Annotated in this window: 43 protein-coding genes (1 of these 43 cut by a window edge); 24 read left to right on the top strand and 19 right to left on the bottom strand. The window is 66.2% G+C overall.

Going from position 1 to position 57,671, the window contains the following annotated elements:
- Positions 1–143: 143 nt before the first annotated feature.
- The 3 genes from PSQ39_RS19740 (at position 144) to PSQ39_RS19730 (ending at position 4,285) form a co-directional block, all read left to right on the top strand.
- Positions 144–1,040 carry a polyprenyl synthetase family protein gene (locus PSQ39_RS19740; RefSeq protein ID WP_273929061.1) on the top strand — a complete coding sequence of 299 codons (897 nt, stop codon included), beginning with the start codon at positions 144–146 and terminating at the stop codon, positions 1,038–1,040.
- A gap of 74 nt (positions 1,041–1,114) precedes the next feature.
- Positions 1,115–2,980, top strand: a complete 1,866-nt coding sequence (dxs, locus tag PSQ39_RS19735; protein ID WP_273929059.1) for a 1-deoxy-D-xylulose-5-phosphate synthase — start codon at positions 1,115–1,117, stop codon at positions 2,978–2,980.
- A 225-nt stretch (positions 2,981–3,205) separates the two neighbouring features.
- On the top strand, positions 3,206–4,285 hold the full coding sequence (locus tag PSQ39_RS19730; protein ID WP_273929058.1) for a TRAP transporter substrate-binding protein: 1,080 nt from the start codon (positions 3,206–3,208) through the stop codon (positions 4,283–4,285).
- A gap of 160 nt (positions 4,286–4,445) precedes the next feature.
- Here PSQ39_RS19730 and PSQ39_RS19725 read toward each other — a convergent pair whose 3' ends face one another.
- The 3 genes from PSQ39_RS19725 to PSQ39_RS19715 all read right to left on the bottom strand — a co-directional run bounded on the left by PSQ39_RS19725 (position 4,446) and on the right by PSQ39_RS19715 (position 7,174).
- On the bottom strand, positions 4,446–4,955 hold the full coding sequence (locus PSQ39_RS19725) for a hypothetical protein (protein ID WP_273929055.1): 510 nt from the start codon (positions 4,953–4,955) through the stop codon (positions 4,446–4,448).
- Positions 4,956–5,068: 113 nt separating this feature from the next.
- Complete coding sequence (locus tag PSQ39_RS19720; RefSeq protein ID WP_273929053.1) at positions 5,069–6,580, bottom strand: TRAP transporter large permease; 1,512 nt, start codon at positions 6,578–6,580, stop codon at positions 5,069–5,071.
- A gap of 54 nt (positions 6,581–6,634) precedes the next feature.
- On the bottom strand, positions 6,635–7,174 hold the full coding sequence (locus PSQ39_RS19715) for a TRAP transporter small permease subunit (RefSeq protein WP_273929052.1): 540 nt from the start codon (positions 7,172–7,174) through the stop codon (positions 6,635–6,637).
- Positions 7,175–7,421: 247 nt separating this feature from the next.
- Here PSQ39_RS19715 and PSQ39_RS19710 point away from each other — a divergent pair, with 247 nt between their 5' ends.
- A complete protein-coding gene (locus PSQ39_RS19710) occupies positions 7,422–8,660 on the top strand; it encodes a putative Na+/H+ antiporter (RefSeq protein ID WP_273929085.1) in 1,239 nt (412 codons plus the stop codon).
- Between the two features lie 47 nt (positions 8,661–8,707).
- Entirely contained in the window at positions 8,708–9,958 is a 1,251-nt protein-coding gene (locus PSQ39_RS19705) for an SUMF1/EgtB/PvdO family nonheme iron enzyme (protein WP_273929049.1), read from the top strand.
- Between the two features lie 31 nt (positions 9,959–9,989).
- On the opposite strand, the gene PSQ39_RS19700 is transcribed toward PSQ39_RS19705, so the two are convergent.
- Both PSQ39_RS19700 and modB read right to left on the bottom strand, forming a co-directional pair.
- Positions 9,990–10,763, bottom strand: a complete 774-nt coding sequence (locus PSQ39_RS19700; protein ID WP_273929047.1) for a sulfate/molybdate ABC transporter ATP-binding protein — start codon at positions 10,761–10,763, stop codon at positions 9,990–9,992.
- An 8-nt stretch (positions 10,764–10,771) separates the two neighbouring features.
- The gene (gene modB / locus PSQ39_RS19695; protein ID WP_273929044.1) at positions 10,772–11,434 is read right to left on the bottom strand and encodes a molybdate ABC transporter permease subunit; all 663 of its coding nucleotides are present in this window, start codon (positions 11,432–11,434) and stop codon (positions 10,772–10,774) included.
- A gap of 284 nt (positions 11,435–11,718) precedes the next feature.
- On the opposite strand from modB, the gene PSQ39_RS19690 reads away from it, so the two are divergent.
- The gene (locus PSQ39_RS19690) at positions 11,719–12,591 is read left to right on the top strand and encodes a TOBE domain-containing protein (protein ID WP_273929043.1); all 873 of its coding nucleotides are present in this window, start codon (positions 11,719–11,721) and stop codon (positions 12,589–12,591) included.
- A 20-nt stretch (positions 12,592–12,611) separates the two neighbouring features.
- On the opposite strand, the gene PSQ39_RS19685 is transcribed toward PSQ39_RS19690, so the two are convergent.
- Positions 12,612–13,778, bottom strand: a complete 1,167-nt coding sequence (locus PSQ39_RS19685; protein ID WP_273929042.1) for a helix-turn-helix domain-containing protein — start codon at positions 13,776–13,778, stop codon at positions 12,612–12,614.
- Between the two features lie 223 nt (positions 13,779–14,001).
- Here PSQ39_RS19685 and PSQ39_RS19680 point away from each other — a divergent pair, with 223 nt between their 5' ends.
- The 7 genes from PSQ39_RS19680 to PSQ39_RS19650 all read left to right on the top strand — a co-directional run bounded on the left by PSQ39_RS19680 (position 14,002) and on the right by PSQ39_RS19650 (position 21,668).
- Positions 14,002–14,475: a (2Fe-2S)-binding protein gene (locus PSQ39_RS19680; protein ID WP_273929040.1), complete on the top strand. Its 474-nt coding sequence runs from the start codon at positions 14,002–14,004 to the stop codon at positions 14,473–14,475.
- Between the two features lie 69 nt (positions 14,476–14,544).
- A complete protein-coding gene (locus tag PSQ39_RS19675; RefSeq protein ID WP_273929038.1) occupies positions 14,545–16,923 on the top strand; it encodes a xanthine dehydrogenase family protein molybdopterin-binding subunit in 2,379 nt (792 codons plus the stop codon).
- 24 nt (positions 16,924–16,947) lie between these two features.
- Positions 16,948–17,739, top strand: coding sequence for an FAD binding domain-containing protein (locus PSQ39_RS19670; RefSeq protein ID WP_273929036.1), 792 nt, complete (start codon positions 16,948–16,950; stop codon positions 17,737–17,739).
- Between the two features lie 24 nt (positions 17,740–17,763).
- Complete coding sequence (locus PSQ39_RS19665) at positions 17,764–18,660, top strand: AAA family ATPase (RefSeq protein ID WP_273929034.1); 897 nt, start codon at positions 17,764–17,766, stop codon at positions 18,658–18,660.
- Positions 18,661–18,672: 12 nt separating this feature from the next.
- Positions 18,673–19,863: a vWA domain-containing protein gene (locus PSQ39_RS19660; RefSeq protein WP_273929031.1), complete on the top strand. Its 1,191-nt coding sequence runs from the start codon at positions 18,673–18,675 to the stop codon at positions 19,861–19,863.
- A 49-nt stretch (positions 19,864–19,912) separates the two neighbouring features.
- Positions 19,913–20,527, top strand: coding sequence for a CoxG family protein (locus tag PSQ39_RS19655; protein WP_273929029.1), 615 nt, complete (start codon positions 19,913–19,915; stop codon positions 20,525–20,527).
- A 58-nt stretch (positions 20,528–20,585) separates the two neighbouring features.
- Entirely contained in the window at positions 20,586–21,668 is a 1,083-nt protein-coding gene (locus PSQ39_RS19650) for an XdhC family protein (protein ID WP_273929027.1), read from the top strand.
- A gap of 27 nt (positions 21,669–21,695) precedes the next feature.
- Here PSQ39_RS19650 and PSQ39_RS19645 read toward each other — a convergent pair whose 3' ends face one another.
- From PSQ39_RS19645 to PSQ39_RS19620, 6 genes are all read right to left on the bottom strand, one after another.
- On the bottom strand, positions 21,696–21,920 hold the full coding sequence (locus tag PSQ39_RS19645; protein WP_273929025.1) for a hypothetical protein: 225 nt from the start codon (positions 21,918–21,920) through the stop codon (positions 21,696–21,698).
- A 133-nt stretch (positions 21,921–22,053) separates the two neighbouring features.
- Positions 22,054–24,072, bottom strand: a complete 2,019-nt coding sequence (locus PSQ39_RS19640) for a methyl-accepting chemotaxis protein (RefSeq protein ID WP_273929023.1) — start codon at positions 24,070–24,072, stop codon at positions 22,054–22,056.
- 146 nt (positions 24,073–24,218) lie between these two features.
- Entirely contained in the window at positions 24,219–25,085 is an 867-nt protein-coding gene (locus tag PSQ39_RS19635; RefSeq protein ID WP_273929021.1) for a LytR/AlgR family response regulator transcription factor, read from the bottom strand.
- Positions 25,078–26,187, bottom strand: a complete 1,110-nt coding sequence (locus PSQ39_RS19630) for a sensor histidine kinase (RefSeq protein WP_273929019.1) — start codon at positions 26,185–26,187, stop codon at positions 25,078–25,080. Before PSQ39_RS19630 ends, PSQ39_RS19635 begins: the two co-directional genes overlap by 8 nt.
- 70 nt (positions 26,188–26,257) lie before the next feature.
- Entirely contained in the window at positions 26,258–26,791 is a 534-nt protein-coding gene (locus PSQ39_RS19625; protein WP_273929017.1) for a DUF6622 family protein, read from the bottom strand.
- A 404-nt stretch (positions 26,792–27,195) separates the two neighbouring features.
- Positions 27,196–27,576 (bottom strand): hypothetical protein, encoded by a 381-nt coding sequence (locus PSQ39_RS19620; protein WP_273929015.1) that lies wholly within the window; start codon positions 27,574–27,576, stop codon positions 27,196–27,198.
- Positions 27,577–27,889: 313 nt separating this feature from the next.
- On the opposite strand from PSQ39_RS19620, the gene PSQ39_RS19615 reads away from it, so the two are divergent.
- Positions 27,890–35,551: an IPTL-CTERM sorting domain-containing protein gene (locus PSQ39_RS19615; protein WP_273929013.1), complete on the top strand. Its 7,662-nt coding sequence runs from the start codon at positions 27,890–27,892 to the stop codon at positions 35,549–35,551.
- Between the two features lie 104 nt (positions 35,552–35,655).
- A complete protein-coding gene (locus tag PSQ39_RS19610) occupies positions 35,656–36,480 on the top strand; it encodes an undecaprenyl-diphosphate phosphatase (protein WP_273929011.1) in 825 nt (274 codons plus the stop codon).
- Positions 36,481–36,571: 91 nt separating this feature from the next.
- Here PSQ39_RS19610 and PSQ39_RS19605 read toward each other — a convergent pair whose 3' ends face one another.
- The 3 genes from PSQ39_RS19605 to mutS form a co-directional block, all read right to left on the bottom strand.
- The gene (locus PSQ39_RS19605) at positions 36,572–37,408 is read right to left on the bottom strand and encodes an alpha/beta hydrolase (protein ID WP_273929009.1); all 837 of its coding nucleotides are present in this window, start codon (positions 37,406–37,408) and stop codon (positions 36,572–36,574) included.
- A gap of 126 nt (positions 37,409–37,534) precedes the next feature.
- Positions 37,535–38,362 carry a proteasome-type protease gene (locus tag PSQ39_RS19600; RefSeq protein WP_273929007.1) on the bottom strand — a complete coding sequence of 276 codons (828 nt, stop codon included), beginning with the start codon at positions 38,360–38,362 and terminating at the stop codon, positions 37,535–37,537.
- Complete coding sequence (gene mutS / locus PSQ39_RS19595) at positions 38,359–40,998, bottom strand: DNA mismatch repair protein MutS (RefSeq protein WP_273929005.1); 2,640 nt, start codon at positions 40,996–40,998, stop codon at positions 38,359–38,361. Before mutS ends, PSQ39_RS19600 begins: the two co-directional genes overlap by 4 nt.
- Positions 40,999–41,334: 336 nt before the next feature.
- On the opposite strand from mutS, the gene PSQ39_RS19590 reads away from it, so the two are divergent.
- The 6 genes from PSQ39_RS19590 to PSQ39_RS19565 all read left to right on the top strand — a co-directional run bounded on the left by PSQ39_RS19590 (position 41,335) and on the right by PSQ39_RS19565 (position 51,814).
- The gene (locus PSQ39_RS19590; RefSeq protein WP_273929003.1) at positions 41,335–42,930 is read left to right on the top strand and encodes a sensor domain-containing phosphodiesterase; all 1,596 of its coding nucleotides are present in this window, start codon (positions 41,335–41,337) and stop codon (positions 42,928–42,930) included.
- Between the two features lie 207 nt (positions 42,931–43,137).
- Positions 43,138–43,986, top strand: coding sequence for a helix-turn-helix domain-containing protein (locus PSQ39_RS19585; protein ID WP_273929001.1), 849 nt, complete (start codon positions 43,138–43,140; stop codon positions 43,984–43,986).
- Positions 43,987–44,093: 107 nt separating this feature from the next.
- Complete coding sequence (locus PSQ39_RS19580) at positions 44,094–44,633, top strand: DUF4755 domain-containing protein (protein WP_273928999.1); 540 nt, start codon at positions 44,094–44,096, stop codon at positions 44,631–44,633.
- 169 nt (positions 44,634–44,802) lie between these two features.
- Complete coding sequence (locus PSQ39_RS19575; protein WP_273928998.1) at positions 44,803–45,600, top strand: hypothetical protein; 798 nt, start codon at positions 44,803–44,805, stop codon at positions 45,598–45,600.
- A 213-nt stretch (positions 45,601–45,813) separates the two neighbouring features.
- Positions 45,814–50,655, top strand: a complete 4,842-nt coding sequence (locus PSQ39_RS19570; protein WP_273928996.1) for a PAS domain-containing hybrid sensor histidine kinase/response regulator — start codon at positions 45,814–45,816, stop codon at positions 50,653–50,655.
- 52 nt (positions 50,656–50,707) lie between these two features.
- Positions 50,708–51,814: a response regulator gene (locus tag PSQ39_RS19565; protein ID WP_409242058.1), complete on the top strand. Its 1,107-nt coding sequence runs from the start codon at positions 50,708–50,710 to the stop codon at positions 51,812–51,814.
- 111 nt (positions 51,815–51,925) lie between these two features.
- On the opposite strand, the gene PSQ39_RS19560 is transcribed toward PSQ39_RS19565, so the two are convergent.
- Positions 51,926–52,879 carry an inositol monophosphatase family protein gene (locus PSQ39_RS19560; protein WP_273928993.1) on the bottom strand — a complete coding sequence of 318 codons (954 nt, stop codon included), beginning with the start codon at positions 52,877–52,879 and terminating at the stop codon, positions 51,926–51,928.
- A 154-nt stretch (positions 52,880–53,033) separates the two neighbouring features.
- Here PSQ39_RS19560 and PSQ39_RS19555 point away from each other — a divergent pair, with 154 nt between their 5' ends.
- Both PSQ39_RS19555 and cysE read left to right on the top strand, forming a co-directional pair.
- On the top strand, positions 53,034–53,759 hold the full coding sequence (locus tag PSQ39_RS19555) for an RNA methyltransferase (RefSeq protein ID WP_273928991.1): 726 nt from the start codon (positions 53,034–53,036) through the stop codon (positions 53,757–53,759).
- 32 nt (positions 53,760–53,791) lie between these two features.
- Entirely contained in the window at positions 53,792–54,565 is a 774-nt protein-coding gene (gene cysE, locus PSQ39_RS19550; protein ID WP_273928989.1) for a serine O-acetyltransferase, read from the top strand.
- A gap of 59 nt (positions 54,566–54,624) precedes the next feature.
- Here the strand turns inward: cysE and mog are convergent, their stop codons facing one another.
- Together mog and yjgA are read right to left on the bottom strand one after the other, a co-directional pair.
- On the bottom strand, positions 54,625–55,236 hold the full coding sequence (gene mog / locus PSQ39_RS19545; RefSeq protein ID WP_273928987.1) for a molybdopterin adenylyltransferase: 612 nt from the start codon (positions 55,234–55,236) through the stop codon (positions 54,625–54,627).
- Positions 55,229–55,885: a ribosome biogenesis factor YjgA gene (yjgA, locus tag PSQ39_RS19540; RefSeq protein WP_273928986.1), complete on the bottom strand. Its 657-nt coding sequence runs from the start codon at positions 55,883–55,885 to the stop codon at positions 55,229–55,231. Before yjgA ends, mog begins: the two co-directional genes overlap by 8 nt.
- Before the next feature lie 63 nt (positions 55,886–55,948).
- Here yjgA and pmbA point away from each other — a divergent pair, with 63 nt between their 5' ends.
- The gene (pmbA, locus tag PSQ39_RS19535) at positions 55,949–57,328 is read left to right on the top strand and encodes a metalloprotease PmbA (protein ID WP_273928984.1); all 1,380 of its coding nucleotides are present in this window, start codon (positions 55,949–55,951) and stop codon (positions 57,326–57,328) included.
- Positions 57,329–57,379: 51 nt separating this feature from the next.
- Here the strand turns inward: pmbA and PSQ39_RS19530 are convergent, their stop codons facing one another.
- Positions 57,380–57,671: the 3' portion of a DUF6600 domain-containing protein gene (locus PSQ39_RS19530; RefSeq protein WP_273928982.1), read on the bottom strand. It continues 1,682 nt past the right edge of the window; only the last 292 of its 1,974 coding nucleotides appear in the window; its start codon lies beyond the right edge, outside the window — the gene reads right to left on this strand; its stop codon occupies positions 57,380–57,382.

Below are 57,671 nucleotides of genomic sequence, written 5' to 3'. Positions count from 1 at the left end.
CGTCTTAAGCGATCTTTCATGCCCAACGCGCTCCTTGTCCGCCCCAAACCTGTTTCGCCCGTCCGTGATGCCGTCACGCTGCGGGCCTGTGGGCCGATCGCCAGCCCAGGCGCTTGGGGCGGCTGGGCACCGGGGAGCCACGCATGAGCGCCGCTGCCTTTGACTTCCGGGCCTGGAGCTCGGCCCACTTGGCCACGGTGGAGGCGGCTTTGTCGGATTGGGTGGGCGCCGATGCCCCGGCCGATTTGGGCCAGGCCATGCGCTACGCCGTGCTTGACGGCGGCAAGCGTTTGCGGCCGCTCCTGGTGCGCGCCGCCCAGGAGGCCGTGCAAGGTCTGCCCGCTGCGGGCCTGCGCGCGGCCTGCTCGGTGGAGCTGATCCACGCCTATTCCCTGGTGCACGACGACATGCCCTGCATGGACAACGACGTGCTGCGCCGGGGCAAGCCCACGGTGCATGTGGCCTACGGCGAGGCCAGCGCTTTGCTGGCGGGCGACGCGCTGCAGGCGCTCGCGTTCGAGTTGTTGACCCCCGATGACGGCAGCGTGCCTGACGCCATGCAAGCCGTGTTGTGCCGCTACCTGGCCCGGGCGGCGGGCAGCGAAGGCATGGCCGGTGGCCAGGCCATTGACCTGGCCAGCGTGGGCAAGTCCCTGGATGAAGTCCAACTGCGCCGCATGCACCAGCTCAAGACCGGTGCCTTGCTGCAAGGCAGCGTGCTGATGGGCGCGGCCTGCGGCCAGCCCAGTCCCCAAGCCTGGCAGGCTTTGAAAGACTACGGCGGCGCCCTCGGTTTGGCCTTCCAGGTGGTGGACGACATCCTGGATGTGGTGGCCGACTCGGCGACCTTGGGCAAGACGGCGGGCAAGGACGCTGCCCAGGACAAGCCAACTTACGTTTCGCTCCTGGGCTTGGACCGTTCCCGCGCGTATGCTGGCGAGCTGCTGGACCAGGCCATGACAGCCCTGCAGGCCAGTGGCTTGCCGGACACCGTGGCCTTGGCCGCGCTGGCCCACATGGTGGTGAACCGCTCCAACTGACACAGAACCTTGGGCCCCCGTGGCACGGCTTGACGGGCTGTGCACCCAGGGGCTCTTATTTGAATAGCAATCCGATGCAATCCCCCAGCTACCCCTTGCTCCAGAAGGTGAACGACCCCGCAGACCTGCGGCATTTGTCGCGCGCTGATTTGGCGCAGTTGTCCGCCGAGCTGCGGGCCTATGTGATTGACAGTGTCTCCAAGACGGGCGGCCACCTGAGTTCCAACCTCGGCACGGTCGAGCTGACGGTGGCCTTGCACGCGGTCTTCAACACGCCTTACGACCGCCTGGTCTGGGACGTGGGTCACCAGACCTACCCGCACAAAATCCTCACCGGTCGGCGTGACCGCATGCCCTCGCTGCGCCAGTTGGGCGGTCTGTCGGGCTTCCCGCAGCGCGCGGAGAGCCCTTACGACACCTTTGGCACGGCGCATTCGTCGACCAGCATTTCCGCCGCCCTGGGCATGGCCCTGGCGGCGCGCCAAAAGGGGGAAGACCGGCATGCCGTGGCCATCATCGGCGATGGCGCCATGAGCGCGGGCATGGCCTTTGAGGCGCTGAACAACGCGGGCGTGCAGCACGACTGCAAGCTGCTGGTGGTGCTCAACGACAACGACATGTCGATCAGCCCGCCCGTGGGGGCGCTCAACCGCTACTTGGCGCAGTTGATGAGCGGCCAGTTCTATGCCGCCGCCAAGGACCTGGGCAAGTCGGTGCTCAAGCCGCTGCCGCCCCTGTTCGAGCTGGCCAAGCGCCTGGAAGAACAGGCCAAGGGCATGGTTGTGCCGGCCACGCTGTTCGAGAAGTTCGGCTTCAACTACGTCGGCCCCATCGACGGCCACGACCTGGACTCGCTGATCCCGACGCTGGAAAACCTCAAGCACCTCAAGGGCCCCCAGTTCCTGCATGTGGTGACCAAAAAAGGCCAGGGCTACAAGCTGGCCGAGGCCGATCCCGTGGCCTACCACGGCCCAGGCAAGTTCGATCCCGCCGTGGGCCTGCAAAAGCCGGCGACGCCGCCCAAGCAGACCTTCACCCAGGTCTTCGGCCGGTGGCTGTGCGACCAGGCCGAGGCCGACATCCGCCTGGTGGGCATCACGCCTGCCATGCGAGAAGGTTCGGGCATGGTCGAGTTTGAAAAGCGCTTCCCCGGCCGCTACCACGACGTGGGCATTGCCGAGCAGCACGCCGTGACCTTTGCCGCCGGCCTGGCCTGCGAGGGCCTGAAGCCTGTGGTGGCGATCTACTCCACCTTCTTGCAGCGCGCCTACGACCAACTGATCCACGACGTGGCCTTGCAGAACCTGCCGGTGGTGTTCGCGCTGGACCGCGCGGGCCTGGTCGGCGCTGACGGTGCCACCCACGCCGGGGCCTATGACATCCCCTTCCTGCGCTGCATTCCCCAGGTCAGCGTGGCCTGCCCGGCCGATGAGGCCGAATGCCGCCTGCTGCTGAGCACCGCCTACGCGCAGAATCACCCGGTGGCCGTGCGCTACCCGCGGGGCGCCGGCGCGGGCACGGTGCCGGCCACGGATTTGCAGACCCTGCCCTTTGGCAAGGGCGAAGTGCGTCGCGAAGGCCAGCGTGTCGCCATCCTGGCCTTCGGCACCTTGCTGTACCCGGCCCTGCAAGCGGCTGAGGCCTTGAACGCTACGGTGGTCAACATGCGCTGGGCCAAGCCGCTGGACACCGAGCTGCTGCTCGAGGTGGCCGCGCGCCACGAGGCCCTGGTCACCCTCGAAGAGGGCGCCATCATGGGCGGCGCCGGCTCGGCCGTGCTCGAGGCCTTGCAGGCCGCGGGTGTGCAGCGCCCGGTGCTGCAACTGGGCTTGCGCGACGAGTTCATTGAACATGGCGACCCGGCCAAATTGCTGCAGCTTCAAGGTCTGGACGCGGCGGGCATTGAGCAGTCCATTCGCCATCGCTTTGCCGTACTTTGACTGCGGGTATGACCTCGGTTTTTTTGCCCATGGAGCCCTCGGATTCGGTGTAAATTGGACTTTCCTTGCAGAACCCTGAAGTCTTCTAGGAGACAGTGGTTTTCGCAGGGTAAACCCGGGCCTTGAGCCGGGGGGGCCTTCCTACAATCCGGGTTCTCTCATGCAGACCTTAGCCCGCTCAGGCCGAGGTCAGTCGGTCAATCATCTACATCGGAGTCACTGTCCATGGATCGTCGTTCAATCATCAAACAGGCTGGTATCGCTGGCGTCTTGGCCGCAGGTGCGGCGCCTGCCGTGCACGCCCAAGCGGCAGTGCGCTGGCGCCTGGCTTCCAGCTTCCCCAAGTCGCTGGACACGATTTACGGCGCAGCCGAAGTCTTTGCCAAGAAGGTCAAGGAACTGTCGGGTGGCAAGTTTGAAATCTCGGTTCACGCCGGTGGCGAACTGATGCCCCCGCTGGGCGTGGTGGACGGCGTGCAGCAAGGCTCCGTCGAGATGTGCCACACCGTGCCCTACTACTACTTTGGCAAGAACGAAGCCTTCGCGATTGGCGCTGCCATTCCGTTCGGCATGAACTCGCGCCAAATGACGGCGTGGATGATGCACGGCAATGGCCGCAAGCTGATGAACGAGTTCTACGCCAAGTACAACATCGTCAGCTTCGCTGGCGGTAACACCGGCGCCCAAATGGGCGGCTGGTTCCGCAAGGAAATCAAGACCCCGGCCGACATCAAGGGCCTGAAGTTCCGCGTGGGGGGCTTTGCCGGCCGCGTGATCGAACGCATGGGTGGCGTGCCGCAAAACATCCCCGGTGGCGAAATCTACCAAGCCCTCGAAAAGGGCACCATTGACGCTGCCGAGTGGGTGGGTCCGTACGATGACCAAAAGCTGGGCTTCAACAAGGTTGCGCCCTACTACTACTACCCGGGCTGGTGGGAAGGTGGTCCGGAAGTGGACTTCTTCATCAACAACAAGGCCCTGGAAGCCCTGTCGCCTGAGAACAAGGCCATCATCGAAGCCGCCTCGGCCTACGCCCACGTCGACATGCAAGCCAAGTACGACGCCCTGAACCCGACCGCCCTCAAGCAGTTGGTGGGTGCCAAGACCAAGGTCGTGTCCTTCCCCAAGGAAGTCCTGCAAGCTTCCTTCGACACCTCGATGGCCATCTACTCGGAACTCGAAGCCAAGAACCCGGATTGGAAGAAGATCTACTCCGACTACCGCACTTTCCAAAAGGACCAGATCCTTTGGTTCCGCTTCGCCGAAGCCCGTTTCGACAGCTTCATGCAAACCGCCAAGCTGTGATGCGGGTGGGCCCCCAGGCCCAGCAAGAAAAAACGCGCCTCTGGCGCGTTTTTTTTGGCCTGTCGGGGGCTGGGCGTGCCCTCCGTGAGCGTTGGGCTTCAGGCGCTGCGGCCATCCCCTGCAAGACCTGGCCATCGCGTCTGCGGGGGCCGTGCGGGGCTCACAGGCGGCGGAAGCTGGCCAACTCGGCAATCAGGCGCTCGCACTCGGTGCGCACGGCGGGCGAGGCCACGTAAAACACCGCGAACTTGCCGCTCAAGGTGCGCACATACAGGCGCGGCGCAATCAACCATTCCAGGCCGCGCACGCGGATCAGTTTGGCAAAGGCCAGGTCGGCCAGCGGCATGATCTTGTCGCCGACCCAGTTCTGGTGCAGGCCTTGGCTGTCCAGCCGGGTGCGGCTGCGCACGATGAACCAGGCGGTGCAGCTGATCATGGCCTGGGCGGCCAGAAACCACACCCCCGCCGAGCGGCTGTGCAGCACGGGCTGGTCCGTGATCCACAACTGGGCCAGCCAGGCCCCACAGCCGCCCACCATCAGCACGGCCAGCACCTTGACCAGGACCGGAAAGGCCGGGCCTTCCACGCGGCCGCCCTGCGGGCTGAACACAAAGGGGGGCGGGCCCATGCGGGGCAGCTCGGTGGGCGCGGGGCTGGGCGTGTCGGTCATGGCGATGGGTTCTTTTCAACAGCCTTGCTACAAAGCGGGGGCTCCAATGAAACAGCCCCTGCGGGCAGGGGCTGTGAGAGCGAGGGAGGCTGGCCACCGAAGCGGCCGGGCGCTCACTTGCTGGCGGGCTTTTCTTCCGAGGGCTTGAACATTTCCTCAAGCTTCTTTTGCTCGGCGTCCGCATCTTCTTCGGGCTTGGCTTCCTCTTCGTCGGCCGGCATTTCGATCTTGACCTTGTCAACGTCGATCACCGCTTCCTTGGGGATGAACATGGTCACGGTTTGCGGCACAAAAATCACCACCGCCACCAGCACCAGTTGCATGATCACCCAGGGGATGGAGCCCATGTAGATGTCCGAGGACTTGATCGGGCTCTTGATGCGGCCTTCCTTGAACAAGGTGTCGGAGATGCCGCGCAGGTAGAACAGCGCAAAGCCAAAGGGCGGGTGCATGAAGCTGGTCTGCATGTTCACGCACAGCAGCACGCCGAACCACACCAGGTCGATGCCCAGCTTGTCGGCCACCGGGCCCAGCATCGGCAAGATGATGAAAGCGATCTCAAAGAAGTCGAGGAAGAAGGCCAGGAAGAAGATGAAGATGTTCACGGCGATCAGGAAGCCGGTCTGGCCGCCTGGCAGGCCGCTGAGCATGTGCTCGACCCACTTGGCGCCGTCCACGCCCTGGAACACCATCGAGAACACGCGCGCACCGATCAGGATGAACACCACCATGGCGGTCAGGCGCATCGTGCCTTGCATGGCTTCCCAGATCAGCGAAGGCGACAGGCGCTTGTGCATGGCGGCCAGCACCATCGCGCCCACCACGCCCATGGCGCCGGCTTCGGTCGGCGTGGCAATGGCGGTGTCGATGCCTGGCAGGCCACCCATGGAGCCCAGCACGGCAAAGATCAGCACGGCCGAGGGGATGATGCCGCGCAGGCACTTGGCCCACAGGGCCCAACCCACCAGGGTGCGGGCTTCTTTGGGCACACCCGGCACGTACGAGGGCTTGATCACGCTCAGGGCGAAGGTGTAGCCCGCGAAAATCAGCACTTGCAGGATGGAGGGGCCCCAGGCGCCCTTGTACATGTCACCCACCGAGCGGCCCAGTTGGTCGGCCATCACGATCAGCACCAGCGAAGGCGGCACCAGCTGCGTGATGGTGCCCGAGGCGGCCAGCACACCCGTGGCGTAACGCATGTTGTAGCCGTAGCGGATCATCACCGGCAGCGAGATCAGCGCCATCGCGATCACCTGGCCCGCCACGGTGCCGGTGATGGCGCCGAGGATGAAGCCCACGATGATCACCGAGTAGCCCAGGCCGCCGCGCACCGGGCCAAACAGCTGGCCCATGGAGTCCAGCATGTCTTCGGCCAGGCCGCACTTTTCAAGCAGCGCGCCCATGAAGGTGAAGAAGGGGATGGCCAACAACAAGTCGTTGGACAGGATGCCGAACATGTTGAGCGGCAAATTGGACAGGTAGCTGGCCGGGAACCAGCCTTGGCTGATGGCGAAGAAGCCTGAAGCCAGGCCCAGGGCCGCCAGTGAGAAGGCGACCGGGAAGCCGATCAGCATGACCAGCACCAACCCTCCAAACATGAAGGGTGCGAAATTTTCCATGAGCATCTTGTGAGTCCTGAAATCCGGTGGAGTGAGAAGGTGGGGAGAGCGCAGGCGCGCTCACTGCACCGGTTTTTCGTATTGGATGTTGAGTTCCAGGTCGCCCGTCAGGATGGCCACGCGCTTGATCACTTCGGACACGCCTTGCAGGAACATCAGACCAAAGCCCGCGGGCAGCAGCAGCATGGCGGGCCAGCGGATCAGGCCACCAGCGTTGCCCGACATTTCGCCCGTCAGGTACATCTTCATGAACAGAGGCCAGCTCAGGTAGGCCAGCAGGCCCATCACCGGCAGCAGGAACACGACCAGGCCAAACAGGTCGACCCAGACCGGCGCCTTGCCGCGCAGCTTGCCGTAAATGATGTCCACGCGAACGTGCTCATTGAACTTGAGCACGGCCGGGGCGCCCAGCATCACGGTGGCGGCAAACAGGTACCACTGGATTTCGAGCCAGCCGTTGGAACTGATGTCGAGGCCGTAGCGGATGAAGGCGTTGCCCGCCGAGATCATGGCGGCCAGCAACACCGTGACGGCGGCGACACGCGACATGCGCACGCTGAGCCCGTCCACGAGCGCGGAGAGTTTGAGTAAGATTGACACGCGGTGTCTCCAGTCTTGGTGTTGAAGGCGTTTGCACTTTGACGGCAAGACGCCTTTGCAGCTGCTGCAAAGCTGCGAATGGTACTTCGCCCTCACTGAAAAAAGCCTGACTATCTGATTGCGGGTTTCCCCTAGGGTCGCTGCTTCGCGCGCCCTGGCCGCGCGAGTTTCCAGTTCATCAACCCCCAGGCACGCTTGGCCGTGCCCCTGCGCAGGAGCCTCTTTGTCCACAGAAGCCCTTCAATGGATGGCGGCGGCGGTGTTTGCCATCGCCCTGATCCACACCTTTGCCGCCAGTGCGCTGGAGCGCCTGGCCCACCACAGTCCCCGCCATGCCGGCCTGCTGCACCTGCTCGGTGAGGTGGAGGTGGTGTTTGGCTTCTGGGCCTTTGTGTTGCTGGGCCTGATGGCGCTGTTGCAAGGTCCGGCGGCAGCCGTCGCCTACGCCGAGTCGCGTCAGTACACCGAGCCCTTGTTCGTTTTTGCCGTGATGGTGGTGGCCGCCTCACGCCCGGTGCTGGAGGCCGTCTCCCTGGCCCTGCGCGCGCTGGCCCGCTTGCTGCCACTGCGCCGCCCCGTGGCCGAGGCCTGGCTGGTGCTGGCCGGTGTGCCCTTGCTGGGCTCGCTGATCACCGAGCCCGCCGCCATGACGATTGCCGCCCTGACCCTGGCCGGCACGGTGTTCCGCGCCGAGGTGTCTGAGCGCCACAAGTACGCCGCGCTGGGCGTGCTGTTCGTCAACGTGTCGATTGGCGGCACCCTGACTTCGTATGCCGCACCACCAGTCTTGATGGTGGCCTCGGCCTGGCAGTGGGACTCGGCCTTCATGCTGCAGCACTTTGGCTGGAAGGCGGCTTGTGCGGTGCTGGTCAATGCCACGGTGCTGACCTGGTTCATCCGCGACTCGCTGCAGTCCGTGCCCGCGCCAGCGGTGTCTGCCGAGGTGCCCCCGGCCGTGCCTTGGGTGGTCACGGGCGTGCATGTGGCCTTCCTGGCGGGGGTGGTGCTGATGGCCCACCACCCGGTGATCTTCATGGGCTTGTTCATGATGTTCCTGGGTTACACCCAGGCCTACAGCCGTTTCCAGTCGCCGCTGATCATCAAGGAAGGCTTGTTGGTGGGCTTTTTCCTGGCGGGCCTGGTGGTCCTGGGCGGCTTGCAGCAGTGGTGGCTGCAGCCCTTGGTGGCCGACCTGCCGCCGACCGCGCTGTTCCTGGGCGCCCTGGGCCTGACGGCCATCACCGACAACGCGGCGCTGACCTACCTGGGGTCCCTGATCCAAGGGATTTCCGAAGTGTCGCAGTACATGTTGGTGGCTGGAGCCGTCACGGGCGGCGGTCTGACCGTGATCGCCAATGCCCCCAATCCGGCCGGCGTGGCCTTGCTGCGCGGAGGCTTCCATGACGGGGCCATCGGCGCTGGTGGCTTGCTGCTGGGCGCTTTGCCGCCCACGGCGGTGGCCGCCCTGGCGTTTTACTTCTTGTGAACCCGATCACCCTGATGGCTCAGCGTGACTGAACCCCGCCCTGCACCATGTCCGATGCGGCCCTGAACCCCTCGTCCAGCCTGGACAGCCCAGCCCTGTGGTCGGCGGGGGCGCCCTTGTTGTCGCTGGCCCTCATGGATGCCCGCAACCACACGCTGAGCTTGCTGGCCCGTTTCGAAGCCGCGCAGGGCGCGGCGGGGCTGGCGGCTGACGTGACGCCGTCCCCCCTGTGGCTGGCGGGCCATGCGGCTTGGTTTGCCGAGTACTGGATCGGGCGCAACACCCGGCGCAGCCTGGGCGTGCAGTGCCCCCCCGACCCTTTGCGTCTGCCCTCGATCGACCCTGAGGCCGACCGCTTGTGGGACCCGGCCTGGCGCAGCGCCACGCCTGCGGCGCAGGCTGCCCTGCCTGCCCCCGCGGAGGTGCGGGCCTGGCTGCTCAACACCCTGGAGTCGACGCTCGAACTGCTGGACCGCTTGCCGCCCGACGACGCCTCGCTCTACTTTTTCCGCCTGGCTTTGTTCCGCGAAGACCTGATCGGAGCGCAGCTGGTGCAGCTGGCCCAAGGCCACGGCTTGCCGCTGGACCTGCCCCTGCCGGCGTCCCTGTCGCCCCGCGAGGCCCTGCAGGTGCCGGCCAAACGCTGGACCCTGTCGCAGCGCGCCAGCGACTTCAGCCCCGAGGGCCCCCCTGGTCAGTTGACGGTGGAGCTGCCGGAGTTCGAGATCGATGCCCAGCCCGTCAACTGGGCCCAGTACATCGAGTTTGTGGACGATGGTGGCTACGAGCGCCCTGAACTCTGGCAGCCAGACGGCTGGGCCTGGTTGCAGCGCCAGGCCCCGGCGCGGCGCCAGGCGCCGCGCCATGTGCTCAACCTGGGCGTGGCCCGCCAGGGCGGTGGTGGCGCGGTGCTGCAGCAGCGTTTTGGTCAAAGCGTGCGCCTGTCGGGCAATCACCCGGTCACGCACGTGAGTTGGTGGGAGGCCGACGCCTGGTGCCGCTGGGCGGGCCGACGCCTGCCCGACGAGGCCGAGTGGGACTTGGCGATGCACACCTTGGCCCGGCGCGGTTTTCGGCAGGGTGGGGTGGTCGAGTGGACGGCCTCGCGCCTGCGGCCTTGGCCGGGCGCGCGCAGCGGGCCGTGGGTCGACTACGCCTGGCCCTCCATGGAGCAGGCCCGCGTGCGGCGCGGTCATTCACCCGCTTTGCGCGCGCGGCTGAGCGACCCGGCCTGGCGCTGGTGGGGTCTGCCGGGGCAGGACGAGGACTGGGTGGGTTTCCGCTCCTGCGGCTTGTGAACGCTGGGGGCCGCGCCCGGCCCCCAGCGCCTCAAACCGCAGGGGCTGGACCCAGTCCTTGGGGAGCGTTCACCGCGCTCACCTCAGCGGCCTGACCGGGTCGCAGGCGGACCACGGTCTGCGCGAGCTGGGCCACGTCCTGCGGGTCGTGCGTGACCAGCAGCACCGGGATTTGAATCTGCTCCAACAAGGCCTGTAATTCGTCGCGCAATTGCATGCGCAACTCGGTGTCCAGGGCGGACAGCGGTTCGTCGAGCAAGAGCAGGCGCGGCTGCACCGCCAAGGCGCGGGCCAAGGCCACGCGCTGACGTTGACCGCCAGACAGCTGGCGTGGCGAGGCCTGAGCCAGGGGCTCCAGGTGGAAGCGGGCCAGCAACTCGCGCACGCGCTCTGCGGCCCCAGGGGGGGCGCGTTGGCCCAGGCGCTGCAGGCCAAAAGCGACGTTTTGCTGCACGTTCAGGTGGGGGAACAGGGCGTAGTCCTGGAACACCATCCCCACGCCCCGCTCGCGTGCGGGCAGGTTCAGGGCGAGTGCACTGTCCAGCAAGGCCTGGCCCTGCACCCGCGCATGGCCGCTGGCCTGGCCGGGGGCGCTCAGGCCCGCCAGCGCCTGCAAGGTCATGGATTTGCCCACGCCCGAGGGGCCCAGCAGCGCGGTGCGCAGGCTGTGGGATTGGAACTGCACGTCCAGCGCAAACTGCCGGCCCGGTGCCTGGGCGCGCAGCTGTAAGGCCACGTCCAGCACGGGAGGCTGGGGCGGGATGGCGGTCGGTGGGCTGGCGGAGGGGGCTGTGGTGGCGTGCATGGACAACCTCAATGGCGCGCTTGCAGCAGCCGGCCCGAGGCCAGCAACACCACCACGCACACGGCCGAGATCACGCCGGTCAACCACAGGGCCTGGGCGTCATTGCCAGCCTGCACGGCGTCGTAGACGGCGATCGACAGGGTTTGGGTCTTGCCCGGCAGGTTGCCGGCGATCATCAGGGTGGCGCCAAACTCACCCATGGCGCGTGCAAAGGTCAACATCAGTCCGGCGCCAATGCCGCGCAAGGCCAGGGGCAGGCTGACGCGCAAGAACACCTCCCACTCGCCCGCGCCCAGGGTGCGGGCAGCCTGGGCCAGGCGCGGGTCGGTTTCCTCGAAGGCGGCGCGCGCGCCCTTGTAGATCAAGGGCAGGGACACCACGGTGGCCGCCAGCACGGCGCCCTGCCAGGTGAACAGGAGGTTGATGCCCAGGTAGCGGTCCAGGTACTGGCCCAGCAGGCCATTGCGCCCGATCAGCACGATCAGGTAGTAACCCAGCACCGTCGGCGGCAAGACCATGGGCAGCATCAGCACCGCGTCCAGCAGGCTGTGGCCGACAAAGCGCCGGTGCGCCATCCACCAGGCCAGGGCCAGGCCGATCAGGCCGGCGCCGAAGGTGGCCAGGCCAGCCACTTTCAAGGTGAGCCACAGCGGTGTCAGAACATCGAGCATCGAGGCGGTCAGGGGACGGGGAAGGTCGGACGTTATTCTCTAAATGAATAGCGAGGTCGCTGCGCAGTGTAGCGGTTTGGCGTGGTGTGGGGGCGGGTGGGGCGGGCGGCTCGCTGCTTCGAGGGCCTGGTGCGCTGGCGCAAAATGGCCCCGGACTCCAGTCTGCCCCCACACGGTGGCGCGCGGGCGGGAGGTGGTGTGGTGCTTGGCCGGTGTGGGAGATTGCCTATGTGCGTGGTTTTGTCGAATGTCTTCGGGGTGGTGTGCCGGGTACGAGGTGGCGCATGACGGCTGTGGCCCCCCAATGGTCCCAGGCCCTGGGCCATGCAGCCAGCGACAAGCGGTTGGACATTTTGCGTGGCATTGCCCGCAGCGGCAGCATTTCGCAGGCCGCCCGCGAGGCCGGCGTCAGCTACAAGGCCGCCTGGCAGGCCCTGGACACCTTGAGCAACCTGGCCGGCGTGGAGTTGGTGCAGCGTGCGGTGGGTGGGGCCGGGGGAGGCGGCGCCCGCATCACCGAGGCGGGGCAATGGCTGTTGCAAGCGGCAGCGGCCTTGGATGAGGCACGGCAGGCCGTGTTGGCGCGCTTGCCCCCACTGGGGGCGACAACGCCCTCCGGTTCCGCCCCAACGGTCCCGGTGGTGGCGGCCTCGGCGGTGCCGGCCCTGGCCGCTCTGGGCCTGCGCACCAGCATGCGCAACCAATTGCCCGCACAGGTCCGCCAACTGCGCCGCGAGGGGGCTGTGGTGGTGGCCGATCTGGCCCTGTCCGGGGGCGCAGCCCTGAGTGCCCGGCTGACGCGGGAGAGCGCTCAGTTGTTGGGGCTTCAAGCGGGGCTCGAGGTGCTGGCGCTGTGCAAGGCCACGGCGGTTCGGGTGGGCCCCTTGGCAGGACCGGGCGCGACGGGCGCGCAGGAGGAGACCCCCGCCGAGACTTGGGTGGCCGACGCTGCGGGCCTTGACCACGAGCGGCCCGCGGCCTTGGCGGGCCAGGTGCTGCGCGTGGCCCGCGCGGGCGTTGCCCAGGAGGTGGTGCTGGGGCTGGCGGGCGGCTTGCAGCTGGTGGGCTTCAGCACGCCGGGCCGGGCTTTGCGCCGGGGCAGCCAGGTGCAGGCCTGGGTCGCGCCGTCTGCCGTGGTGTTGGCACTGGGGGCTTGATGGGGGCTGGGGCCGCAGGCTCAGCGCCCGCTGTCCGCAGGCTGCTTGGGGCGCAGCGCGAGCTTGCGGTACACCGTGGCCCGGCTGATGCCCAGGCGCTGCGCGGCCTCGGCCACATTGCCCCGGGCGGCGTCCACTGCCTGGCGGATCAGGGCGGTTTCGAGGTCTTTGAGGCCTCGCTGGGGGCTGGGCAAGGTGCTGGGTGAAGGGGCTGGCGCGCTGGCGTGGCGCAGGCGGGCCAGGGTCTGCAGGCGCAGGCCGGACCACAGGGGCAGGTCCATCGGCGGAGCCTCCCGCTGCGCATGGTCAAACAGCAGGCCCCAGGGCAGGGCGAACAGGTCGCTGGCGTGCAGCACCGCCCCAGGGGGCAGCAAGGGACGTGGCAGCATCTGGCGCGCCGCCGCATTGGTGGCCAGCACGCGGCCTTCACCGTCCAGGCACAACAGGCCGTCGGATTCGTTGGCCACACCGTCGGTCATGGGGGTGCCGGGCCAGTTCAGGCGCAGCAGCAGCTGCCAGGGGCGCTGCAAGGTCAGGGCGTCTTCGATGTGGCGGGCTGCGCGCGCCACCAGGTGACGCAGCTCGGGGCGCTCCGGCACCTCGACCCCGGTCAGGTCCAGCATGCCCACGCACACACCATCCGGGCCCAGCACCGGGGCACCGGCGCAGCTGTAGACCTGGTTGTCCTGAAAAAAATGCTCACCCTGGTGCAGCCAGACGGGCTGCAGCTCGGTCAGGGCTGCACCGATGGCGGTGGTGCCGACGGCGCGTTCCGACAGGTCGATGCCGACGCGCGCAATGGTGGCCGCCGGGCTGCGCGCCTCGACCGGGCCCTGCACGTCCACCACCACGCCCTGGGCGTTGGTCAGCAGGCTGAAGTAGCGGGTGCCCGCGATGGCGCGTGACAGCTGGGCCAGCACCGGGCGGGCGGCCTCGATCAGCGCGTGGTTGTCGTCTTGAACTTGGCGCTGTTGCTGGGCGCTGATCGGCTCAAAGTCCAGCCGGTCTTCGGGTCGGTGCCCGTCGGCCAGGCAGCGTTGCCAGGAGCGGGCGATCCAGGGCTCCAGGCCCAGCGCGGGCAGGGCATCGGTCGGCCGCACTTCCCCTGGGCCCAGCAGGGCCGCGCGAGCTTGTCTGATCGCGGTCTGGCGGTCGGGTTGGCGGTGGGACAAGGCAGGCTCGGACATGGGGCGTTGGGCAGCGTCAGGGGGGCGAGCTCAAAGGGGTGAAACGGCACTTGGCCGGCACGCGTCGCCGTGATGCTTGGAGGTGGTGGGCTTCAGAGCTGTCTCATTTTGAGAATATCCGGCGCTGGCCGCCTCGGCCCTAGGGTTTTGCCTAGCCGCAGGTTCCGTCCGCTCCGAAAAAGATGGGGGCTGTCGTTTCATCCCATCCTCAAGGAGTTCGCCCATGCAGGTTCAGCTCAAAGTCAATGGCCGCGCCGCCAGTGTTGATATTCCCCCCAACACCTTGCTGGTGCAGTTGCTGCGTGAGCAACTGCATTTGACCGGCACCCATGTCGGGTGCGACACCAGCCAATGCGGCGCGTGCACCGTGCTGCTCAACGGCCGCGCGGTCAAGTCCTGTTCTGTGCTGGCGGCACAGGCCCAGGGCGCCGAGGTGACCACCATCGAAGGGGTGGCCGCGGCCGACGGCACCATGCATCCCATGCAGGCCGCCTTCAAGGAATGCCACGGCCTCCAATGCGGCTTTTGCACCCCAGGGATGGTGATGAGCGCGCTGGACCTGTGCCAGCAGCACCCGCAAGCCAGCGACACCGAAATCCGTGAGCAGCTGGAAGGCAACCTCTGCCGCTGCACCGGCTACCAAAACATCGTCAAAGCCGTGGTCCAGGGGCGCGAGGCCATGGCGGCGGCCCGCTGAGCGCGTTCTCACGTTTTCGCATCGTGTGGGGCCCTGGGCCCCGGTTCCAGAACAGCAGGAGACAAAGCCATGGGTGCATCCGATTTCGCCAACCTTCCCCACATTGGCGCCGCCGTCCGGCGCAAGGAAGACTACCGTTTTCTGACCGGTGCCGGTCAGTACACCGATGACGTGGTGCTGGCTGCGCAAGCCCACGCCGTGTTTGTGCGCTCGCCGCATGCCCACGCCCGCATCAACAGCATCGACACCTCGGCGGCCAAGGCCGCGCCCGGCGTGCTGGATGTGTTTGTCGGCACCCAGGTGGCGGCCGACAACATCAACGGTCTGCCCTGCGGCTGGTTGATCACCAGCACCGACGGCCAGCCCATGAAGGAGCCGCCCCACCCCATCCTGGCCCAGGGCAAGGTGCGCTACGTGGGCGACCACGTGGCCATGGTGGTGGCTGAAACCCTGCAACAGGCCCGCGATGCGGCCGAACTGGTGGCGGTGGATTACGACGTGCTCAACGCCGTGGTCGATGTGCGCGATGCGCCGCAAGCGCGCGACGCCTTGCACGACATCGCGCCGGACAACCACTGCTTCAAATGGGCGATTGGCGACAAGGGCGCGGTGGACTCGGTGTTCGCCCAGGCCGCCCACATCACCAAGCTGGACCTCATCAACAACCGCCTGGTGCCCAACGCCATGGAGCCGCGCGCAGCGATCGGCTCCTACAGCCGGGCCAATGACGAGTACACCCTGTACGTGTCCAACCAAAACCCGCACGTCGAGCGCCTGCTGATGACGGCCTTTGTGATGGGCCTGCCCGAGCACAAGGTGCGTGTCATCGCCCCTGATGTCGGCGGTGGTTTTGGCTCCAAAATCTACCTGTACGCCGAGGACGTGTGCCTGACCTGGGCCTCCAAGAAGCTCAACCGCAACATCAAGTGGGTGGCCGACCGCAGCGAGGCCTTCTTGTCCGACGCCCATGGCCGCGACCACGTCAGCCACGCTGAGATGGCCATGGACGCGAACGGCCAATTCCTCGCCATGCGCGTTCACACCGACGCCAACCTGGGCGCTTACCTCAGCACCTTTGCCAGCGCCGTGCCAACCATCCTGTACGCCACCTTGCTGGCCGGCCAGTACACCACGCCCCAGGTCTATGTGGAGGTGGACGCCTGGTTCACCAACACCGCGCCGGTCGATGCCTACCGGGGCGCGGGCCGCCCCGAGGCCACTTACCTGCTGGAGCGCCTGGTCAGCCGTTGCGCCTGGGAGCTGGGCCTGAGCCAGGCCGAAATCCGCCGCCGCAACTTCATCACGACCTTCCCCTACCAGACCCCGGTGGCGCTGCAGTACGACATCGGCGACTACCCGGCCTGCCTGGCCCAGGCCGAGCAATTGGCGGACGCGGCAGGTTTTGAGGCGCGCAAGACCGCCAGCGCGGCCAAGGGCCTGTTGCGCGGCATTGGCTACAGCAGCTACATCGAGGCCTGTGGCATTGCACCGTCCAACATCGCTGGCGCCCTGGGGGCCCGCGCGGGCTTGTTCGAGTGCGGCGAGGTGCGCGTCCACCCCACGGGCAGCGTCACCGTCTTCACCGGCTCGCACAGCCACGGCCAAGGCCATGAAACCACCTTCGCGCAGGTGGTGGCGGCACGCCTGGGCCTGACGCCCGACCAGGTCGATGTGGTGCACGGTGACACAGGTCGCGTGCCTTTTGGCATGGGCACCTATGGCTCACGCTCCATCTCTGTGGGGGGCGCGGCCATCATGAAGGCGCTCGACAAGATCGAGACCAAGGCCAAAAAGATCGCCGCTCACCTGCTGGAGGCCAGCGACGCCGACATCGACTTCGCCAACGGCGAGTTCACCGTGCGCGGCACCGACAAGAAGGTCACCTTCGGCCAGGTCGCGCTGACCGCCTACGTGCCGCACAACTACCCACTCGACAAGCTTGAGCCCGGTCTCAATGAAACGGCGTTTTACGACCCGACCAACTTCACCTTCCCGGCCGGCACCTACATCTGCGAGGTGGAGGTCGATCCGGCCACGGGCGTGGTCAAGGTGGACCGTTTCGCGGCGGTGGACGACTTCGGCACCATCATCAACCCGATGATTGTCGAAGGCCAGGTGCACGGCGGCCTGGTGCAAGGCATTGGCCAGGCCCTGATCGAAAACTGCGTCTACGACCGCGAGACCGGCCAGCTGCTGACCGGCAGCTTCATGGACTACGCCATGCCGCGAGCCGACGACTTCCCCGAGTTCAAGCTCGGCCATGTGTGCACGCCCTGCACCCACAACCCGCTGGGCACCAAAGGCTGTGGCGAGGCCGGGGCCATTGGCTCACCGCCCGCCGTCATCAACGCCGTGCTCGACGCGCTGAAGCCGCTGGGCGTCAAGGACCTCGACATGCCCGCCTCGTCGGCCCGTGTCTGGGCTGCCATCCAGCAGGCCCGCGCCTGAACCGCCCCCACCAGGAGACGAACCATGTACGCATTCACTTTTGAAGCCCCCAGCACCGTCGCCGCGGCTGCGGCCCTGGCCCAGGCCGGCGGCAAGCTGCTGGCCGGTGGCCAAAGCCTGCTGCCCTCGATGAAGCTGCGCCTGTCGGCGCCGGAGCAGGTGGTGGACCTGAACCAAATCCAGGGCCTGAGCGGCATCCGCCGCGAGGGCAACAGCTTTGTCATTGGCGCCATGACCCGCCACATGGACGTGGCCGCCCACGCCGAGCTTCAGGCCGCCATTCCGGCCCTGGCCGATCTGGCCGCCCACATCGGCGACCGCCAGGTGCGTGCCCGTGGCACCTTGGGTGGCTCGGTGGCCAACAACGACCCGGCGGCCTGCTACCCCAGTGCGCTGCTGGCGCTGGGCGCCACCGTCATCACCGACCGGCGCGAGATCGTGGCCGACGACTTCTTTCTGGGCATGTACACCACAGCCCTGGAAGACGGCGAGATCATCACCGCGGTGCGCTTTCCGATTCCGCGCCGTGCGATCTACCTGAAGTTCAAACAGGCGGCCTCACGCTTCTCGCTGGTGGGGGTGTTCCTGGCCCAGACCGAGGGTGGGGTGCGCGTGGCCATCACGGGCGCGGCCAGCGCGGTGTTCCGCCACGCGGGCCTGGAGGCGGCGCTCAACCAGAGCTTCACCCCGGCCGCCGCGGCCGCGGTCAAAATAGACGCTGACGAACTCAACAGCGACATCCACGCCTCGGCGGCTTACCGGGCCAACCTCATCAGCGTGCAGACCCAGCGCGCGGTGGCCCAGTTGCTGGCCTGACCTTTTCTCGGAGAACCCCCAGCCTTGTTTGCTTCCATTGACGCGCTTCAACAGGCCCTGGCGGGGGTCGGTTACCTGGCAGACCGGCGGCTGGCCACCTCGGTTTTTTTGGCCCTGCAATTGCAGCGCCCCTTGTTGCTCGAAGGTGAGCCCGGCGTGGGCAAGACCGAGTTGGCCAAGGCCTTGTCGGCGGTGCTGCAGCGCGAGTTGATCCGCCTGCAGTGCTACGACGGTCTGGAGCAGCGCGAGGCGCTCTACGAGTGGAACTACGCCGCCCAGTTGCTGCACCTGCGCGCCGCCGAAGGCCGCACTGGCGGGGCCACGGGCGACCTGGAGCGCGAGGTGTACCAAAGCCATTACCTCATCCGCCGCCCCTTGCTGCAGGCCTTGCAGGCCCCGGCCCCGGGGGCGGTGCTGCTGATCGACGAGGTGGACCGCGCCGACGAGCCCTTTGAAGCCTTCTTGCTCGAGTACCTGGGCGAGTACCAGGTCAGCATCCCCGAGCTGGGCCCGGTGCGCGCCCAGCACAAGCCTGTGACCCTGTTGACCAGCAACCGCACACGTGACCTGCACGACGCGGTCAAGCGCCGTTGCCTCTACCACTGGCTGGACTACCCCGAGCGCGAGCGCGAGCTTGCCATCGTGCGCGCCCAGGTGCCCCAAGCCAGCCAGGCCTTGGCCGAGCAGGTGGCCAGTTTTGTCAGCCGCTTGCGCAGCGCCCCCTTTTCGAACGCCTTCCAGCGCGCCCCCGGCATTGCCGAGAGCGTGGAGTGGGCGCGTGCGCTGGTCGCGTTGGACACCCTGGTCCTCGACCCCGAAGTGGTGTCCGACACGGCGGGTATTTTGTTCAAGCAGCGCGAAGACGTGGCCGCCCTCACGCAGGAACTGGCCCACACCCTGCTGCAGCCCGATGAGGCCTGAGGCCCCCTGAGCATGAGCCTGCCCCGCTTGGGCGATGCCCGCCACGGCAAGCTGCTCGACAACCTGAGCGGCTTTGGCCGGGCCCTGCGCCGCGCCGGTGTGCCGGTGGACGCCTCGCGCATGGCGCTGGCGGCCCAGGCGGCCACCCTCATTGACATCGGCCAGCGGGATGACTTGCGCGCCGCCCTGGCCTGTGTGCTGACCAGCCGCGCCGCCGACCGAGCCCTGTTTGACGAGCTGTTTGACGCCTACTTCCGCGACCCTGACATGGCGCACAAGCTGCTGGCCCAGATGCTGCCCACCGCCCAGGGCCGGGCCGAGGCGTCGCGGCGTCGCCCGAGGGTCAATGAGGCCCTGTCGCCACCCAAACCGCCGCCGCTGAGCGCACCGCCCTCGGCCGATCAACCCATCGAGCTGGACGCCGCCATGACCGCCAGCGCCTTGCAGCGGCTCAAGCAAGCTGATTTCAATGCGCTGTCGGGGCGTGAATACCAGTTGGTCGAGCGTTTGGCGCGCGATGTGACCTTGCCCCTGCCGCATTACCCCAGTCGCCGCAGCCGTCCCGGCCCCAAAGGGCGACGCTTGCATTGGCCCGGCGTCATGCAGGGGGCGGCACGCACGGGGGGCGAGTTGATCCACTTGCCGCGCTTGAGCCGGCAAATGCAGCCTCTGCCTTTGTTGGTGCTGGTTGACGTGTCTGGCTCCATGGAGCGTTATGCGCGCCTGTTGCTGGCCTTTTTGCACGCGGCCACCCGGCGCTTGCGCCGGCGCGATGTGTTCGCTTTTGGCACCGGCTTGAGCGATTTGAGCCCCGCCTTTCGCCTGGCCGACACCGACGCCATGCTGGCCCAGGCCAGCCTCGCCATCCGCGACTTCGCCGGCGGCACCCGCTTGGGCGAGTCGCTGGCCCATTTGCGCCAGCGCCATGCGCGCCGCCTGGTCGGGCGCCGCACCCTGGTGCTCTTGATCAGCGATGGCCTGGACACTGGCGAACCCGACGCGCTGGCCCACGAACTGGGGTGGCTGCGCCGCCACTGTGGCCGCCTGCTCTGGCTCAACCCCTTGCTGCGCTTTGAGGGCTATGCCCCGCTGGCGCGCGGTGCTGTCCAGCTGCATGCCCATGCCCACGGCATGCTCGCCGTGCACAACCTGAGTCGGCTTGAAGACCTTGCCAGCAGTCTGGCTGCTGTGCTGCGTCGCTGAGCCGTTTTGATTTTTCCGTTTCAATCCAGCCCTTCCCGAGGAACCCACCATGGAAATGCAAGGCAGCCGCCTCCTGGCCATCACCCAGCAACAAGCCTGGGACGCACTCAACGACCCCGAAGTGCTCAAGCTGTGCATCCCCGGCTGCGACAAGGTCGAGCCCACGGGGGAGCAGCAATACGCGGTGGGCATGGCCTTGAAAATTGGCCCGGTGTCCGCCAAGTTCAGCGGCAAGATCACGCTCAGCGACATCGTCCCGCCCGCCAGTTACACCATCAGCTTTGACGGCCAAGGCGGTGTCGCGGGTTTCGGCAAAGGTCAGGCCCAGGTGCAGCTGAGCCCGCAAGAGGGGGGCTGTGAGCTGGCCTACTCGGTGCAGGCCCAGGTCGGTGGCAAGATCGCCCAACTCGGCCAGCGCCTCATCGATGGCGCAGCCAAGGGCATGGCCGAGGACTTTTTCAAGCGCTTTGACGAGGAAATGCAGCGCCGTTACCCCGCCGCACCGGCGGAACCGGTCGCGGTTGAAAGCGAAGCGGGTGCCGTGGTGGCGCCCCTTGAGGCGTCTCAGGCCCCGGCTGATCAGGCCCCTTCCGCCGGCGTGCCGGTTTGGGTGTGGGTGGCAGGTGCGGCCGTGTTGGCGGGTTTGGTGTTGTATTGGCGCTGAAGCGCTGGAATCAGGGGGTGACCGCCGTGGCCACCCCGCTCAGTGAACGAGGTCAAGGATGGAAAACCTGGATGTGGTGGTGCTGCGCAAGTTGCACGAGTGGCGTGCGGCCGGGCTGCGCGCCATGCTGGTGACGGTGGTGCGCACCTGGGGTTCTTCGCCTCGGCCGGTGGGCTCGATCATGGCGCTCAACGAGCTGGGTTCGGTGGTCGGCTCGGTCTCGGGCGGCTGCATCGAAGACGACCTGATCGACCGCCACACCCGGGCCTACGCACAAGACGCCGACTCAGCCCGCCACGCGCACAGCATGCCCAGCGGGCCGCCCAGCCTGATCAAGTACGGCATCAGTGCCGATGAGGCGCACCGCTTTGGCCTGCCATGTGGTGGCACGCTGGAGCTCTTGCTGGAGTTTGACCCCGAGCCCGCCGCCTTGCGCGATCTGCTGACCCGGCTGGAGGCTGGGCAATTGGTGCAGCGCACCGTGCGTTTGACCGACGGCCAGGTCAGCCTGCTTCAGGCCGACGCCCCCACCGAGCTGAGCCTGGACGCCGATCACCTGAGCAACACCTTTGGCCCCGAGTACCGCATGTTGTTGATTGGTGCCGGCCAGTTGACCGAGTACCTGGCCACCATGGCCTTGTTCAGTGGTTTTGCGGTCACCGTGTGTGACCCGCGTGAAGAGTACCGGGGGGCCTGGAGCGTGGCCGGGGCGCGCCTGGTCAGCGACATGCCCGACGACGTCGTGCGCGACTTCAAGCCCGACCGCCGCAGTTGCGTGGTGGCCCTGACGCATGACCCCAAGCTCGACGACCTGGCCTTGTTGGAGGCCCTGGACAGCGAGGCGTTTTACGTGGGGGGCATTGGCTCACGGCGCAACAACGAGGCCCGCCGCGCACGCCTGATCGAGCACTTTGACCAGACCGAGGCCAGCTTGACCCGGCTGCGGGGCCCGATCGGCATCTACATTGGCAGCAAGACCCCGCCGGAGATTGCCGTCAGTGTGATGGCGGAGATTTTGGCGGTGAAAAACGGCGTCACCCTGCCGCGCGACATGGCGGTGGCCCAGGCCAAGAATGAGCGTGACACGCCGCACCATGCGCCCGACGATCTGGTCTGCGGATTGCCTTCCCGCCAGGCTTGAGGGGGGCCCCAGACAGGGGGAGGGGGCTCAGCCGTAGTTGGCGATCCACTCCAAGCCCTGGGTGTGGGCGGCTTCGATGGCGGCTTCAGCCGTGGTGTACTCACCCCGGCGCACGGCGATGTCGCGTGAGCGCGTGGGCCAGACCTGCTTGGTGATCACCAAGACGGGCACAAACTCACCGCTGTCCAGCGCTTTGGCACTGCAGCGCAGTTCGTAGTTCTCGTGCTGGTAAATCGTCGTCGCTTCCGTCATCGCTGCCATCCTGCTCCGAAAGAAGCCAGTATGCACCGCGCGCGTGTCAGTGGTGTCTGCATCGGCTGAAATCGCGCGCTGGGTGCGTCAGTTTGTGTTGAAAACCACCGTTTTTCAGGGCTTTCCCGGGGACTCAGGGCAGCTGGAAGCCCGCGATGTCCTGGCCCAATTGGTTCGACAGACTTTGCAACTGGTGGGCGGCCGATGAGGTTTTTTGCACCAGGGCCGCGTTCTGTTGGGTGGTGCGGTCCAGGTCTTGCACGGCGTGCCCCACCTGCTCGACGCCATTGGCTTGCTCGCTGGCCGCTTGGGCAATGTCTTGCAGCAATTGGTTGACTTGCTGGGCCCGCTGCACCAGCGACTGCATGGTTTGGCCCGCCCCCTGCACGACCTGCGCCCCCGCGTCGATGCGCTCATTGCTGCCAGTGATCAGGCCTTTGATCTCGCGCGCCGCGTCGGCGCTGCGTTTGGCCAGTTGCCGCACCTCGCCGGCCACGACGGCAAAGCCCCGGCCCGATTCGCCGGCCCGGGCGGCTTCAACCGCCGCGTTCAGCGCCAGGATGTTGGTTTGGAAGGCGATGCCGTCGATCACCCCGATGATGTCGCTGATGCGCAGCGACGCGGCGTGGATCTCGCCCATGGTGTCGCTCACGTCTTGCACGGTGTGCCCGCCCTCGGTGGCGAGTTGGGCGTTGTCGGCCGACTGTTGGGCGGCGATCTGGGCCTGGGCCGCGGTGTGCGCCACGGTGGAGCCAATTTCCTCCATGGCCGCGGCTTGTTCCTCCAGGGCGGCTGCCGAGGCATGGGTGCGTTCTGACAGGGCGTGGCTGGCTTCTGCGATGTCCTGGGCGGCGTGGCTGAGTTCCTGCGAGGAATGGGCCACGCTGCGAATCAGGCCCACCAAGGATTCATAGGCCTGGCGCAGGTCGATGATCACCCGGGCCGGTTCGTCCCGCCCCCAGGGTTGGGACGGGCCGCGCCGCAGGTTGCCCGTGGCCATTTCACGCAGGTGCTCGCTGATCAGGTGCAAGCCACCCCTTGTCACCAGGAAGAAGGTGTAGAAGAAATACGCCGCCAGCAGCAAACCCACGGCCACGATGACACCGGTTTGGTGCATGTCCGACTGGGTGCGTTCAATGCGTTGCACCAACAGCGCGTCCAGCTGGGTGTTCAGGCGCTGGGCCAGCGCGTACTGCGCTTGCAGCACCTGCTGGCTGGCTGCCACGTGGCTGGCTTGGTGTTGGGCACTGCTGTCCTGGATGTGCAGAATGCCGTCACGTACCGAAGTCAAAAAGGCTTGGCTGTCCCGCACCACAGGCTCCAGGTCCAGTGGCTGGCGCAGGCCTGGGTTTTGGTTTTGGGCCTTGGCCAGGCCTTCGCGCAGGTTGCGCAGCTGAAATTCAGCCAGCGGCAGCACATCGGCCACGGCTTGCAACACGGTCCCGTTGGGCTGCCCCGCTTCGGCTTGGCGCAGCGCCGTCACACCCAGGCTGCGCAGGCGTGATACCCCCTCATTCAGGTCGGGCAGCCGAAAGTAGGCCGCATCCATCAGGTAGTAGGAATCCAGATCCGGGTCCAGGGTGAGGTTCGAGCTGTCGGTGACCTGGGCCAGCAAGTGGTTGATGGCGTCGATGTGGGCACTGTGGGCCTGGAACAACTCGGTCGCCCCACGCACATCGGCAGTGGTCTTCCACTGGGCCTGGACCTGACGATAGGCCTCGTTCACGCCCAACTCGGTGCCCAGGGTCTGGTCGAGTTGAGCCACTTGGTCGTGGGCTGCCTGCAGTTGGCGGCGCAAATCGCCCAGGTCCGTGCCGGGCTGGCCGCCCAGGGCGGCGCTGGCGCTTTCGCGGCGCAGTTGCTGGGCCAGCGCCAAAAGCGGAAACAGTGCCTGGTTGTAGCGCACGCCCAGGCGTTCGCGTTCAGCAAAATGAACGACCTCATTTTTGGCACTGTAAAAGCTCCAGGTCAGCCAGGCCAGCGGGACCAGGAACATGGCGCAGATCAGGCTCGCTTTGGCGCCGAAGGCCAGCTTGCGCATCAATTTGACGCCGGGGGCCCACAGACCGTGGGGGTAGAACACGCTGTCGATGGAGGCCGGTCGGCTGCGGGTGGTGCCGGGAGCCGGCAGAGACAAGGACTTGGTTGTCATGGTGGGTCGCAAGTGGGCAGGGTGCACCTGCCCAGCAATAAGCACACCACTTTTGCGTTTTTGCCTCTGCCTTTACCTTGGATAAGTTGATTATTTCAGTCTGCTTGACTGCTGATGATCATTTTTTGCCCGGGCCGCCTCGCGCGTCACATGGCCTTGAACAAATGCGCGTAGAGGCGGCTGACGGGCAATTGTTCTGCGCGGTGGTTGAGGTTCAGGCGCAGCTTGCCGGCTTCATCCCGGTGCACGGTGTCGATGGCACTGGCGCGCACCAGGGTGCCGCGGTGCACCTGCCAGAACACCTGCGGGTCCAGTTGGGCCATGAGCTCCTTGAGCGGGGTGCGGATCAGGTATTCCTGCTGGGCGGTCAGCACCCGCACGTACTTGTCCGCTGCTTCGAAATAAAGCACCTCGTCGATGGGGACCAAGCGGATGGTGGCGCCTTGGGCACCGCTCAGGCTGGCCTGGATCACCTTCAAGGGGCTTGTCGCCGGGCGGGCCACGGCCGGTGCTGCGGCGGCGCCGGCCAGGCCCAGTCCGTGCTGACCCAGCAGCGCGTGCAGTTGCTGCAGCGCCGGCGCGAGTGCCGATTCCGTGGCGGGTGTGGGCGCGCGCTGCGCCAATTGCAGTTGCAGGCGTTGCACCGTTTTTTGCAGACGCTCTCTTTGCACCGGCTTGAGCACATAGTCCACCGCCTGGGCCTCAAAGGCCTGCAGCGCGTACTGGTCGTAAGCGGTGACAAACACCAGGGCCGGGAACGGACGGCCTGCCGCGCTGGTGTCCCATTGTTCGGCCAGTTCCGCGGCGGCTTCCAGGCCCGTCTGACCGGGCATGCGGATGTCCAGGAACAACAGGTCGGGCCGCAGGCGCAGGGCTTCACGCACCGCACTCAAGCCGTCGCCCACGGGCGGCAGCAAGGTCAGGTCGGGCCACAGACGGCGCAGTTCGGCCATCAGGGCCTGGGCCAGCAGCGGTTCATCTTCAGCGATCAGGGCGGTCAAAGGCTCAGACATGGGCAGCAGGGGGCTCGGTGGGGTGGTCGGTCGGGGTCACGGTGTGCAGGCGAAAGCGCAGTTGCACAGAGGTGCCTGGGCCCGGTTGGGCGGGCGCCAGGTTCAGCAGGGCCTCGGGGCCGTACAAGGTGAGCAGGCGCTCGCGCACCTGGGTCAGACCAAAGCCGCGCCCACGTTCCTGGGGGGCGGGCAAGGGCGCCGAGGTGAGGCCCACGCCACTGTCTTGTACCGTGATCTGCAATTGAGGCGACTGAGCTGCGTCACCCGGTACCGCCAAGGCACTGATCCGGATGTGGCCGCCTTCGACCTTGGGTTCCAGGCCGTGGCGGATGCTGTTCTCGACCAGGGCCTGCAGCAGCAGGGGCGGGATGGCGGCCTGGGCCAGGTCATGGGGCAGGTCCAGTTGGTAGCTCAGGCGCGGGCCCATGCGCACCACCATCAGTTCCAGGTAGTCGCGCAGGCGATCAAATTCGGCTTGCAGGCTGTGCTCGGTGGCGCGCGATGCATTCAAGGTGGCGCGCAGGTAGGCGATCAGGTGGTCCAGCATTTGCTGGGCGCGATCCGGGTCGATGCCCACCAGGGCCCGCAGATTGGCCAGGGTGTTGAACAGCATGTGGGGTTCGAGCTGGGTCAGCAGCAAGCGCAGCTGGGCTTCTGTGGCCTGGTGCTGGGCTTCTTCCATGTTTTTTTGCAGTACCTGGCCTTTGCCCTGCAGGTAAAAGTAGCCGCTGATGACCACCCCGGCCACCAGGGTGACCAACAGCGAGGCCCGCAGCTGTTGCGCGCTTTGTCCTTCCCAAGAAGACCAGCCAAACCAGGCGTCGGCCAGGGCGGTGCCCGTCAGGTAACCCAGCACGATGCCGCCGGCCACCAGGGCGGGGCCACGCCAGCCGCGCGGCCATTGGGTTCTGGGGTCCACGCCCACGACAAAACGGCCCAGGTCGATCACCGCCCAGTTGCAGCTGCCGATGCACAGCGAATACACCAAAGACACCACATACGGCTTTTGGGGGGCAAAAAAGTAGTGCAGGGCCGAGATCACCAGGCTGGCGGCCAGCACCAGCACGTAGTGCCGCAACAGGTGGAGGGGTTCGAACTTCATGGTCAGGTCCGGTGCACGCAGGTCCGCGTGGGGTGACAGCGTGTGACGCATTGTCACTGATGGAAGGGCTTCAAACCGCTGAGGTGCTGGTGGCCCATTCCCGAGCTGCGCGGTCGGTGTGCAGGGCCAGGCGCCAGAGGCGCAGCACCCGTCCCAGGAACAGACCACTGAACGCACCGAACACGGCACTACCGACCCCTGGGAAGGCGGCGTCCTGCACCCAGTCGGCCTGCAGGGCCAGGGCGGCGCCCACAGTGTATTTGGCCAGGAACAAACCCATCATGCCCGCCAAGGGCACCCAGCTGCCGGCCACCGTGAAGCGGCGCAGGTCGGGGTCGTAGTGGGTGCCGGCGGGCAGGGGCGCGCGCGCCACCCAACTGGCCGTTGCTGCAGCGAGGGCCAGCCAGCACAGCCAACTCAGGGGCTGGGTGGGCCAGGCGCTGAGCACACCGTACAGCGAGAAGCCCGTCAAGCCCAAGGCGGGCAGCAGCACCCGACTGGGGCGCATCTGGCGCGTCAGGGTTTGGCGCAGGCCCAGCCAAAGCAGGGCCACGAAGAGTGCAAAAACCCAGCGTGGGGTGTTTTGAAGAATGAGCAAGAGCATGTTGAGCCTCTGAAGGGGGATCCGTGATGGGCTGACTGTGCCCGTCCCCAGGTGGGGGTGCGATCCCGGTGCGACGAAACCCCGCTGGCGCGGCGCGAGTCGCCTGCAGGCGCCGCTGAAATGCAAGGGCAAAGCCCGCGCCGTAAATGCTTCTAGATGCTGGTTTGCTCGCTTGAACAATCGTTCATTTTGGTTCTAATATCAAACAAAAAAGTTCAAAGTGATAAAAAAATAGTACATTACAGGCATTTACAACTTTTCAGTTGATACAGATGATTCTTTTTGTGAGAATTGACAAAAGTTTCAATTGATCGAAGTGATTCTCGCCGTCTGTTCAAGGCTTGAACGGTGTGGCCAAGAGGGCTTCGACAGCAACCGCCAAGCGCCCTGTCGGTGCGAGCGGATCAGGCCGTAGGCAAAGGGCTTGCCATGTCGTCTTCAATTTTTCTAATTAACTCCAGGGAGTTGGTGCATGCACCACCTGAATGTTCAATATCTCTCGGCCAGGGGGGAATCACAGGGCTCTTGCGCCCTGTGATGAAATCTTCGTGCGTTTGGAATTTATTTGTCTTGATAATTTTTGGATTATCCATGTGTACAGATTTTCGGTTATTGAGGTCGGAGGTACGACGAGTATTGAATTTTAAATTTAACGTCCGCGCTGGTTGGCCAGTAGTAATTTTTGATAAATTGGCAGTTATTATTATTTTTTCTTTTTTATTTATTTCGCATGCCTCTGCACATGCTGGTATTTTGTTGGGTAGTTTTGATTTCGATGATGGCACGACCCAAGGGTGGACCTACTACAGTCAGCCCACGGGGGGGATCATCAGCCCTACCAGCAGCCGATCCCACTCGCCTGATTTCTCTATGCCACTGGGTGGCAGTCAAATGTCGGGGAACTTACTGAGCAGAACTTTCAGCCTGGTGCCAGGCCAGCGTTATCAGCTGAGCATGTGGCTTTATGGCGTTGACTCCACAGGGAATGCGATTTGCCTGTTTGATACCAACGGAGTCAACTACCAAGATTGCGGTATCGTTGAAAACCCTTCTGCCGGGGCTTGGAACTTTATTCAGTTCGCCAGTTTTGTCGCGCCAATGGATACGGTGCGAATCAGTATTTCCTACAACACGCAGCGCAATCCCGACACCAAGTACCATTTGATCGATGACATTTCGTTGATGGACGTCACCCCGCGTCCTGAGCTGGCTCTGAGCAAAGTCAACCCGGCAAGTCTGACGGTGGGGTTGGCCAGCGATTACACCTTGAGCGTCAGCAACACGGGCTCGGCAGCCACTGGCACGGTGTTCAACGTGTTTGAGCAGTTGCCTCCTTTTGTGGCCTTCAACAGTGCGGCAGGCCTGGCAGGTGGCACGGTGACGCCCAGCGCTGTGAGCTGCAGCGTGGTCAGCGGCACGGTGGCCAGTGGGCAGTTGCTCAACTGCACGGTCAACTTACCCACGGGCTTGGCGGCCAGCACGGGCACGACCCAATTCAAGCTCAATGTCACGCCGCAATCAGGGGTGGCGAGCAGCGTGGTGAACAAGGCGCAAATCGACCCCACAGGAGCCAATGCTGCGCAAACCCCCAGCGCTTGCACGAGCACAGGTACCCCTGCGGGATGTGCGGTAACGGCCTCCCAATCGGTGGGCACTGGCGTCAGCCTGGGGCTGAGCAAAGCCAATCCGGTCAGCCTGATGGTGGGCAGCAGCAGTGCCTATCCACTGACGCTCAGCAACACGGGCGCCAACCCCAGCGCGACCAGCTTGGTCGTGTACGACCAACTGCCGGCTAACTTTCAGTATGACGGTGCTGCCCCGCTGGCGACGGGCAGCGTCACACCCACTGGGGTCAGCTGTGCCAGCAGTGGCCAGACGAGCACCGGCCTCCTGCTGACGTGCACCGTGAGCCTGCCCGCAGGTGGGGTGCCAGCCAGCACCGGCACGGCCGCCTTCAGCATCAGTGTGACCCCTCTGGCGGGCGCCGCAGGGGTGTCGGCCAGCAACAAGGCCGCCATCGACGCCACCGGCCTCAACGCGTCCCAGACCCCGTCCAATTGCACGGCCAACAACGCCCCCACCGCAGGCTGCGCCGTAGCGACAGCCATGAGCCCCGTCGCGCCGGCCACGGCCGCGCAGTCCCAACTGACATTGGCCCCGGCAGGCCCTTTGGTGGCTGGGGTGGCCAGCTACACCTTGACTGCCACGGCCCGGGACAGCGCTGGCAATGTGGTCACCGGCCAGTCCTACACCTACAACTTCAGCAGCTCTGGGGGCAGCCTCAGCGCCACGAGTTGCAGCACGGCCACCAGCGGCGGCAGCGCGGGTTCTTGCTCGGTCACCTTGAGTTCCAGTGTGGCGGGCAGCTACAGCGTGAGCGCCAGCCTGGGCGGTACGGCCATCGCGGGCAGCCCGAGTACCGCCACCTTTGTGGCCGGCGCTGCCACAGCAGCTGCTTCTCGCGTCAGCATCAGCAGTGGCCCCAAGACCGCCAACGGCAGCGATGCTTACACCATCACCGCCACAGCCTACGACACCAATGGCAACCTGGTCACCAATGCCAGCAACACCTTCAGCTTCAGTGCGCCCGGTGCTGGCGCGGCGCTCAGCGCCAGCAGCTGCACCAGTACCACAGGCACTTGCTCGGTCACGCTGACGGCGACGACCGCTGGCAGCTACGCCATCACGGCCAGTCTGGGCGGCACGGCGGTGGGGGGCACCAACCCGGTGACTGGGGTATTTGGCGCGGGTGTCGCCACAGCCGCCGCCTCACGGGTCAGCATCAGCAGTGGCCCCAAGACTGCCAATGGCAGTGATGCGTACACCATCACCGCCACAGCCTATGACGCCAACGGCAACCTGGTCACCAATGCCAGCAACACCTTCAGCTTCAGCGCGCCCGGAGCCGGTGCGGCGCTCAGCGCCAGCACCTGCACAACGACCACAGGCACTTGCTCTGTCACGCTGACGGCGACGACCGCTGGCAGCTACGCCATCACGGCCAGCCTGGGCGGTACCGCTGTCGGCGGGACCAACCCAGTGACTGGGGCATTTGGCGCGGATGTCGCCACAGCCGCCGCCTCACGGGTCAGCATCAGCAGTGGGCCCAAGACCGCCAATGGCAGCGATGCGTACACCATCACCGCCACGGCCTATGACGCCAACGGCAACCTCGTCACCAATGCCAGCAACACCTTCAGCTTCAGCTCACCCGGTGCTGGCGCTGCGCTCAGCGCCAGCACGTGCACCAGCACCACAGGCACTTGCTCGGTCACGCTGACGGCGACGACCGCTGGCAGCTACGCCATCACGGCCAGCCTGGGCGGCACGGCGGTGGGGGGCACCAATCCCGTCACGGGCGCTTTTGTGGCCGGGGCCGCTACAGCCGCCGCCTCACGGGTCAGCATCAGCAGTGGGCCTAAGGCCGCCAATGGCAGCGATGCTTACACCATCACCGCCACAGCCTACGACACCAATGGCAACCTGGTCACCAATGCCAGCAACACCTTCAGCTTCAGTGCGCCAGGGGCTGGTGCGGCGCTCAGCGCCAGCACGTGCACCAGCACCACAGGCACTTGCTCTGTCACCCTGACGGCGACGACCGCTGGCAGCTACGCCATCACGGCCAGCCTGGGCAGCACGGCGGTGGGGGGCACCAATCCCGTCACGGGCACTTTTGTGGCCGGGGCCGCCACAGCCGCCGCCTCACGGGTCAGCATCAGCAGTGGGCCTAAGGCCGCCAACGGCAGCGATGCGTACACCATCACAGCGACGGCCTATGACGCCAATGGCAATGTGGCCAGCGGGACCAGCAACACCTTCAGTTTCAGCTCACCCGGTGCTGGCGCTGCGCTCAGCGCGAGCACGTGCACCAGTACCACAGGCACTTGCTCGGTCACCTTGACGGCGACGACCGCTGGCAGCTATCCCATCACGGCCAGTCTGGGCGGCACGGCGGTGGGGGGCACCAACCCGGTCACCGGCGTGTTTGGGGCGGGCGCAGCCATCGCTTCGGCCTCGCGCGTGGCCATCAGCAATGGCCCTTTGACGGCCGATGGCGTTGCGGCCTACACCCTGACCCTGACGGCCTACGACGCCAATGGCAATGTGGTCACCGGGGCCAGCAACACCTTCAGCTTGAGCGCGCCAGCGGCGGGCGCGACCCTGAGTGCCAACACCTGCTCGACCACCACAGGCACCTGCACGGTCACTTTGCGCGCGACCACCGCGGGCAGTTACCCCATCACGGCCAGCCTGGGGGGCAGCGCCGTGGGCGGGACCAACCCGGTGACCGGCGTTTTTGTGGCGGGCCAGCCGGTGGCCACCGCCTCCCGGCTGGCGATTGACGCCGGGCCCAAGACGGCCAACGGAACCGATGCCTACACGCTCACCGTCACCGCCTATGACGCCCAGGGCAACCTCAATACCAGCACGGCCAGCACGTACAGTTTCGACTCCTTGCAGCCCAGCAACGGGGCCACGCTGAGCGCCGGCACGTGCACCACCGCCACCACCGGCCCCCAGGCCGGGCGTTGCAGTGTCAGCCTCAGCGCCACCGTGGCCGGCAGCTATTCGGTGAGTGCCCGCCTCGACGGCGTGTTGATCGGGGGCAGCAACCCCGCGCAAGCGGTTTTTGTGGCCGGCCCGCCCACGGCCGCGAGCTCGCGGGTGGACATCAGCGCTGGCCCGCGCATGGCCAATGGCAGCGACAGCTACACCTTGACGGTGCGCGCCTTGGACGCCCAGGGCAATCTGGTCACCGCGCCATCGACGACTTTCGGTTTCAGCCCGGCAGCGGCCGGGGCGAACCTGAGCGCCAGCACCTGCAGCACCGCCACAACAGGACCAGGTGCGGGGACTTGTTCGGTCACCTTGACGGCCACCGTGGCGGGCAGCTACGCCATCACGGCCAGCCTGGGCGGCACCGCCGTGGGGGGGGCCAACCCCGTCACCGGCGTGTTTGTGGCGGGCAACCCGACGGCAGCCAGCGCGCGGGTGGCGATCAGCGCGGGGCCCCTGGTGGCCGATGGGGTGTCGGCGTACACCTTGACCGCCAGCGCCACCGACGCCAATGGCAACCTCAACACCGCGAGTGCGACCACGGTGACTTTCAGCAGTCCTGGCGCGGGCGCCAGCCTGAGTGCCAACAGCTGCACGACGGCCACCACCGGGGCAGGGGCGGGCACCTGCACGGTCAGCTTGACAGCCACGGTGGCCGGCAGCTACCCCATCACCGCCAGCCTGGGGGGAACCCCCTTGGGCGGGACCAACCCCGTCACCGGGGTGTTTGTCGCGGGCGCCGCCACGGCGGGAGGCTCGCGGGTCAGCATGGACCCGCCTGGGCCTTTGACCGCCAACGGCGTGGCCAGCTACACCTTGACGGTGCGGGCCCAGGACGCCCAGGGAAACCTCCAGACCGGCACGGCCTTGGACTTCAGCTTCAGTGCGCCCGCAGCGGGCGGTACCTTGAGTGCCACCACCTGCCGCACCGCCACCAGCGGGCCGCAGGCCGGCACCTGTGCCGTCACCTTGAGCGCCACCCTGGCCACGGTCTACAACATCAGCGCCAGCCTGGGCGGCACACCCGTGGGCGGCAGCAACCCGGTCAGTGCCCGCTTTGTGGCGGGTGAGGCGGTTGCCGCCACAGCCCGGGCGAGCATCGATGCCGGCCCCAAACAAGCCAACGGCAGCGACGCCTACACCCTGACAGCCAGCGCCACGGACGGGTTTGGCAACCTGGACAGCAGCCGGGTCTACACCTTCAACTTCAGCCCGCCGGCGGCCGGGGCCAGCCTCAGCGCCACCAGTTGCAGCACCACGACCACGGGGCCGACGGCGGCCACCTGCACGGTCACGCTCAGTGCCACGGTGTCGGGCAGCTATGCGGTCAGCGTCAGCCTGGGGGGCGAAGCCCTGGGCGGCACCAACCCCTTGACGGGGAGCTTTGTGGCAGGACCCAGCACCGCGGCCAGCGCGCGCATCAGCCTGAACAGTGGGCCCAAGATCGCCAATGGGACCGACGCCTACACACTGACCGCGAGGGCACTGGACGCCAACGGCAACCTCAACACCAGCGCGGCCATGACCGTGACCTTCAGCGGCCCCGGGGTCAACCTGAGTGCTGGCAGTTGCACCACGGCGACCACAGGTGCCCAGGCCGGTACCTGCGCGGTCACGGTGACTGCCACGGTGGCGGGCAGTTATGCCATCACCGCCAGCGTGGGGGGCACCCCGGTGGGCGGAACTAACCCCGTCACCGCAGTGTTTGTGGCTGGCTCGGTGGCGGCCGGCAGCAGCACCCTGGCCATCGACAGCGGCCCCAAGACCGCGAATGGTGTGGAGGTCTACACACTCACCGTCACCGCCCGGGACGCCCAGGGCAACCTGGTCACGGGCAACAGCAGCTTCAACTTCAGCCTGGGCAGTGCGGGTGCCACCCTCAGTGCCAGCAGTTGCAGCACCACGGCGGGCGTGTGCAGCGTCACGCTCCGGTCCACCGTGGCCGGCACGTATGCCGTCACGGCCAGCCTGGCTGGCCAGAACATCGGGGGCAGCAACCCCGCCTCGGCGGTGTTCGTGGCCGGTGCCGCGACGGCGGGCAGTTCGCGCCTGTCGATTGCACCGGGCGGACCCCGGGCGGCCAATGGCTCAGACGCCTTTGCCATCACCGCCAGCGCCTACGACGCCCAGGGCAATCTGGTCACCGGTGTGAGTCAGACCTTCGCGTTCAGCGCCCCCGCCGCAGGCGCCACCTTGAGTGCCAACAGCTGCACCACCACCACGGGGACCTGCACGGTGCAGATCACCGCCACCGTGGCGGGCAGCTACCAAGTGTCGGCCACTTTGGGCGGCACCTCCCTGGGGGGCAACAACCCCGTCACCGCCACCTTCCAGGCGGGGGTGGCCACGGCGGCGCAGTCCCAGGCCCTGATCAGCACCGGCCCCAAACTGGCCAATGGGGCCGATGCCTACACCGTGACCGGGGTGGCCTACGACGCCCAGGGCAACCCGGTGACGCTCAACCCGGTGACCTTCACTTTTGCGTTGGTCAACACCCCCAGCGCGGCCAGCCTGAGCGCCGCCAGCTGCGTCACCCCCACCACCGGGCCCGATGCGGGGCGCTGCAGCGTCACCCTGGTGGCCACCAGTGCCGCTGCGTACCCCGTCCAGGTGCGCCTGGATGGCACCGGCCTGGCCAGCCCGGTGGCCAACAGCCCGGTCACGGGCGTGTTTGTCGCGGGGGCCGCGACAGCGGCCAGCTCACGCATCAGCCTGAGCAGCGGGCCCAAGACCGCCAATGGCAGTGATGCCTACACCTTGAGCGCCAGCGCTTACGACGCCCAAGGCAACTTGAACACGGCCACCTCGACCGACTTCAGCTTTGCCCTTTCCGGCGCCGGGGCCTCCTTGAGCGCCACCACGTGCAGCACAGGCACCCTTGGCACCTGCAGCATCACGGTCACGGCCACCGTGGCGGGCAGCTACCCGATCACGGCGCGCACCGGTGGCGTGTTGGTGGGGGGCAGCAACCCGGTCACGGCGGAGTTCGTGGCGGGCTTGGCCAGCGCGGCCACCTCGCAAATCAGCATCACGGCAGGGCCCCGCATGGCCAACGGCGTGGACAGCCACGTCATCACCGTCACGGCCCTGGATGCACAAGGCAATCTCGCCGTCAGCCCGGCGGTCACTTTTGCATTCACCGTGCCTGGCTCGGGCGTCACCCTCAGTGCCACCCAATGCGTGACCGCCACCGCCGGGGCGGGGGCTGGCACTTGCACGGTCAATTTGACGGCGACCGTGGCGGGCAGCCATGCCGTCACGGGCCGCCTGGCGGGCGTGCCGCTGGGGGGCAGCAACCCCGTCAGCGGCGTGTTTGTGGCCCAGGGGGCCTCCGCCGCGCGCTCGATGGTCACCCTTGATGTGAGTGGCGGGGTGCATTACGCCAACGGCAGCGACAGCTACACCATCACAGCGACCGCCATGGATGCGATGGGCAACCTCAACCAATGGCAGCCTCAGACCTTTGAGTTTGTGTTGCAAGGGGTGGGTTTGAGCACCCGTGTGCTCAGCGAGACCCGCTTGCGCAACAACCCGGTGGCGCCGGGTGCCACCCTCAGCGCCAACCAGTGCACCACGACCATCACCGGCCCGACGGCAGGCACCTGTTCGATCACCTTGCGTTCGGTGCAAGCCGGTTGGACGGTGGTGCAGGCCAGCCTGGCCGGCGTGCCCCTGGCGCAGCCCGCGGGCGGGCAGGTGGCGGCGCAGTTCATGCCCGGACCGGTGAGCGCGGCCAGCTCCTCGCTCAGCCTGGACAGCGGCCCCAAGCTGGCCGACGGACAGGCCTTCTACACCCTGACCGCCACGGCGCGGGACGCGCAGGACAATCTGAAGACCGATGCCCCCACGATCTTCAGCTTCAGCCACCCGGGAGCGGGGGCGTCTTTGAACTCGGCCAGTTGCAGCACCGCGACCAGTGGCGCAGGGGCGGGCACCTGCAGCGTGACCTTGCGCGCCACCGTGGCCGGGGTCTACCCGGTGCAGGCCACGGTGGGCGGTGTGGCCGTCGGAGTGCCCGCCAATGGGCAGGTGAATGCCAACTTTGTGAACCTGGCGCCGGCAGCGGTCAACAACGGGGTGACCGCCGTGCCCACCCTGGGTGAATGGGCCCTGCTGGGTTTGGTGGGCCTGATGCCTTGGCTGGCCTGGGCACAACGGCGCCCGCGCAAGCTGCAGGGGGAGGGGGCCCGCCTGCGTTGAAACGTGGACCTGGCCAACACGTCTCAAAGGCCCCAGAGGGCGCTCGCCGCACCAGCGCATGCTGCACTGCGGCGATAATCCCCGCTGATTCTTAGGGAGTGCGTGTGGATATCGAGTTGCTGGCCAAAGCGGCCATCATGGGTGTGGTCGAGGGCTTGACCGAGTTCTTGCCTATTTCGTCAACCGGGCACCTGATTTTGGCCGGTGCGCTGCTGGGCATGGACGACGACAAGGCCAAGGTGTTTGACATCGCCATCCAGACCGGGGCCATCTTCGCCGTGGTGCTGGTGTACTGGCAAAAAATCCGCGACACCGTGGTGGCCCTGCCCACCCATCCGCGCGCACGCCGCTTCGCCTTCAATGTGCTGGTGGGCTTTTTGCCTGCCGTGGTGCTGGGGCTGTTGTTTGGCAAATTCATCAAGGCCCACCTGTTCACGCCTGAAGTGGTGGCCAGCACCTTCATCCTTGGTGGTTTCGTCATCTTGTGGGCCGAACGCCGCCCGCAAAGTGACGCGCACATCCAGAACGTGGACAGCATGACCCCGCTGGACGCCCTGAAGGTGGGCTTGGTGCAGTGCCTGGCCATGGTGCCCGGCACCAGCCGCAGTGGCGCCACCATCATTGGGGGCATGTTGCTGGGCCTGAGTCGCAAGGCCGCCACCGATTTTTCATTCTTCCTGGCCATCCCGACCCTGATCGGCGCCGGGGTCTACAGCCTCTACAAAGAGCGCGCGCTCCTGTCCATGGCGGACCTGCCCTTGTTCGCGGTCGGCCTGCTGTTTTCTTTTGTCAGCGCCTGGATCTGTGTGCGCTGGCTGCTGCGCTACATCAGCACCCACAGCTTCGTGGTGTTTGCCTGGTACCGCATTGCCTTTGGCATCGTGGTGCTGGCCACGGCCTGGACCGGCGTCGTGCACTGGGCGGCCTGATCAGCCCCCGGCTCACCGCCGGGTGGGCCCCACACCGAAAACCGCAGCCCTGAGGGGAGGCGGTTTTTTTTCGGGCTGGCTGGGCCGGTGTTCAGGGTTTGGCCGTCTCGAGGTTGAGCAGGGCCGCTTCGATGGCGGCCGCCGTGGCCACGGGCTTTTCCATGGGAAAGAGGTGGCTGCCGTCGAGCATCATGGTCCGGCCCTTGACCACCTTCTCGGTCATGGCCATGCCCACTTGTTGCATCTCCTTCGAGGCGCGGCCCCCGATGAATGCCGCCGGGCACTTGAGCGGGTGGCGCGCCAGCAGGCGGTCCAGGTTGTGCGGCAAGGTGTTGTAGATGGCGGTTTCGACCTCGCGCGTGAAGCTGAGTACCCGGCGTGGGCCGTGCGGACCGGCTTCGTCGTGCGTGCCGTGGGCGATGTAGTCACGCAGCACCTGCGGGTCCCAGCGCGCAAAGGCTTTTTTGTGCTCGAAATGCGCCAGGGCCTCTTCGGCGCTGGCCCAGCTGTTGCGCCGACGCAGGCTGATCTTGCCGGGTGAGACCGAGCCCACCAACTGGGTCTGCTTCATGACCCCCACCGTGGTGGCGCGCCAGCCACCCAGCAGGGGCGAGTCCAGCAGCAACACGCCCTTGACGCCATGCCCGCCCAACTTGGGGTGTTGGGCGGCCGCCATGGCACTCAGGAAGCCGCCCAGCGAGTGGCCCACCAAGAAGGCGGGTTCGCCAGCTTGTTCGATCTCGGTCTTGGCGAAGTCGGCCAGCTGTTGCACCAGGTGCGGCCAGTTGCTGCTGACCGGGTAGCGCGGGTCGTGGCCGAACTGGTCCACGGCGCGCACCTGGAAGCCGCGCTGGCGCAGTTGCTCGAACAGCAAGCGGTAGGTGCCCGCAGGGAAGCTGTTGGCGTGGGAGAAGATGATCAGGGACATGGCAGGCTGACGGCGGCCCCGAGGCCGCTCAAAAAGCGGCTGAATCAGCCGCTCGGGGTGAACCCGCGGACCGCGCTGCGGACGCCTCGGGCGCTGGGTCAGCCCGGAGGCCGCCCAGGTCTGGCCTCAGATGAGCTTTTCTTCGGGCGTGGCGATCTTGCGCAGCGGCTTGCTGCGTGGCGAGTGCACCATCAGGGGCACATCCGTCTTGCCGCCACCCCACATCGGGTCTTCGATGCTGTCGAAGACCTGGCGCAGCTTCTCGCCCCAGCTGCCGCGCACCATGCGGAAATAGGGGTTGTTTTCGTCGATGCAGATCACCTTGTCGGTCTGGTACTGATCGGCCTCATAGACCACCAGGTCCAGCGGCAGGCCCACCGACAGGTTGGACTTGAGGGTCGAATCCATCGACACCAAAGCGCACTTGGCGGCCTCGTCCAGCGGGGTTTCAGGCGACACGACACGGTCCAACACGGGCTTGCCGTACTTGGATTCGCCGACCTGGAAGTAAGGCGTTTCCGGCGTGGCTTCGATGAAGTTGCCGGCCGAGTAGACCTGGAACAGGCGCATGCCTTCACCCTTGATCTGGCCGCCCAGGATCAGGGACACATTGAATTCCACACCCGCCTGGCGCAGCGAGGCGGCGTCGCGCTCATAGACGCGGCGCACGGCCGAGCCCAGCACGCGGCAGGCGTCGAACATGCTCTTGGCGTTCCAGATGGTGATCGGTTCGCTGTCTTCGTGTTCCTTGAGCTGTTCCACCTGCAGGATCTCGCGCACCGACTGCGAGATGCTCAGGTTGCCGGCCGACAGCAGCACCATGAAGCGGTCATCGGCCTTCTCGTAGACGATCATCTTGCGGAAAGTGCTGATCTGGTCGAGGCCGGCGTTGGTGCGGGAGTCGGACAGGAACACCAGGCCGGCATTGAGTTTGATGGCGACGCAATAAGTCATGAGGAGGACTCTAGTTTTTTGAGTGAGTAGATCAGGTCCAGCGCTTCGCGTGGACTCAGCGTGTCGGGGTCGATCTCGGCAAACCTTGATTCTAAGGCGCTAGGTGCTATTTTTTCGATAGCTGGTGGAGCGGCAAACAGGTCCACCTGGGCCTGGGCCTCGGTGGCGCGCTCTTCCAGGGTCTGCAAGGTGTGGCGCGCGTGGCTGAGCACCGCGCTGGGCATGCCGGCCAGGCGGGCCACCTGGATGCCGTAGCTGCGGCTGGCCGGGCCGGGTTGAATTTCGTGCAAGAACACGATGTCCGAGCCCGCTTCGGTGGCGCTCACGTGCACGTTCACCGCCTGATGGTGCTTGACCGGGAACTCGGTCAGCTCGAAGTAGTGGGTGGCAAACAGCGTGAAGGCCTGCGTCTTGTCGTGCAAGTGGGTGGCGATGCCGGCGGCCAGGGCCAGGCCGTCGAAGGTCGACGTGCCACGGCCGATCTCGTCCATCAGCACCAGGCTGTGCGGCGTGGCGCTGTGCAGAATTTGAGCGGCTTCGGTCATCTCCAGCATGAAGGTCGATTGGGCGTTGGCCAGGTCGTCGGCGGCGCCAATCCGGGTGTGGATGGCGTCGATCGGCCCGATGCGGCAGGCCTGGGCCGGCACATGGCTGCCCATGCTGGCCAGAAGCACGATCAATGCCACCTGGCGCATGTAGGTCGATTTACCGCCCATGTTGGGGCCGGTGATGACCTGCAGTCGCTGCTTGAGCCCCAGCTGCGTGTCGTTGGCGATGAAGCTGCCGCCCGAGGTCTCGGCCAGGCGCGCTTCGACCACCGGGTGGCGGCCGCGCGTGATCTCGATGCAGGGCTCTTTGGCGTAAACCGGGGCGGTCCAGTTCAGGGTCAGGGCGCGCTCGGCCAGGGTGCACAGCACGTCCAGCGTGGCCAGGGCGCGGGCCACACGGCTGAGCGTGGGCACGTGGGCTTGCAGCGCGTCCAGCACTTGCTCGTAAAGCCATTTTTCACGCGCCAGAGCGCGCTCCTGGGCCGACAAGGCCTTGTCTTCAAAGGCCTTGAGTTCGGGCGTGATGAAGCGCTCGGCGTTCTTCAGGGTTTGGCGGCGCCGGTAGTCGGCCGGCACCTTGTCGAGCTGGCCTTGGGTGATTTCGATGTAGAAGCCGTGCACCTTGTTGTATTGCACGCGCAGGTTGGCGATGCCGGTGCGCTCACGCTCGCGCACCTCCAGGTCGACCAGGAAGCTGTCGGCATGGGTCTGGATGTGGCGCAGCTCGTCCAGCTCGGCGTCAAAGCCTTCGGCAATCACCCCGCCGTCGCGCACCAGGGCCGCCGGTTCGGGCAGGATGGCGCGGTGCAGCAGCACGGCGGTGTCGGGGGGCGGCACCAGCTCGGTGGCGATCTGGGCCAAGGTGCCCGCGGGCCAGCTGCCGCCCAGGGTCAGTTGCTCTGCTTTTTGCAGCGAATGGAGCAAGGCCACCAGCTCGCGCGGGCGCACCTGGCGCAGGGCGATGCGGGCGCTGATGCGCTCCACATCGCTGGTGCCCTTGAGCTGCTGGCGCAGCGCGTGCCAGGGACCGGCGCCGTTGGCGCCTTGCAGGGCGGCGATGGCGTCCAGCCGGGCTTGGGCGATGCTGCGGTCGCGCGGCGGCTCCAGCAGCCAGGTTTTCAGCAGGCGGCTGCCCATGCCGGTCATGCAGGTGTCGAGCAGCGAGTAGACGGTGGGCGAGTCCTCGCCGCGCAAGGTCTTGACCAGCTCCAGGTTGCGCCGGGTGGTGACGGGCAGCTCGATCAGCTCGCCGCTGCGTTGCACGCGCAGTGCGCGCAGGTGGGGCAGGCTGCGGCCTTGGGTGTGTTCTGCGTAGTTCAGCAGCGCAGCGCTGGCGGCGTGGGCCAGGGGCAGGCCCTCGGCGTGCCAGGTGCTCAGGCTGGCCACCTGCAATTGCTCCAGCAGCTTGCGCTGGCCCAGCGCGGGATCGAACTGCCACTCGGGGCGTTGGCTCATGGGCAGGCCGGCGCTGGCGCGGGCCTGGCGCAGCAAGTGCTCGAAGGCGGGCGTGACGTCGGCGCTGTAAATCACTTCATTGGGCGCCACGCGGGACAGCCAGGCGTCCAGCTCGTCGGCGCTGCACTCGGCCAGGTGGATGTCGTCCTGGGTGACGCTGAGCCAGGCCAGGCCACACTGGTTGCGTGGGCCTTGGTGCACGGACAGCAGGACGGAGTCGCTTTTTTCGCCCAGCAGCTCGGCGTCGGTCAGCGTGCCTGGGGTGACCACGCGCACCACCTTGCGTTCCACCGGGCCCTTGGCGGCGCCGACCTCGCCCACCTGCTCGCAGATGGCGACGGATTCGCCGTGGCGGATCAGGCGTGCCAGGTAGTTCTCCATCGCATGGAAGGGCACGCCGGCCATGACCACCGGCTGGCCGGCCGACTGGCCACGCCGGGTCAGGGTGATGTCGAGCAGGCGCGCTGCCTTTTCGGCGTCGTCGTAGAACAGCTCGTAAAAGTCACCCATGCGGTAGAACAGCAGGGTGTCGGGGTGGTCCTTCTTGAGCGCGAAGTACTGGACCATCATGGGCGTGTGCCCGGGCAGGTCGGCAAAGCCGCTGTGGGCGGTGCTGGGGGTGTCTTGGGTCATGGGCAAACTAACAGGGTCGGTGGCCGGTGGGTGGGGCAGGGCGCTCGGGAGGGAGACCTGCAGGCCACCCGGCCAGCCCCGGGGACCGGGGCGTGATGGGTGGATTATCTGGCCTGCGGGGCCCGGCGGGCGGCGCGTCGTGTCATGCCCTGCCTGGGCGGGTCTGTTTTCGCCGGGCTTCTTGTCCACGAGGGCCTGAACTGGGCTGCCTGGCAAGGTGGCGCTTCCCCGGGGGGCCGAATAAGCTCGCATGCCCTACACTGATTTTGGGGCGATCTCCCTGGCGCGCTTCAGGCTGGGGAACGCATTCTTCATTCAACCGGCAGTCACTCCAGCATGACTTTCAGCGCCAGCCTTGAACAGATTTCTGCCTGTCTCTCAGGGGCGCTGCGTGCCGGTGAGATTTGGCCAGCCTATCAGCCCTTGGTGCATCTTGACAGCCGCCGCATCGCCGGTTTCGAGGTGTTGGCGCGCTGGACCTCGCCGCTGTTGGGCGTGGTGCCGCCAGCCGCCTTCATCCCCGTGGCCGATCGCCTGGGTTTGCTGCATGGTCTCTCGCTGGCCTTGATTGAGCAGGCGTGCCGTCAGGTCAGTGCTTGGCCTGGCGAGTTCTACCTGGCGTTCAACCTGGCCCCCAGCCAGTTTCTGCTGCCTGATTTGGCCGTCCAGGTGCAGGCTGCGGTCGGGCGTGCTGGATTTCCCATGCGACGGGTGCGCGTCGAGGTCACCGAGAACGAGCTGTTCCACGACAACCTGGTGGCCCGCCACAGCATCGAAGCCCTCAAACAAGCGGGGGTGAGCCTGTCCCTGGACGACTTCGGCACGGGTCATTCCAGCTTGACCCGTCTGCAGTCGCTTCCGTTTGATGAAATCAAGATCGATGCCAGTTTTGTGCGTGGCTTGGAGTCCGATTCGCACAGCCTGAAGATCGTCACGGCCGTGCTGGGCCTGGGGCAGAGCCTGGGCGTGCATGTGATTGCCGAGGGCATAGAGACCGCCGGCCAGGCCGAGTTATTGAACCGTTTGGGTTGCGTTTTTGGCCAAGGCTATGACCTGGGGCGGCCCGGCAGTGCCGATCAAGCCCTGGTGCAGCTGCAGCGTCTGGGCTGCCACTGTGACCATGACCGCCCGCTGGATGCCTCCCCGTTTCAGCGCCTGCACCAGCTGGAAACGCTTTACCTGGATGCGCCCGTGGGCTTGTGCTTCATCGACACCGAGATGCGCGTGGTCAGCGCCAACCCCAAAGTGCTGCACTACCTGGGCTTGGCCGGTGCTGATTTGCTCGGGCAGCCTGTGGCGAAGATCTTGAACCAGCCCTATTCCCAAGGTCTGCTCGAGGCGCTGGAGTCCGTGCGAGGCGGTGCCAACCTGCCACCGACCCAGTACGACCACCTCGGTACCGGTTCGACCTACCTGGTCGCCCACCAGCGGGTGAGCAACCCCCTGGGTGAATGGCTGGGCATTTCTTTGGTCGTCATCGATATTTCGGAGCGGGTGAAGGCCGAGCTGGCCCTGCAGCAAAGCGAGGAGCATTTCCGGCGTTCCATCGAACTGGGTCCCAACATCGCCTGGGCGGCTGGCCCCGACGGGGCTGTCGACTACATGGGGCCTGCTTTCGAGTGGACGGCCTTGAGCTCGGCCCAGGAGCGTTATGCGCGCTGGCGTGATCGCATGGATCCCGACGACCGGGAACGGGTGCACCGAGAGTGGTTGGCCCACCTGCCTTCGCCCAGGCCGTTCAAGACGGAGTTCCGCATCCTGTGGCCGGACAACACCTGGCGCTGGGTGCGCAGCCAGGGATTTCCTCATCTGGACGAGCGCGGCCAGGTGCTTCGCTGGTACGGCATCATCATGGACATCTCCACCGAGCATCGCCTGGAGCGTCGCTTGATCGAGCTCGAGCAAAAGATCGCCACCTTGAGCGGGGGCTGAACCCAGGCCTGTGGGGCACGCACCGCCGACGGGGGTTGTCCTCTTGTGCCCGCCGCTTTGATCCGGTCTGCGTGCCGGGGGGCCACCCGCGCTGCCTTCTCGGCGTGGCCGCGGAACTGCCGGGCGCTGGCTATGATGCGTGTTTTCAACGCTGCCAGGGCAGGGGAGTCCGCGAATGTGTGTGTTGCCCAAGCGCTGGCCAAGCTCATGAGTCAAGGACTGGCCTACCACACGGTCGTCCATGCGATGCAGGGGTGCGCCGGGATGGGCCCCCGGGAGCGCTTTGCCCTCAGCCTCAAAAGCACGCTGGCAGGGCACTCGCCTTACCAAGGCTATCGCGCAGCGGCCGCCGTCCGGCGCCGGCTTGGCGCGACCGACTGGATGGTGTCGCGCACGGTTCAGGACTGGTTGTGCACGGATTTGAACCCGGCGATCCAGACCATCCGCCTCATGCCCGACCGACAGGCTGCCATTGCGGGCTACAACGCTTACAACGCCTCGGTGTCCCTGGCCGTCAAAACCCAGGTGACGGCCGGAAGCACCAGCATTCAGCGCCAACTCGCCAGCATTCAACGTGACGATGAACTGTGCCGTGCGGGCTCCATGGCCGTGGTGGACTGGATGTTGAGAGAGGTGGCTGCCCGGGGGGCCGCTGAGCCACCGCCACAACCGCGTTCCATGGCCGAGTGCGCTCGCTACCTGGGGGCGGAGCGTGGTGCCGCCTTGGAGGCCATGCAGGTGCTGGAGTCCTGCGGCGACCTGTCCTCTCCCGCATTGGCCAGCGCCCTGGGCGTGGGGCTGCGCACCTTCGAACGCGAGTTACAGAGCGAGGACTTGAACCCCAGGCTGTTGCGCATGGCCGCGAGGATGCAGCGCGCCATGCGGCTCTTGCCGAGCCCAAAATCACTCGCATCGGTGGCTGTTGAGGCGGGCTTTTCCGACCAGGCCCACATGGCGAGAAGTTTCAAAACCGCCTGTGGCATGACGCCGAGTCTGCTCAGGTCACTCATCCGCGGGACGGCCGTCCCGGTCTGTCCCACCCAGGAAATCCCCTGATGTTTTGACGCGCCGATTCAAGTCGCGGCGCGGCGCAGTGGGGATCATCCAGGCGTGATGGGGTTTGCGCGTCACCCGGACCGCACCCACGCTTGGAGGAGTTTGTGATGGGTTTTCTTTGGACGGGAGCTGTTCTCTGGGGTTTGTTCTTGACCTTGGTGACGGTGGTGGTGCCCGCGGGTGGCGGTGCCTTGGCCTTTTTCCTGGTGGGTTGGACGCCGACGGGCTTGCTGGTTTGGTTCGTGGCTCATCGGGCGGCGAAGCGGGACGCGGCGCACCAAGCGATGCTGGCGGCGGCGGAGGTCTCCCCTGGCGCAGGCTTCGACCATGCCGAGTCCGGCACCGGCCTGGCCCTGAACCCTCAGGCCCGCACCTTGACCCTGTTGATCGGGGGGCAGTGGAAGACCTATTCCTATGCGGACATCCGCGAGTGGGAAGCCATCAAGGAAACACCGGGTGTGGTGGTGGGCGGCAACCTCGCCGCCGTGGGTGCGGAGGTCGCCATGAGGCGCCAGGCTGCGGCCCATACGGGCTTCTTCGTGACCGTCCGGGATGTTCAGCACCCCAAGTGGCGCATCGCGATGAAAGACACGGCGGTGCAAGCCCGCTGGATGGAAATCATGCGCCAAGAGGTCAACGAGCGTTGATCAACGCTGCCTGTCGCCTCGGGACCCCAGCACTGATCTCACGGGAGATGACCATGCACAGAAGTAACAACATGGCCGGGACCCTGGGCGCGGGCCTCGGCTGCGTGCTCAACGTCCATCCAGGCTGGCGCTTGGTCCGCCACGGAGGCTGATCGTGCCGGACCAGCCCTTGAAGCCACTGGAGGGGCTGTACGGATTCATTCGGCAGCACCTGACGATGGTGAACGCCGTGGTCTTGTTTGCCTCCACCTTGGTGGGCCTGATCGACTTTTTGTCCCCCTCCTTGGGGGCGCTGCCGACCGTCATCTATGCGCTCACGACCTTGCTGGTGCTGCTCATGCTGGTGGCGGCCTGGTTCCCGCTGGCTTGGCGCCGGGTCTTGTCGGCGCTCGGCTGCCGCGCCGATCTGGCGGCGAGTGCGTTCTGGCGCAGACCCGTCTGGCGGCTGCTCCTTGGGGGCATGGTGGCGGTGTCATTGGTGGGTCTGGTCTCCGTGGTTCATTCCGACCGAGGGGGCCTGATGGCCAGCCGCGTTCCCGCCGCAAGAGGGCTGCAAGAAAGCCTCTTGGGCGTCCATCGCGCGCTGGGGGACATGGGCCAGGGGCTGTCGAGTGCGAACGCCAAGCTGGACGTCTTGGTGGCAGCGTCTCTCGATCCCCAAAAAGACCTTCAAGCCCGTGGCTACGCCCTGGACGCCAACGGCCTGATGAAGGCCATCAAACAGGGCGATCGCCGGGCCGTGGCTTTGTTTGTCCAGACGGGTTACCGGGTGGACAAGCAAGGGCCGCTCTCGGTATTGATCAACGGCCACCAGCCCTGGGACCACGAGTTGGTATCGCTCTTGTCGCCCGCCATGTTTGAACACCCTCAAGCCTGCCAGGCCCGCAGCCTGCTTCGGTGGGCGCTCAAGCCGCCGGCCCAGGAGCGCGCTGCCGCGGTCGAGCGCCTGTGCGGGCCATTGCCCTGAGCGAAGCATCGACCTGCCGTGGGCCAGGCCGGGCCCTGGTGTGGGGGCACAACAGAGTTGGAGCTCTTTTATTGACCGTCTGTCCGAATCAATCGCTCGCTTTCCCTTAGCATGGGGTGTCTGAATCAGGAGTTTGCCTGTGTTCCCTGCTGCTGCTTTGTGGATTGCCAAGCCCTTGTGGGGCCAGCGGGCGCGCTGGTCAGGAGCGCATTGATGGCCCCAGTGCGCCTCCCGCGGTCCGGCCTGTGGTGGCAGGAGCTGCCGCTTTGGCGGCAATCCAATTGGCGTCCCTTGTTGGCCATCGTGCTGGTGTCGGCGCTGCTGGCCTGGTCGGCGGATCAGTTGCTGCTGAGCCGGCGCAGCGATGGCGAGCGCGAGCGCATGAGCGTCTCGCTGGCCCAGATGGAGGCCACGCTGCAGTCGCTGGCCCTGCGGGGCGAGTCGGTGGGCGCTCTGATGATGCTGGGCCTCAACGAGCCAGCGCTCAAAGCGCTGGTGGCGCCGTCTTCCCGTGCGACCAAAGCCTCACGTGCCGAGGTGACCGCCGCGCTGGCGCGGCTGCGTGTTCCGCGTGAACGTTTTGCCTTGGACCGCATCGAGATATTGAACCGGCACGGCCAGGTCGTGGCCCATGAAGGGCTGGGGCCGGCCTCGGTCGGTCTGGAGCTGAGCCAGCAGGGCTATGTTCAGCAAGCGCTCAAAGGCGTGGTCAACGCGTATGCCGGTGTGGATTTGCAAGGGCCTGATCGTTGGCTGTACTTGGCCGCGCCCATTTATGCCGGGGATGATCGGGGCTCTCCAGTCACGGGGGCGGTGGTGTTTCGGCGTCCTTTCATGGCCGCTGAAGACGCCATGGCCTTGGGCGGTCATGATGCCGTCTTGATCAGCCCCGAGGGCGTGGCTTTTGCCGCGACCCGCCCCGAGTGGGTCTTTGCCCTGCTGGGCGAGGTCACTCAACAGCGCGTCCAGGCGCTGGCCCAGCGCCGGCAGTTCGGTTTGCAGTTTGCCAACGGCGTCGCGTCCCGCCTCCCTTTTGTGCTGGAGCAAGAGCAGGTTTCCTTTGATGGAAGCCATCACCTGTTGGGCCAGCAGGCCCTGGAGTGGAATGACCCCGGGGGCGCCTGGCGTCTGGTGATGCTGCAAAACGTCAACACCCTGATGAGTGCTGGCGAGCAGTGGCTGGTGGGGGGGCTGCTCTTTGTCTTCTTGGTGGCCCTGGGATTGGGGGGGCAAGTCTTGTGGCTGCAGCGCGCCCGCACCCGGGCAACGCGGGCCCGGTTCCACATCTTGGGCACGGCGCTGGATGTCAGCCCGGTGTCGGTGATCATCACCGACCTGGCGGGCCAGATCATGTGGGTCAACCCCCAGTACCAGCGCAACACGGGCTACTCCCTGGCCGAGGTGGTGGGTAAAAAGCCCTCCATGGTGTCCAGCGGCCTCACCCCCGTGGGCGTCTACCACGACATGTGGAGCCACTTGTTGGCGGGGCGACCCTGGTCTGGCCACTTCATCAACCAGCGTCGGGACGGATCGATCTACCACGACCAGGCCTCCCTGTCGCCGGTGGTCGATGACGACGGTCGCTGCATCGGCTTTGTTGGCTTGCATGAGGACATCACCGAGCGCATGCGCGAACAAGAGGAGTTGGCCCGGCGCGAACGCAGTCTGAGCGCCGTGCTGGACCAGCAAAAAGCCATCTTCGACAACGCGCCGCCGATTGTGCTGGTCAGCAGCGGTCAAATCCTGCAGTTCAACCCGGCCTTCGCCAAACTGCTGAGGGTGGAGCCTCAGGCCCTGGAAGGGCGCTCGGTCAGCAGTCTGTTTGGCACGCCAGAGCGCTACCAAGAGTTCGTGGCCATGGCGGGCAAGGCGATGCAGGCCAGCCCCCAGGTGCATTTGAACTGGAAGCTTTTCCGGGGGCCGGACGACTTCTTCGACGTGCGGTTTTCAGGGCGGCGCGTGCAGATGGAGGGGCACGAGCGGGCCTCCATCTGGCTCATCGAGGACTTGTCCGAGGCGCAGCGCGCCGAGAGAGCCCTGCGCGAGGCCCACCAGCGCCTGGAGATCGCCCAGGACGCGGGTCACATCGGTATTTTTGACATCGATCTGCGCGGCGGGCCATCGATTTGGACACCCCAGCTGCAGCGCATCTATGGCCTGGAAGGGCCAGTGGAGCGCATCGATCGCGCGCTGTGGACGCGCATGATGCACCCGGACGACGCGCCGCAAGCGGTGGCTTACTTCCGCGATCAACTGGCCAACGGGGCCGACCAGTACCGAGATTCCTGGCGCATCGTGCGACCGGACGGCGAGGTGCGTTGGATTTTGAACGCAGGGCGCATCTTCCGAGACGGCCAGGGCCAAGCCGTGCGCGTGGTCGGGGTGAACATCGACATCCACGACCAAAAACTGCTGGAACAACGCCTGGCCGAGCAACTGCTGTTCCAGGAGGTGCTGGTCGACACCATCCCCGTGCCCTTGTTTTACAAGGGACCGGATGGCCGCTACCTGGGCTTCAACCGCGCCTACGAACAAGCCTTTGGCGTGCGCCGCGAGGACTTGATCGGCAAGACGGTCTTGGAGCTGGACTACATCAGCGAGATCGACCGCCACCAGTTCGATGCCGACAGCCGATTGGTCATCCGGGAGGCCGCAGCGCTGCACAAGGACGTGCGCATGCGCTTTGCCGACCAGGCTTGGCATGACGCGCTGTATTGGGTGCATGGCTTCCGGCGCAGCGATGGCTCCCCCGGCGGGTTGATCGGCACTTTCGTGGACATCACCGACCAGAAGCTGGCCCAACGCGAGCTGCGCCGAGCCAAGGAAATGGCAGAAGAGGCCACCGAGGTCAAGAGCCATTTCCTGGCCAACATGAGCCACGAGATCCGCACCCCGATGAACGCCATCATTGGCATGGCCCACTTGGCGTTGCGCACCCCGCTGTCGCCGCAGCAGCGAGGCTATGTGTCCAAGATCCAGCAGGCGGGCGCCCATTTGCTGGGGGTGATCAATGACATCCTGGACGTGTCCAAGATCGAGGCGGGGCGGCTCACGCTGGAGAACACCACCTTCCAACTCGACAAAGTGCTGGAGAGTGTGGCCGACGTGGTGGCGCACAAGGCCACCGAAAAAGGCCTGGAGCTGATCTGCGAGGTGGGGCCTGACGTGCCCGCCAGCCTGGTCGGCGACCCGCTGCGCCTGGGCCAGATCCTGATCAACTACCTGAACAACGCGATCAAGTTCACCGAACGTGGCGAGATCGAGATCGTGGTGCGCCGGGTGCCCCAGCTCGACGGGGTGCTGAAGCTGCGCTTCGAGGTGCGCGACACCGGCATTGGCCTGAGCGAGGCCCAGATGTCGCGCCTGTTCCAGAGCTTCCAGCAGGCTGACGCCACCATCACCCGGCGCTACGGCGGCACGGGCCTGGGGCTGTCGATTTGCAAGAGCCTGGCCAATCTCATGGGCGGTGAAGTGGGGGTGCAAAGTGGTGTCGGCGAGGGCTCGGTGTTTTGGTTCACGGCGGTGCTGCAGGCCGGTGCCAACCAGACCCGCATCCTGTTGCCTGAGCCCGACCTGCGCGGCCGCCGCGCCTTGGTGGTGGACGACAACCTGCACGCCGCCGCCGTGCTGGCCGACTTGCTGCGCGGCATGAGTTTTGACGTCGCGGTGGTGCATTCCGGCCCCGAGGCTCTGCAGCACCTGGCGCAGGCCCAAGACCAGGGGCGGCCGGTGGAGGTGCTGGTGCTGGACTGGCAAATGCCCGACATGGACGGCCTCGAGGTGGCGCGCCGCCTGCCCACGCTCGACCTGGCCCAGCCGCCGCTGTCGGTGATGGTGACCGGTCATGGGCGCGACGATTTGCTGGACGGGGCGCGCGCCCTGGGCATTGCCGAGGTCTTGGTCAAACCGGTCAACCCCTCGCACATGTTCGATGCCTTGATGCGCTTGATGGGCCAACCCCAGGCGCGCAGCGCCGAGCCTGCGCCCGGGGGCTCACCGCAGGACTTGCTGGTGCCCCTGCAGGGCGCCCGCTTGCTGGTGGTGGAAGACAACGAACTCAACCAGCAGGTGGCCGCCGAGCTGTTGACCGATGCGGGCTTTGTGGTGGAACTGGCCTCCAACGGCCGCGAGGCGCTGGAGAAGCTGCGCCAGCAGCCGGTGGACCTGGTGTTGATGGACATGCAAATGCCGGTGATGGATGGCCTGGAGGCCACGCGCGCCATCCGCGCCCAGCCCGACACCCGCCACCTGCCCGTGATCGCCATGACCGCCAACGCCATGGACGCTGACCGCCAGCGCTGCCTGGCCGCCGGCATGAATGACCACCTGGCCAAGCCGGTCAACCCCGATGACCTGTGGCTGGCCCTGGCGCGCTGGTTGGCCCCTCAGGTGCCCGTGGGCCGCCAGGTCAGCCCCTTGCGGCCTGCTCCCAGCGCCATCAGCCTGCCCACCGACATTGCGGGCCTGGACGTGGCCCTGGGCTTGAAGCGCGTGATGGGCAAGCGCAGCCTGTACCTGTCCATGCTGGAGCGCTTTGTCGCCAGCCAGAGCCCCACGCTGGAGAGCCTGCCTGAGGCCCTGGCCCAGGGCGACCTGGTGTTGGCCGAGCGCCTGGCCCACACCCTCAAGGGCCTGGCGGGCAACCTGGGGGCCAGTGGCCTGCAGCAGGCCTGCGGTGAGCTGGAGCTGGCCTTGGCTGGCGGGCAGAGCGCCGAGCGCCTGCACCGCCTGAGCGTGCCCTTGCTGGCCGCCTTGCAGTTGCTGCTGGAGGACTTGAATGCCTGGCTGCAGCAGCAAAGTGCCCGCCCCCTGGCGGGTGCCCCCCTGGGGACCAGCACAGAGTTCTCGCTGATTCAGATTTTGGATCGCCTGCGTACGTTGTTTGCCGACAACGACTCGGCGGCGTTAGACGTGCTCCGAGAAAATGCCGCTATGCTGCTGAGCGCCTTGGGACCAGCTTTTCATGCCGTCGAGCAAAAAGCGCTTGCCTTTGAATTTGAACAAGCGCTTGAAGAGTTGGAGTCGGCCCTCTCGCTGAAAGAGCGGTCCGCTTGATATGTCTCGCCCCAACTTCTAACAGGGTGTTTTGATGGTCATGAATGCAGTTGTGTCGGAGTCTTCACCGTTGGTGGAAAAGCCCATTGCCACCGTGCTGGTGGTGGACGACACCGCGGACAACCTGAGCTTGATGAGTTCGCTGCTCAAGGACCATTACCGTGTCAAGGTGGCCAACCAAGGCGAAAAAGCCCTCAAGATCGCCGCCCAAGACCCCCCGCCGGACCTGATCCTGCTGGACATCATGATGCCGGGCTTGGATGGCTATGAGGTCTGTCGGCGCCTCAAGGCTGAACCGCGCACCCGCCACATCCCGGTGATCTTCCTGACTGCCCGCTCTGAAGTGGCCGACGAAGAATTGGGCTTGTCGCTGGGGGCGGTGGACTACATCACCAAGCCCATCAGCCCGCCCATTCTGTTGGCCCGGGTGCAGACCCATTTGGCGCTCAAGGCCACGTCGGACTTTCTGCGCAGCAAAAGCGACTACCTGCAACAAGAGGTGGCCCTGCGCACCCTGGAGGTGCAGGCCATCCAGGACGTGACCATCATGGTCATGGCTTCGCTGGCAGAGACCCGGGACAACGACACGGGCAACCACATCCGACGCACCCAGCTCTACGTGAAGGCACTGGCCGTGCGCCTGCGCCACCACCCGCGCTTTGAATCGGTCCTGACCGAGCGCAACATCGAGCTGCTCTACAAGTCGGCGCCGTTGCACGACATCGGCAAGGTGGGGATTCCCGACAGCATCCTGCTCAAGCCCGGCAAGCTGACGGTGGAAGAGTTTGAGGTCATGAAGCGCCACCCCGCGATTGGCCGTGATGCCATCGAGGACGCCGAGCGCCGTCTGGGCATCAAGGTGAAGTTTCTGACCTTCTCCAAGGAAATCGCCTACAGCCACCAGGAGAAGTGGGACGGCACCGGTTACCCCGAAGGCCTGGCCGGCGACGCCATCCCCTTGTCCGCGCGCCTGATGGCGGTGGCCGATGTGTACGACGCCCTCATCAGCAAGCGCGTCTACAAGCCCGCGTTCACCCACGATCAGGCCTGCCAGATCGTGGTTCAAGGCCGCGGCCAGCACTTTGACCCCGACATCGTGGACGCCTTCATTGAGATCGCGGACGACTTTCGCGCCATCGCCATCCGCTACGCGGACTGATCGCCCCCTCTTCGCCATGAAAAAAGCCCGCCAGCATCAACGCTGGCGGGCTTTTTCTCTGGGGCCGGGGAGCGGCGCCTTGCCCCGGAGGGCAGGCGCCTGGAACAGGCCTTAGAAGGGCGCGTCGGGCAGGGCAGCAGGTTTGTCGCTGTCGGCAGCCGGAGCGGCTTCAGCATCCGCGCTGTCCTCGGCGCTGCTTTCAGCGGCGGCGCTGTCTTGGCCCAGGGCTTGGCGCACCGCCGCTTTGTCGCCGGCACCGGCGAACTTGCTGTACTTGCCCAGCAGACCGACCAGTTGGCCGTAGATGCGCGGGTTGCCAGCCAGGCACTCTTGCTGATCCAGGAAGTCGGCTTCGCCGGTGAAGTTGCCCACCAAGCCACCGGCTTCGGTCACCAGCAGCGAGCCGGCGGCGATGTCCCAGGGTTGCAGGCCGGTTTCAAAGAAGCCGTCGGTGAAACCGGCGGCCACATAGGCCAAGTCCAGCGCCGCAGCACCGGGGCGGCGCAGGCCGGCGGTGCGCTGCATCACGTCACCCATCATGGCCATGTAGGCCTTGAAGTTGTCGCCTGGGCGGAAGGGGAAGCCGGTGGACACCAGCGACTCGCCCAGGCGGGTGCGCTTGCTCACGCGGATGCGGCGGTCGTTCATGTAGGCGCCGCGACCCTTGGTGGCGGTGAACAGGTCGTTGCGGCTGGGGTCGTACACGACGGCTTGCTCGATCTTGCCGCGCACGGCCAGGGCGATGCTCACGCAGTACACGGGGAAACCGTGGATGAAGTTGGTGGTGCCGTCCAGGGGATCGATGATCCAGACGAATTCAGAGTCCTTGGCGCCGTGGGTTTGGCCCGATTCCTCGGCCAGGATGCCGTGGCCCGGGTAGGCGGTCAGAAGGGTGTCGATGATGGCGTTTTCAGCCGCTTGATCGACTTCCGTCACAAAGTCATTCACCTGCTTTTGCGAAACCCGAACGGATTCGACGTCGAGTGCGGCGCGGTTGATGAGGGCGCCAGCGGCGCGAGCGGCCTTGATGGCCACGTTAAGCATGGGGTGCAGGTTGGATGACATGAATTGTGAGGAAGAGCTGGGTCGCCCCTGAAACCGGGTGCCGGGTGGCAGGTGGGGCGGCGAAAGAGCCTGCTCGGCGATGCGGCAGGCGACAATAGGGCGAGATTTTACCCGCCGTTGCGCGTTTTGCGCCAGACCCCCGCTTTCAAGCCCCATGAAAACCCGATTTGTTCTGATCCAGACCAGCCATGCCGGCAATGTCGGCGCTGCCGCCCGCGCCCTCAAAGTCATGGGCTTTGACGAGCTGGTGCTGGTGGCCCCGCGCTGGCCCAACGTGCTCAAGCGCGAAGAAACCATCCAGCGCGCCAGCGGCGCCCTGGACGTGCTGGAAAAGGCACGCATCGTCGAGACCTTGGACGAGGCCCTGGACGGCATCAGCCACCTGTGCGCCACGGCCATGACGCCGCGCGACTTTGGGCCGCCCGTCAAGACCCCGCGCGAGCACTTTGGTCCGCTGGCCCAGACCGACCACTCGGTGGCCTTTTTGTTTGGCTCCGAGCGCTTTGGCATGCAAAACGAGGACGTTTACCGCTGCCACACCTGCTTGAGCATTCCGACCAACCCGGGCTTTGGCTCGCTCAACCTGGGCGCGGCCATCCAGGTCATTGCCTACGAATGGCGCCAGGCCTTGGGCGGTTTTGGCGTGCAGTCCGCCACCGCCCCGGTGCGCCCGGCAGATGCGCAGCAGGTGGCGGGCATGCTGGGCCATTGGGAGAAGGCCTTGGTGGATGTGGGCTTCCTGGACCCGGCGGCCCCCAAGAAGCTGATGCCACGCCTGAACCAGCTGTTCAACCGCGCCGATCTGAGCCAAGAGGAAATCCACATCCTCCGAGGTGTCGCCAAGGCCATGATCGAAACGGCCGAACGCGCTAACCGATAGACTGTGCAGCCATAAAAATATTTCCAAAGCTCATGTTCTCCCGCTTGCGATCCGACATCCAGTGCATCCTCGACCGCGATCCTGCCGCGCGCAGCACGTGGGAGGTGATCACTTGTTACCCGGGTTTGCATGCGGTGGTGCTGCACCGGCCTGCGCACTGGTGCTGGACGCATGGCTTCAAGTGGCTGGGACGCTTCATCTCGCATGTCTCACGCTGGCTGACGGGGATTGAAATCCACCCGGGTGCGAAGTTGGGTGAGCGTGTGTTCTTTGACCACGCCATGGGCGTGGTGGTGGGCGAGACGGCTGAGATTGGCGATGGTTGCACCATCTACCAGGGCGTGACCCTGGGTGGTACCTCGCTCTACAAGGGCACCAAGCGCCACCCCACCCTGGGCAAGGACGTGGTGGTCAGCGCCGGGGCCAAGGTGCTGGGCGGCTTTGTGGTGGGCGATGGGGCCAAGATCGGCAGCAATGCCGTGGTCATCAAGCCCGTACCGGCGGGCGCCACGGCGGTGGGCATTCCAGCCCGCATCCTGCCCTCCAAGGCGGGCGCCAGCGCCGACGCCACGCCCGAGGGACCCAAGTTCTCCGCCTACGGGGTGACCCTGGAAGACGACCCCGTGGGCCAGGCCCTGAAGGGCTTGATCACCAGCGCGTCTTCGCAAGAGCACCAGATCGCTCTGTTGTGGCAGGCCATCGAGCAGCTGGCCGCGCGTGCGCCCGAGGGCAATTGCGTGCCCCAGGACGCTCAGCGCCAGGGCTGTTTTGAGGCCGGCAAGCTCAGCGACCTGGTGGGCAAATAAAAAAGCGACCTGGGCATCAGGTCGCTTTTCAGTTCGGGTCGCTGGTGGGGCCAGCGCTTTCAACGCGCTGGTCGTTGCGCGGTCTTGGGCCGGAAGGCCTTGCAGACCTCGTCGCGGGTTTCCAGGTAGGGTCCGCCAATCAAATCCACGCAGTAAGGCACGGCGGCAAAAATGCCGGGCACCAAGGCGCTGCCGTCACTGGCCTTGAGGCCTTCCAGCGTCTCCTGGATGGCCTTGGGCTGACCCGGCAAGTTGATGATCAGGCTTTGGTGGCGAATCACCGCCACCTGGCGCGACAGGATTGCCGTGGGCACAAAGCGCAGGCTGATCTGGCGCATTTGCTCGCCAAAACCCGGCATCTCCTTGTGGGCCACAGCCAGCGTGGCTTCGGGGGTGACATCGCGCAGCGCCGGGCCTGTGCCACCGGTGGTCAGCACCAGCGAGCAGGCTTCACGCTCGACCAGCTCGATCAGGGTGGCGCTGATGCCGTATTGCTCATCCGGGATGAGCCGGGGCACGAACTCGATCGGGTTGTGCAGGGCGCGGCTCAGCCAGTCCTGCAAGGCGGGCAAGCCCTTGTCTTCGTAAACGCCGCTGGAGGCGCGGTCGCTGATCGAGACAATCCCAATGCGCACCGGCTCGGGCGGGGGCAGGGCGGCGGCTTCAGTCATCGTGGGCGGGGTCTTCGTCGTCGTCGTCCACAGCGTCCGGGTTCATCTGCTGCTTGATGAAGCGGAACAGCTCGCGGTAGGCCCGTCCCTGGCGTGGTGCCAGGCCTTGCGACACGGCGGCGCGGTCGGCCGGCACGGCATCCTTGCGGGCTTGGCGGATCAGGGCGCGCAGCTGCTGGGTGTCGGTGTCGGGGTATTCGGCCATCCACTGGGCCAAGGCTTCTTCAACGCCGATCAGGCGGTCGCGCCACAGCTCGGCCTGGTGCAGGGCCGCGGTGTCGGCGGCCGAGCCTTTGCGCTGCACTTCGAGGGCCGTTTTGACGGCTTCCACGGTTTCTTCGTCGAGCAAGCGCATGAGCTTGCCGACAAACTGCATCTGGCGGCGCCGGCCTTCAAAGTTGGTGATGCGCTTGGCTTCGGCCAGGGCATCGACCAGCTTGTCCGACAGCGGCAGCTTGGCCATCAGGTCGGCGCGCAACGTGAGCAGCTCTTCCCCCAGCTTTTGCAGGGCAGAGCTCTCGCGTTTCAGATCGGTTTTACTGGCTTCATCGGTGCCCTTGAGCTCGGCTTTGAGCTGCAGGTCGAGTTCGCTGCCTTCGGCAACGAATTGACCACGGACGTAGTAGCCTTTTTTGGGTTTGCGTGACATGTTGGGGGTATCCGGGACGAGGACCACAGGGGGCCCTAAGCGGCAAGTATCATAGCTTCCGCTATGAAGAAACCCCAGACACCGGCCGGCAACGGCTTCAGCTACACCCGCGAAACCTTTGAACATCTGGTGGACACCGCCTTGGCGCACGCCAAAAAGATAGGCGCCACCGACGCCGGGGCCGAGGCCTCCGAGGGCTGCGGCCTGAGTGTCAGCGTGCGCAAAGGCGAGTTGGAGAACGTGGAACGCAACCGCGACAAATCCTTGGGCGTGACGGTTTACATCGGAAACCGCCGGGGCAATGCCAGCACCTCCGACTTTTCCGAGCCCGCGATTTTGCAGACCGTGCAAGCGGCCTACGACATCGCGCGCTTCACCGCCGAAGACCCGGTGGCCGGTTTGCCGGATGAGGCCGACATCGCCACCGAGCAGCCCGACTTGGACCTGTTCCACCCCTGGGCCATCACCAGTGAGCAGGCTGCCGATCTGGCGCGTGCCTGCGAAGCCGCCGCCTTGAAGACCAGCCGGCGCATCACCAACAGCGAAGGCGCGGGCGTGTCGGCCCAGCAATCGCATTTCTTCAGCGCCCACACCCACGGCTTTCGTGGCGGCTATGCCAGCTCGCGCCACAGCCTGTCGGTGGCACCGATCGCCTCGCTGCCCGGCAAGGGCGCGGACATGCAGCGCGACGCCTGGTACAGCTCCATGCGCTGCGCCGACGAACTGGCCAGCCCCGAGGCCATTGGCCGCTATGCGGCCCAGCGTGCGCTGAGCCGCCTGAAGTCGCGCAAGATCGCCACCACCCAGTGCCCAGTGCTGTTCGAGTCGCCGCTGGCGGCGGGCCTGCTGGGCAGCTTTGTGCAGGCGGTGAGCGGCGGCGCCATTTACCGCAAGAGCACCTTCTTGGTCGACTCGCTGGGCAAGCGCATTTTCCCCAAGCACATCGATGTGCGGGAAGACCCCTTTGTGCTGCGTGGCAAGGGCAGTTCAGCGTTTGACGAGGAAGGCGTGCGCACGCGCGCTCGCACCGTGGTGGACGCGGGCCGGGTCGAAGGCTATTTCCTGACCAGTTACTCGGCACGCAAGCTCGGCATGAAGACCACCGGACACGCCGGCGGCTCGCACAACCTGAGCCTGAGTTCGCGCCTGACCCAGGCCGGTGACGATCTGGATGCCATGCTCAAAAAGCTGGGCACTGGCTTGTTCGTGACCGAGCTGATGGGCCAAGGCGTCAACTACGTGACGGGTGACTACTCGCGCGGCGCAAGTGGCTTCTGGGTCGAAAACGGCCAGATCGCCTTCCCGGTCGAAGAGATCACCATCGCCGGCAACCTCAAGGACATGTTCAAGGCCATCGAGGCCGTGGGCGCCGACACCTACACCTACGGCTCCAAGACCGTGGGCTCGGTGCTGATCGGTCGCATGAAGATCGCTGGCAGCTGAAGCCGGCACCCGCCTGGCCAGCCCTGATCGGGCCGGCCGGGCTGCATGGCCTCATTGCGTGTTCGGGGCCGTGGACGGGGGCGTGAGCCTTGGGCCCACGGGGGCGCCGCCCTGCGCTTGACCCTGGACCTGTTGCGGCCTCAGCGAGGGACCGCCTTCACGTCCTGGAGCACCGTCGCGTGAAAAGCCAGGCTGGCGCTGCGGCGGCTGCTGTGCTTGTTGAAACTGTTGCTGCTGCTGAAGTTGTTGCTGCATCAGTTGCTGCTGATGCAGCCTCTCCTGCTGCTGGCGTTCCTGCTGCCATCGCTCTTGTTGTTGGCGTTCCTGTTGCTGGCGCTGTTGC

Source organism: Curvibacter microcysteis, assembly GCF_028649455.1.
In the GTDB taxonomy this organism is placed as follows: Bacteria; Pseudomonadota; Gammaproteobacteria; order Burkholderiales; family Burkholderiaceae_C; genus Curvibacter; species Curvibacter microcysteis.
The sequence above is the reverse complement of the archived record's forward strand: the minus strand, read 5'-3'. Positions and strand labels throughout refer to the sequence as shown.

What these genes read in the sequence shown, in the direction of transcription:
- PSQ39_RS19740 (WP_273929061.1), top strand. Translation starts at nt 144, where the DNA reads ATGAGCGCCGCTGCCTTTGACTTCCGGGCCTGGAGCTCGGCCCACTTG.
- dxs (WP_273929059.1), top strand. Translation starts at nt 1,115, where the DNA reads ATGCAATCCCCCAGCTACCCCTTGCTCCAGAAGGTGAACGACCCCGCA.
- PSQ39_RS19730 (WP_273929058.1), top strand. Translation starts at nt 3,206, where the DNA reads ATGGATCGTCGTTCAATCATCAAACAGGCTGGTATCGCTGGCGTCTTG.
- PSQ39_RS19725 (WP_273929055.1), bottom strand. Translation starts at nt 4,955, where the DNA reads ATGACCGACACGCCCAGCCCCGCGCCCACCGAGCTGCCCCGCATGGGC.
- PSQ39_RS19720 (WP_273929053.1), bottom strand. Translation starts at nt 6,580, where the DNA reads ATGCTCATGGAAAATTTCGCACCCTTCATGTTTGGAGGGTTGGTGCTG.
- PSQ39_RS19710 (WP_273929085.1), top strand. Translation starts at nt 7,422, where the DNA reads ATGGCGGCGGCGGTGTTTGCCATCGCCCTGATCCACACCTTTGCCGCC.
- PSQ39_RS19705 (WP_273929049.1), top strand. Translation starts at nt 8,708, where the DNA reads ATGTCCGATGCGGCCCTGAACCCCTCGTCCAGCCTGGACAGCCCAGCC.
- PSQ39_RS19700 (WP_273929047.1), bottom strand. Translation starts at nt 10,763, where the DNA reads ATGCACGCCACCACAGCCCCCTCCGCCAGCCCACCGACCGCCATCCCG.
- modB (WP_273929044.1), bottom strand. Translation starts at nt 11,434, where the DNA reads ATGCTCGATGTTCTGACACCGCTGTGGCTCACCTTGAAAGTGGCTGGC.
- PSQ39_RS19690 (WP_273929043.1), top strand. Translation starts at nt 11,719, where the DNA reads ATGACGGCTGTGGCCCCCCAATGGTCCCAGGCCCTGGGCCATGCAGCC.
- PSQ39_RS19685 (WP_273929042.1), bottom strand. Translation starts at nt 13,778, where the DNA reads ATGTCCGAGCCTGCCTTGTCCCACCGCCAACCCGACCGCCAGACCGCG.
- PSQ39_RS19680 (WP_273929040.1), top strand. Translation starts at nt 14,002, where the DNA reads ATGCAGGTTCAGCTCAAAGTCAATGGCCGCGCCGCCAGTGTTGATATT.
- PSQ39_RS19675 (WP_273929038.1), top strand. Translation starts at nt 14,545, where the DNA reads ATGGGTGCATCCGATTTCGCCAACCTTCCCCACATTGGCGCCGCCGTC.
- PSQ39_RS19670 (WP_273929036.1), top strand. Translation starts at nt 16,948, where the DNA reads ATGTACGCATTCACTTTTGAAGCCCCCAGCACCGTCGCCGCGGCTGCG.
- PSQ39_RS19660 (WP_273929031.1), top strand. Translation starts at nt 18,673, where the DNA reads ATGAGCCTGCCCCGCTTGGGCGATGCCCGCCACGGCAAGCTGCTCGAC.
- PSQ39_RS19655 (WP_273929029.1), top strand. Translation starts at nt 19,913, where the DNA reads ATGGAAATGCAAGGCAGCCGCCTCCTGGCCATCACCCAGCAACAAGCC.
- PSQ39_RS19650 (WP_273929027.1), top strand. Translation starts at nt 20,586, where the DNA reads ATGGAAAACCTGGATGTGGTGGTGCTGCGCAAGTTGCACGAGTGGCGT.
- PSQ39_RS19645 (WP_273929025.1), bottom strand. Translation starts at nt 21,920, where the DNA reads ATGACGGAAGCGACGACGATTTACCAGCACGAGAACTACGAACTGCGC.
- PSQ39_RS19640 (WP_273929023.1), bottom strand. Translation starts at nt 24,072, where the DNA reads ATGACAACCAAGTCCTTGTCTCTGCCGGCTCCCGGCACCACCCGCAGC.
- PSQ39_RS19635 (WP_273929021.1), bottom strand. Translation starts at nt 25,085, where the DNA reads ATGTCTGAGCCTTTGACCGCCCTGATCGCTGAAGATGAACCGCTGCTG.
- PSQ39_RS19630 (WP_273929019.1), bottom strand. Translation starts at nt 26,187, where the DNA reads ATGAAGTTCGAACCCCTCCACCTGTTGCGGCACTACGTGCTGGTGCTG.
- PSQ39_RS19625 (WP_273929017.1), bottom strand. Translation starts at nt 26,791, where the DNA reads ATGCTCTTGCTCATTCTTCAAAACACCCCACGCTGGGTTTTTGCACTC.
- PSQ39_RS19615 (WP_273929013.1), top strand. Translation starts at nt 27,890, where the DNA reads ATGGATACGGTGCGAATCAGTATTTCCTACAACACGCAGCGCAATCCC.
- PSQ39_RS19605 (WP_273929009.1), bottom strand. Translation starts at nt 37,408, where the DNA reads ATGTCCCTGATCATCTTCTCCCACGCCAACAGCTTCCCTGCGGGCACC.
- PSQ39_RS19600 (WP_273929007.1), bottom strand. Translation starts at nt 38,362, where the DNA reads ATGACTTATTGCGTCGCCATCAAACTCAATGCCGGCCTGGTGTTCCTG.
- mutS (WP_273929005.1), bottom strand. Translation starts at nt 40,998, where the DNA reads ATGACCCAAGACACCCCCAGCACCGCCCACAGCGGCTTTGCCGACCTG.
- PSQ39_RS19590 (WP_273929003.1), top strand. Translation starts at nt 41,335, where the DNA reads ATGACTTTCAGCGCCAGCCTTGAACAGATTTCTGCCTGTCTCTCAGGG.
- PSQ39_RS19585 (WP_273929001.1), top strand. Translation starts at nt 43,138, where the DNA reads ATGAGTCAAGGACTGGCCTACCACACGGTCGTCCATGCGATGCAGGGG.
- PSQ39_RS19580 (WP_273928999.1), top strand. Translation starts at nt 44,094, where the DNA reads ATGGGTTTTCTTTGGACGGGAGCTGTTCTCTGGGGTTTGTTCTTGACC.
- PSQ39_RS19570 (WP_273928996.1), top strand. Translation starts at nt 45,814, where the DNA reads ATGGCCCCAGTGCGCCTCCCGCGGTCCGGCCTGTGGTGGCAGGAGCTG.
- PSQ39_RS19560 (WP_273928993.1), bottom strand. Translation starts at nt 52,879, where the DNA reads ATGTCATCCAACCTGCACCCCATGCTTAACGTGGCCATCAAGGCCGCT.
- PSQ39_RS19555 (WP_273928991.1), top strand. Translation starts at nt 53,034, where the DNA reads ATGAAAACCCGATTTGTTCTGATCCAGACCAGCCATGCCGGCAATGTC.
- cysE (WP_273928989.1), top strand. Translation starts at nt 53,792, where the DNA reads ATGTTCTCCCGCTTGCGATCCGACATCCAGTGCATCCTCGACCGCGAT.
- mog (WP_273928987.1), bottom strand. Translation starts at nt 55,236, where the DNA reads ATGACTGAAGCCGCCGCCCTGCCCCCGCCCGAGCCGGTGCGCATTGGG.
- yjgA (WP_273928986.1), bottom strand. Translation starts at nt 55,885, where the DNA reads ATGTCACGCAAACCCAAAAAAGGCTACTACGTCCGTGGTCAATTCGTT.
- pmbA (WP_273928984.1), top strand. Translation starts at nt 55,949, where the DNA reads ATGAAGAAACCCCAGACACCGGCCGGCAACGGCTTCAGCTACACCCGC.